At 73.1% G+C, this 57,671-nt stretch carries 43 protein-coding genes; 18 read left to right on the forward strand and 25 right to left on the reverse strand.

Features of this window, described 5'->3' with window-relative positions:
• Nucleotides 1-86: 86 nt before the first annotated feature.
• The 3 genes from ACFVHI_RS16320 to ACFVHI_RS16330 form a co-directional block, all read right to left on the reverse strand.
• Complete coding sequence (locus tag ACFVHI_RS16320) at nt 87-2,090, reverse strand: amino acid transporter (protein WP_380339698.1); 2,004 nt, start codon at nt 2,088-2,090, stop codon at nt 87-89.
• A 237-nt stretch (nt 2,091-2,327) separates the two neighbouring features.
• Nucleotides 2,328-3,932 carry a multicopper oxidase family protein gene (locus tag ACFVHI_RS16325; protein ID WP_380339701.1) on the reverse strand — a complete coding sequence of 535 codons (1,605 nt, stop codon included), beginning with the start codon at nt 3,930-3,932 and terminating at the stop codon, nt 2,328-2,330.
• 98 nt (nt 3,933-4,030) lie between these two features.
• On the reverse strand, nt 4,031-4,441 hold the full coding sequence (locus ACFVHI_RS16330) for a DUF6153 family protein (protein ID WP_380339704.1): 411 nt from the start codon (nt 4,439-4,441) through the stop codon (nt 4,031-4,033).
• 198 nt (nt 4,442-4,639) lie between these two features.
• On the opposite strand from ACFVHI_RS16330, the gene ACFVHI_RS16335 reads away from it, so the two are divergent.
• The 4 genes from ACFVHI_RS16335 (at nt 4,640) to ACFVHI_RS16350 (ending at nt 7,856) form a co-directional block, all read left to right on the forward strand.
• Nucleotides 4,640-5,041 carry a hypothetical protein gene (locus ACFVHI_RS16335; protein WP_380339707.1) on the forward strand — a complete coding sequence of 134 codons (402 nt, stop codon included), beginning with the start codon at nt 4,640-4,642 and terminating at the stop codon, nt 5,039-5,041.
• Nucleotides 5,042-5,044: 3 nt separating this feature from the next.
• The gene (locus tag ACFVHI_RS16340; RefSeq protein ID WP_380339710.1) at nt 5,045-6,757 is read left to right on the forward strand and encodes an alpha/beta hydrolase; all 1,713 of its coding nucleotides are present in this window, start codon (nt 5,045-5,047) and stop codon (nt 6,755-6,757) included.
• Entirely contained in the window at nt 6,754-7,281 is a 528-nt protein-coding gene (locus ACFVHI_RS16345) for a hypothetical protein (RefSeq protein WP_380339712.1), read from the forward strand. Before ACFVHI_RS16340 ends, ACFVHI_RS16345 begins: the two co-directional genes overlap by 4 nt.
• 173 nt (nt 7,282-7,454) lie before the next feature.
• Complete coding sequence (locus ACFVHI_RS16350; RefSeq protein WP_380339715.1) at nt 7,455-7,856, forward strand: YccF domain-containing protein; 402 nt, start codon at nt 7,455-7,457, stop codon at nt 7,854-7,856.
• Nucleotides 7,857-7,971: 115 nt separating this feature from the next.
• On the opposite strand, the gene ACFVHI_RS16355 is transcribed toward ACFVHI_RS16350, so the two are convergent.
• The 7 genes from ACFVHI_RS16355 to ACFVHI_RS16385 form a co-directional block, all read right to left on the reverse strand.
• Nucleotides 7,972-9,603, reverse strand: a complete 1,632-nt coding sequence (locus ACFVHI_RS16355; RefSeq protein ID WP_380339717.1) for an AMP-binding protein — start codon at nt 9,601-9,603, stop codon at nt 7,972-7,974.
• A gap of 138 nt (nt 9,604-9,741) precedes the next feature.
• A complete protein-coding gene (locus ACFVHI_RS16360) occupies nt 9,742-9,981 on the reverse strand; it encodes a chaplin (protein ID WP_380339720.1) in 240 nt (79 codons plus the stop codon).
• A 92-nt stretch (nt 9,982-10,073) separates the two neighbouring features.
• Entirely contained in the window at nt 10,074-10,499 is a 426-nt protein-coding gene (locus tag ACFVHI_RS16365; protein ID WP_380339723.1) for a hypothetical protein, read from the reverse strand.
• Nucleotides 10,496-13,063, reverse strand: a complete 2,568-nt coding sequence (locus ACFVHI_RS16370) for an Hsp70 family protein (protein WP_380339726.1) — start codon at nt 13,061-13,063, stop codon at nt 10,496-10,498. The genes ACFVHI_RS16365 and ACFVHI_RS16370 overlap by 4 nt, the downstream gene beginning before the upstream one ends.
• 31 nt (nt 13,064-13,094) lie before the next feature.
• Nucleotides 13,095-13,841, reverse strand: a complete 747-nt coding sequence (locus ACFVHI_RS16375) for a nucleotide exchange factor GrpE (protein ID WP_380339729.1) — start codon at nt 13,839-13,841, stop codon at nt 13,095-13,097.
• The gene (locus tag ACFVHI_RS16380) at nt 13,838-14,263 is read right to left on the reverse strand and encodes a hypothetical protein (protein ID WP_063346590.1); all 426 of its coding nucleotides are present in this window, start codon (nt 14,261-14,263) and stop codon (nt 13,838-13,840) included. The genes ACFVHI_RS16375 and ACFVHI_RS16380 overlap by 4 nt, the downstream gene beginning before the upstream one ends.
• Before the next feature lie 140 nt (nt 14,264-14,403).
• Nucleotides 14,404-18,543 (reverse strand): hypothetical protein, encoded by a 4,140-nt coding sequence (locus ACFVHI_RS16385; RefSeq protein WP_380339732.1) that lies wholly within the window; start codon nt 18,541-18,543, stop codon nt 14,404-14,406.
• A 242-nt stretch (nt 18,544-18,785) separates the two neighbouring features.
• On the opposite strand from ACFVHI_RS16385, the gene ACFVHI_RS16390 reads away from it, so the two are divergent.
• Entirely contained in the window at nt 18,786-20,576 is a 1,791-nt protein-coding gene (locus ACFVHI_RS16390) for a protein kinase (protein ID WP_380339735.1), read from the forward strand.
• Nucleotides 20,577-20,711: 135 nt separating this feature from the next.
• On the opposite strand, the gene ACFVHI_RS16395 is transcribed toward ACFVHI_RS16390, so the two are convergent.
• The 3 genes from ACFVHI_RS16395 to metF all read right to left on the reverse strand — a co-directional run bounded on the left by ACFVHI_RS16395 (nt 20,712) and on the right by metF (nt 25,398).
• Nucleotides 20,712-22,961: a heavy metal translocating P-type ATPase gene (locus tag ACFVHI_RS16395; RefSeq protein WP_380339737.1), complete on the reverse strand. Its 2,250-nt coding sequence runs from the start codon at nt 22,959-22,961 to the stop codon at nt 20,712-20,714.
• 203 nt (nt 22,962-23,164) lie between these two features.
• Nucleotides 23,165-24,328, reverse strand: a complete 1,164-nt coding sequence (locus ACFVHI_RS16400; protein WP_063346594.1) for a permease — start codon at nt 24,326-24,328, stop codon at nt 23,165-23,167.
• 128 nt (nt 24,329-24,456) lie between these two features.
• Entirely contained in the window at nt 24,457-25,398 is a 942-nt protein-coding gene (gene metF / locus ACFVHI_RS16405; protein WP_380339740.1) for a methylenetetrahydrofolate reductase [NAD(P)H], read from the reverse strand.
• 252 nt (nt 25,399-25,650) lie between these two features.
• Here metF and ACFVHI_RS16410 point away from each other — a divergent pair, with 252 nt between their 5' ends.
• Nucleotides 25,651-25,983 (forward strand): heavy-metal-associated domain-containing protein, encoded by a 333-nt coding sequence (locus tag ACFVHI_RS16410; protein WP_380339742.1) that lies wholly within the window; start codon nt 25,651-25,653, stop codon nt 25,981-25,983.
• Nucleotides 25,984-26,231: 248 nt separating this feature from the next.
• The gene (locus ACFVHI_RS16415) at nt 26,232-27,443 is read left to right on the forward strand and encodes a cytochrome P450 (protein WP_380339745.1); all 1,212 of its coding nucleotides are present in this window, start codon (nt 26,232-26,234) and stop codon (nt 27,441-27,443) included.
• A 69-nt stretch (nt 27,444-27,512) separates the two neighbouring features.
• Here ACFVHI_RS16415 and ACFVHI_RS16420 read toward each other — a convergent pair whose 3' ends face one another.
• Nucleotides 27,513-28,724, reverse strand: coding sequence for a Dyp-type peroxidase (locus ACFVHI_RS16420; RefSeq protein ID WP_380339747.1), 1,212 nt, complete (start codon nt 28,722-28,724; stop codon nt 27,513-27,515).
• A 31-nt stretch (nt 28,725-28,755) separates the two neighbouring features.
• On the opposite strand from ACFVHI_RS16420, the gene ACFVHI_RS16425 reads away from it, so the two are divergent.
• Entirely contained in the window at nt 28,756-30,120 is a 1,365-nt protein-coding gene (locus tag ACFVHI_RS16425) for a nitrous oxide reductase family maturation protein NosD (protein WP_380339750.1), read from the forward strand.
• Between the two features lie 51 nt (nt 30,121-30,171).
• Here the strand turns inward: ACFVHI_RS16425 and ACFVHI_RS16430 are convergent, their stop codons facing one another.
• Both ACFVHI_RS16430 and ACFVHI_RS16435 read right to left on the reverse strand, forming a co-directional pair.
• The gene (locus tag ACFVHI_RS16430) at nt 30,172-30,936 is read right to left on the reverse strand and encodes a hypothetical protein (protein WP_063346597.1); all 765 of its coding nucleotides are present in this window, start codon (nt 30,934-30,936) and stop codon (nt 30,172-30,174) included.
• Between the two features lie 134 nt (nt 30,937-31,070).
• Nucleotides 31,071-33,776, reverse strand: a complete 2,706-nt coding sequence (locus ACFVHI_RS16435) for an SdrD B-like domain-containing protein (RefSeq protein ID WP_380339753.1) — start codon at nt 33,774-33,776, stop codon at nt 31,071-31,073.
• Nucleotides 33,777-34,263: 487 nt separating this feature from the next.
• Here ACFVHI_RS16435 and ACFVHI_RS16440 point away from each other — a divergent pair, with 487 nt between their 5' ends.
• Nucleotides 34,264-34,665 (forward strand): helix-turn-helix transcriptional regulator, encoded by a 402-nt coding sequence (locus tag ACFVHI_RS16440; protein ID WP_380339869.1) that lies wholly within the window; start codon nt 34,264-34,266, stop codon nt 34,663-34,665.
• Nucleotides 34,666-34,695: 30 nt separating this feature from the next.
• On the opposite strand, the gene ACFVHI_RS16445 is transcribed toward ACFVHI_RS16440, so the two are convergent.
• From ACFVHI_RS16445 to ACFVHI_RS16455, 3 genes are all read right to left on the reverse strand, one after another.
• Nucleotides 34,696-34,860 (reverse strand): hypothetical protein, encoded by a 165-nt coding sequence (locus ACFVHI_RS16445; protein WP_167745848.1) that lies wholly within the window; start codon nt 34,858-34,860, stop codon nt 34,696-34,698.
• A gap of 39 nt (nt 34,861-34,899) precedes the next feature.
• Nucleotides 34,900-35,178 (reverse strand): helix-turn-helix domain-containing protein, encoded by a 279-nt coding sequence (locus ACFVHI_RS16450; protein ID WP_079136201.1) that lies wholly within the window; start codon nt 35,176-35,178, stop codon nt 34,900-34,902.
• A gap of 365 nt (nt 35,179-35,543) precedes the next feature.
• Nucleotides 35,544-36,422, reverse strand: a complete 879-nt coding sequence (locus tag ACFVHI_RS16455; protein WP_380339755.1) for a LysR substrate-binding domain-containing protein — start codon at nt 36,420-36,422, stop codon at nt 35,544-35,546.
• 124 nt (nt 36,423-36,546) lie between these two features.
• Between ACFVHI_RS16455 and ACFVHI_RS16460 the strand changes: the two genes are divergently transcribed.
• Nucleotides 36,547-37,599, forward strand: a complete 1,053-nt coding sequence (locus ACFVHI_RS16460; protein ID WP_380339757.1) for a bile acid:sodium symporter family protein — start codon at nt 36,547-36,549, stop codon at nt 37,597-37,599.
• A gap of 15 nt (nt 37,600-37,614) precedes the next feature.
• Here the strand turns inward: ACFVHI_RS16460 and ACFVHI_RS16465 are convergent, their stop codons facing one another.
• Entirely contained in the window at nt 37,615-37,848 is a 234-nt protein-coding gene (locus ACFVHI_RS16465; protein WP_380339872.1) for a cold-shock protein, read from the reverse strand.
• 462 nt (nt 37,849-38,310) lie between these two features.
• Here ACFVHI_RS16465 and ACFVHI_RS16470 point away from each other — a divergent pair, with 462 nt between their 5' ends.
• The 3 genes from ACFVHI_RS16470 to ACFVHI_RS16480 all read left to right on the forward strand — a co-directional run bounded on the left by ACFVHI_RS16470 (nt 38,311) and on the right by ACFVHI_RS16480 (nt 41,709).
• Nucleotides 38,311-38,892 carry a hypothetical protein gene (locus tag ACFVHI_RS16470; protein WP_380339760.1) on the forward strand — a complete coding sequence of 194 codons (582 nt, stop codon included), beginning with the start codon at nt 38,311-38,313 and terminating at the stop codon, nt 38,890-38,892.
• 298 nt (nt 38,893-39,190) lie between these two features.
• Nucleotides 39,191-40,573 (forward strand): B12-binding domain-containing radical SAM protein, encoded by a 1,383-nt coding sequence (locus ACFVHI_RS16475; RefSeq protein ID WP_380339762.1) that lies wholly within the window; start codon nt 39,191-39,193, stop codon nt 40,571-40,573.
• Nucleotides 40,570-41,709: an arginase family protein gene (locus ACFVHI_RS16480; protein ID WP_380339765.1), complete on the forward strand. Its 1,140-nt coding sequence runs from the start codon at nt 40,570-40,572 to the stop codon at nt 41,707-41,709. The genes ACFVHI_RS16475 and ACFVHI_RS16480 overlap by 4 nt, the downstream gene beginning before the upstream one ends.
• Nucleotides 41,710-41,736: 27 nt before the next feature.
• Here the strand turns inward: ACFVHI_RS16480 and ACFVHI_RS16485 are convergent, their stop codons facing one another.
• The 3 genes from ACFVHI_RS16485 to ACFVHI_RS16495 all read right to left on the reverse strand — a co-directional run bounded on the left by ACFVHI_RS16485 (nt 41,737) and on the right by ACFVHI_RS16495 (nt 46,845).
• The gene (locus ACFVHI_RS16485; protein WP_380339768.1) at nt 41,737-43,023 is read right to left on the reverse strand and encodes an MDR family MFS transporter; all 1,287 of its coding nucleotides are present in this window, start codon (nt 43,021-43,023) and stop codon (nt 41,737-41,739) included.
• A gap of 209 nt (nt 43,024-43,232) precedes the next feature.
• A complete protein-coding gene (locus ACFVHI_RS16490) occupies nt 43,233-44,186 on the reverse strand; it encodes a Gfo/Idh/MocA family protein (protein ID WP_380339770.1) in 954 nt (317 codons plus the stop codon).
• A gap of 52 nt (nt 44,187-44,238) precedes the next feature.
• The gene (locus ACFVHI_RS16495) at nt 44,239-46,845 is read right to left on the reverse strand and encodes a tetratricopeptide repeat protein (protein ID WP_380339773.1); all 2,607 of its coding nucleotides are present in this window, start codon (nt 46,843-46,845) and stop codon (nt 44,239-44,241) included.
• Between the two features lie 528 nt (nt 46,846-47,373).
• Between ACFVHI_RS16495 and ACFVHI_RS16500 the strand changes: the two genes are divergently transcribed.
• Nucleotides 47,374-49,983 (forward strand): ABC transporter permease, encoded by a 2,610-nt coding sequence (locus ACFVHI_RS16500; RefSeq protein ID WP_380339775.1) that lies wholly within the window; start codon nt 47,374-47,376, stop codon nt 49,981-49,983.
• A gap of 90 nt (nt 49,984-50,073) precedes the next feature.
• Here ACFVHI_RS16500 and ACFVHI_RS16505 read toward each other — a convergent pair whose 3' ends face one another.
• On the reverse strand, nt 50,074-50,889 hold the full coding sequence (locus ACFVHI_RS16505) for an SAM-dependent methyltransferase (protein WP_063346609.1): 816 nt from the start codon (nt 50,887-50,889) through the stop codon (nt 50,074-50,076).
• A gap of 441 nt (nt 50,890-51,330) precedes the next feature.
• Between ACFVHI_RS16505 and ACFVHI_RS16510 the strand changes: the two genes are divergently transcribed.
• The 3 genes from ACFVHI_RS16510 to ACFVHI_RS16520 all read left to right on the forward strand — a co-directional run bounded on the left by ACFVHI_RS16510 (nt 51,331) and on the right by ACFVHI_RS16520 (nt 54,809).
• Nucleotides 51,331-51,891: an RNA polymerase sigma factor gene (locus tag ACFVHI_RS16510; RefSeq protein WP_063346610.1), complete on the forward strand. Its 561-nt coding sequence runs from the start codon at nt 51,331-51,333 to the stop codon at nt 51,889-51,891.
• Nucleotides 51,888-52,550, forward strand: coding sequence for a hypothetical protein (locus tag ACFVHI_RS16515; RefSeq protein ID WP_380339778.1), 663 nt, complete (start codon nt 51,888-51,890; stop codon nt 52,548-52,550). Before ACFVHI_RS16510 ends, ACFVHI_RS16515 begins: the two co-directional genes overlap by 4 nt.
• A 558-nt stretch (nt 52,551-53,108) precedes the next feature.
• On the forward strand, nt 53,109-54,809 hold the full coding sequence (locus ACFVHI_RS16520) for a CDP-glycerol glycerophosphotransferase family protein (protein ID WP_380339781.1): 1,701 nt from the start codon (nt 53,109-53,111) through the stop codon (nt 54,807-54,809).
• Here the strand turns inward: ACFVHI_RS16520 and ACFVHI_RS16525 are convergent.
• Nucleotides 54,749-56,908, reverse strand: coding sequence for an NB-ARC domain-containing protein (locus ACFVHI_RS16525; protein ID WP_380339784.1), 2,160 nt, complete (start codon nt 56,906-56,908; stop codon nt 54,749-54,751). The genes ACFVHI_RS16520 and ACFVHI_RS16525 overlap by 61 nt on opposite strands.
• 272 nt (nt 56,909-57,180) lie before the next feature.
• Between ACFVHI_RS16525 and ACFVHI_RS16530 the strand changes: the two genes are divergently transcribed.
• Nucleotides 57,181-57,603 (forward strand): hypothetical protein, encoded by a 423-nt coding sequence (locus ACFVHI_RS16530; RefSeq protein WP_380339787.1) that lies wholly within the window; start codon nt 57,181-57,183, stop codon nt 57,601-57,603.
• Nucleotides 57,604-57,671 lie beyond the last annotated feature (68 nt).

Raw genomic sequence — 57,671 nt, forward strand, 5'->3', positions numbered from 1 at the left:
CCCGCTCCCCCCGCCCCCCCCCCCCGCCGGGCGCCGCCCGGGCCCCCCGGCGCGGGCCCGCCCCCACGACGTTGTGCGGCGGAGCGTCAGCCGACGTGGACGCGCGGGCGGCGGCTGCGGTCGGGTTCGGCCTCGCGCAGCACCTCGCGGGTGACCGGGGCCACCTCGCCCTGGCCGAACAGGAAGAACCGCAGGAACTGGGCGAAGGGGTTGCCCTCGGTCCACTCGAAGTAGAGGTGCGGCTGCTGCCCGGTGCGGTCCCGGATGGTGAGGGCCAGCGCGGCGATCGCGTTCGGGATGCTGGAGCTCTCCAGCGTCAGCACCCGGTAGCGGCCGTGCAGCACCTCGCCGCGCACGGTCAGCTCGGTCTCGAAGTCGGAGGCGTCCCGGACGGTCACCTCGACGAAGACCAGGTCGTCCTCACCGGGGATGTCGTTGTCGGCGCGGATCTGGCGGATCTTGTCGCGGTACTCGGCGACGTCGCGGTGGGTCGGCTCGTTGGCGATCAGCCGCAGCGGGCGGTGCGCGTAGTCCCTGACGAAACGCTCCGCCACGTCGTCCAGCACCACGTCGGTGACGCGCAGCTCGAAGGCGCGGCGCAGCCGGGAGAGCAGCGAGACCAGGATGATGCCGGCGATGAAGCAGGCACCGATCTTCAGACCGTCCGGCCGCTCCAGGCAGTTCAGCACGGTGGTGTACAGGAAGATCGCCGCGATGATCGCGAAGGCGGTGGTCCAGCCCCGCTGCTTCGCCTTGTACGCGGCGATGGTGACGGCGATGGCCGCCGAACTGATCAGCACCAGCACACCGGTCGCGTACGCGCCGCCCTGGGCGTCCACGTTGGCGTCGAACAGCCAGGTGACCAGGAAGCCGATCAGGGTCAGCACGATCACCATCGGCCGCACCGCGCGGGCCCAGTGCGGGGCCATGCCGTAGCGGGGCAGGTAGCGCGGCAGCAGGTTGAGCATGCCCGCCATGGCGGAGGCGCCGGCGAACCAGAGGATGGCGATGGTGGACAGGTCGTAGACGCTGCCGAAGGTGCCGCCCAGGTACTCGTGGGCCAGGTAGGCGAGGGCGCGGCCGTTCGCGTCGCCGCCGGGCTTGAACTGGTCGGCCGGGATCAGCAGGGTGGTGATGAAGCTGGTGGTGATCAGGAAGCAGCTCATGATCACGGCGGCCGTGGTGAGCAGCTTGCGGGTGCCGCGGATCCGGCCGGTGGGCTTCTCCTCGGTGTCGTCCGGGTCCCCCTCGATGTGCGGCATCACGGCGACACCGGTCTCGAAGCCGGACAGGCCGAGCGCCAGCTTCGGGAAGACCACCAGCGCCACGCCCACCATGATCACCGGGTTGCCGTGCTGGGCGGTCAGCGCACTGGTCCAGTCCGTGACCACGTGCGGCGCCTCGATGATCTTCCAGATGCCGACGGCCACCACGACCACGTTCAGCACCAGGTAGACCGCGACCAGGGCCACCGCCAGGCCGATCGCCTCGCTGAAGCCCTTCAGGAACACCGCGCCGAGCAGCGCGACCAGGATCAGCGTGATCAGCACCTGCTTGCCGCCGAGGACGCTGGTCAGGTGCGGGTTCTCCACCAGGTGCGCGCTCGCGTCGGCGGCCGACAGGGTGATCGTGATGAGGAAGTCCGTCGCCGCGAAGCCGAGCAGCGCCAGGACGAACAGCTTGCCCTTCCAGAACGACAACAGCCGCTCCAGCATCGCGATCGAGCCCTCACCGCGCGGGCTCTCCTGCGCGACCCGCCGGTAGACCGGCAGCGCGCCCAGCAGGGTGACGATCACCAGCACGATCGTCGCGATCGGCGACAGCACGCCCGCGGCCAGCGCGGCGATGCCCGGCTGGTAGCCGAGCGTGGAGAAGTAGTCCAGGCCGGTCAGGCACATCACCCGCCACCAGCGCTGGCCCTTGTGCGCACCGGAGTCCCCCACCTGCGCGCCGCCCTGCGAACCGTCCTGGCCGGCCTCCCCGGTGGCCGGCTTGTCCGCCGACACGTCCTCCAGCAGCCAGCCGCGCAACCGTATTCGCGCCGACGACGGTTCCGCCGTCGCCGCCTCCGTCGAACCCGACGAAACCACCTTGCACCTCTTGTTAAAGACCCCGTAAAAGCGCCGTCGGGCGACGGCAGTGCGACAGGCTATGCGACCGGCGTTAAGGACGCGTCATCGCCCCGCGTTAAGAAAACGTCATTGCTCCGCAGGTCGCGGCGGGTGGTGCGCCCGGTGGCAGTGCGCCCGCGGCCGGGCGCCGACGGGCCGGCCGCGCGGCGTCGGGACAGGGCCGCTCCCCCGCCCCGACGCCGCGTGCCGCGAAGGTCAGGCCCGGTAGCCGAGGACGGTCATCATGCCCGTCTCCGCGTGGTAGACGTTGTGGCAGTGCACCATCCACAGGCCCGGATTGTCGGCGTCGAAGTCGACGGCGAGCGTCGCGCCCGGCAGCACGATCGCGGTGTCCTTGCGGGGCCCGTCACCGGGCAGCGCGAAGGTGTGGCCGTGCAGGTGGACGGGGTGCCACATGCTCGTGGTGTTGCGGAACTCCAGCCGGACCCGCTCCCCCGCCGCCACCGGGTAGCGCTGCGCCGGGTCGTACCGGCGGCCGTTGAACGCCCAGTCGGCCTTCGCCATGCCGCCGGTGATCTCCAGCCGCACCGTCCGGTCCGGCGCCCTGGCGGGCAGCCGCACGCTCGGGTCGGCCTTGAGCTGTGCCGCGCCGAGCAGCCTGCCGTCCAGCTCCGCCGGGCGCACCGAGGCGTCCGGCGCGGCGCCGCCGCCGGTGCGCAGCAGGGCGAGTGCGGCGGCGTTCTTGCCCTCGGCGAGCGCGGTCAGCGGGAACACGCCGTCCTGGACGGTCACCAGCACGTCGTAGCGCTCGCCCATGCCGAGCAGCAGCGCCTGGGTGGTGGCCGGCTCGACCGGGAAGCCGTCGGTGTGGGTGACGGTCAGCTCGTGGCCGCCCAGCGCGACCCGGTAGGCGGTGTCGCCGCCCGCGTTGATCAGCCGGATCCGGACCCGGTCGCCGGGCTTGGCGGTGAAGGTCTCGGGCGCGGTGGCGAGCCGGCCGTTGACCAGGTGGAACGGGTAGCCGACGTCGCCCGCGTCGCCGCCGAGCAGCGCGCTGCGGGCGCCCATCAGCATCCGGGACGGGCCGGCGGCGGTGGGCGGGGCGGTGCTCGGGGTGCCGGTCGGAGTGCCGCCCATGGCCGCCATGTCGTGGCCGCCCGTCGCCGAGTGGTCCATCCCCGCGTGGTCCATCGCGCCCATGCCCCGGGCGAGTTCGGCGAGCACGGCGTCCGGGGTGCTGCCGTCGACCCCGTCCACCCAGTCGTCCAGGACGACGACCCACTCCTTGTCGTAGCGCAGCGGCTCCCTCGGGTCCTCGACGATCAGCGGCGCGTACAGGCCGCGGTCCTGCTGGACACCGGAGTGCGGGTGGAACCAGTACGTCCCCGGGTGGGCGAGCGCGAAGCGGTACTCGAAGCCGGCGCCCGCCCGCACCGCGTCCTGGGTGAGCCCGGGCACGCCGTCCATGTCGTTGCGCAGCGCGAGGCCGTGCCAGTGCAACGAGGTGGGCTGCGGCAGGTGGTTGGCGAGACTGACGGCGAGCGTCTCGCCGACCGTGGCGCGCACCTCCTGGCCGGGCAGGCGGTCGCCGTACGCCCAGCTGCGGACGGTGCGGCCGCCCAGGTCGAGCGTCGTCTCGGTGGCGGTGAGCGCGACCTTGCGCTCCGGCCCGGGCCCTCGCCGCGCCTCGGCGGCGGCGACCTCGGGGCCGCCGGGGGCGACGAAGCCGCCCGGGGTGGTGGGGGCGGCGCCCCCATGGTCCATGCCCTTCATCGGATCGGCGGAACAGGCGGCGAGCAGACCGGTGCCGGCGGCGGCGAGCGCCGCGCCGAGCACGGTACGACGGGTGGGTGTGCGCATGACGGAGTGCACCTCGTGCGGTGGGTGTGGGTGAGCAGGACGTCGCGACGGCCGTCCCGCCCGCGCCGGAGCGCGGACACGGGGCGGCCGGCGCACGCCTACTGACGCAGCACCGACAACCGGGCGAGGAGGATCCGCCCGCCTCCGGGCGGCGGCAGCGCGCGAACGGCCCGCAGCAGCCGGGCCCTCACCTCGGCGGCGACGTCACCGCTGTACCGCAGCAGGGGGCCGGCGATGAGGAGCAGCAACGTCCAGCCGGCGAGGACGGCCAGACACACCGTCATCGGATCCATGCCGTCGGCCGCTGCGGTGTGCACCGTCTCCTCGGCGCCCGCCGGGTGACCGGCGCTCACGGCGTGCCGCGCCGGCCCGTGGTCTGCCCCGTGCTCCACCCCGTGCCCGCCGACGGTCGGATGGCCGAGCGTGTGCATCGCCACGATGCCGAGCAGGAGCGCCGCGAGGAGCAGCAGGCGCAGGGCCCGGGGGACGGCCGGACGCGGCTCCGCCATCGTCCACCTCCCGACCGATCCCGCCATCAGTTACCCCCGCAGGGTATCCCGAATCACAGCCCCCGGCCGCGCCGGGGCAGGTCGCCCGGTCCGTGCCCTCCCCGCCGCCGAAGATCGATCCGTTAGCATCCGTCAGCAGTTTGTCGACACGGACCCGGGCGGCACGCCGGTCCGGGGCTCATCAACGGGGGGAAAGACATGGCAGATCCTGATCTGGCCTTGGAGTTCAAGGTCAACCCAGCCGAACTGGACGGCTGCGGGCAGAGCGCCCAGCACATCGGCGGACTCATACCGGGAGAGACCGCGAAGATCACCGACCCGTGCAACCAGGCCGCCGGAGGCCTGAAGGGCTGGCTCACCGCCGCCGCCATCCAGAACTGCGGCACGAACTGGAAGACGCTGCTGGACAAGCTCGGCGGCGACATGGGCGACGTCGGCACCAAGCTCGCCACCTCGGCCGCCTACTACCGCCAGGTCGAGAAGGACATCCACGGGAGCATGCGGAACCCGGCCGCACCACTCCCCAACGAACCCGACCCGTTCAACACGACCTTCGTCCCTGGCCCCGTGAAGCCCGCCGACGCGAAGGCGGCCGCGTAAGCGATGGACATCAAGACCCTCCACGACGCCGACCTCATCAACCTCACCACCGCGAAGACCGCCTTCGACACCCTGGCCACCGCCTTCGGCCAGCACGTCGAGAACTGGCAGCACGAGGTCGTCGACCGGCTGAACCACTCCCAGTGGACCGGGAACGCCGCCGGTCACGCCCAAGCCCGGATCCAGCTCCTGGAGAACGAACTCCAAGCCGCCCAACAGGAGATCGGCCTCGTCAGCAGAGCCCTGTACGACGCGGCCGAGGGCTTCGCCGCCGCCCAGGCGCACCTGATCAACGCCCTCGACGACGCCAGGACCCACAAGCTGACCGTCGCCGCCGACGGCGGGATCACCTGGGACAACGACCCCGGCTCCGCCACCTTCGCCGGCACCGACGCCGAGTCGCAGGCCCGGCAGATCAGCAGCCGGATCACGGCCGCACTCGCCGAGGCCGACCACGCGGACCAGACGATCAGCGCCCGGCTCGCCCACCTGGCCGGCAACGCGAGCGACGGCACCGGGCTCGACGCCGCCACGGCGAAGACCGACCTGGCCGCCGCGAACGCGCTCGAACAGGTCCCCGCCGCCGGCACCGACCCGAACAGCGTCAAGGGCTGGTGGAACGGGCTGACCGACGAGCAGCAGCACCGGATGATCCTCAACCACCCCGACCAGGTCGGCGCCCTCGACGGCGTCCCCGCGCTCGCCCGGGACCAGGCCAACCGGATCAACCTCCAGCGCGGCAGGCAGGACCTCCAACACCAGCTCGACGGCCTCGGCCCGGAGCCGAAGCACTACCTGTCCGTCGCCGAGACCAACGGCGGGCCCGTCCAGAACCCCGACTACACGGCGTGGAAGCAGAAACGCGACGACCTCGAAGACAAGCTGAAGGGCGTGACGGCCATCGAGAACCGGCTGAACACCCCGGTCAACGCCGAACACCCGCCCACCTTCCTGCTGGGCTTCGACACCAACGGCAAGGGCCACGCGATCATCGCGGCCAACAACCCCGACACCGCCGACAACGTCTCCACGTACGTGCCCGGCACCGGCGCCCGGCTCGGCAGCATCGGCAGCGACATCAACCGCTCCGACCTGATGGTCAAGTCGGCCAACGACGCCAACCGGAAGGCGCAAGACCCGAGCACCACCTCGTCGATCACCTGGGTCGGCTACGACGCTCCGCAGACGATCATCCCCGAGGCCGCGGACGACAAGTACGCGAAGAACGCGGAGGACAAGCTGCACGCCTTCGAGACCGGGCTGCACGCCACGCACGAGGGGAAGCTGTCGAACAACACCGTCCTCGCCCACAGCTACGGCACCACGACCGTGGGCTACGCCATGCGCGACAAGGGCCTTCCCGTCGACAACGTCGTCCTCATCGCCAGCCCCGGCTGCGGCGTCGAAAACGCCAAGGACCTGAACATCGACCCGTCCCGCGTGTACGTGGCGCAGAGCCCGGCCGACGCGATCGGCTGGGCCGCCGCCACCGACCCCGGCGGGATGGCGGACAACATCGTCGACAACGTCGCCAGCTCGTGGGGCCTCGGCGACGGTGACCACCACCTGATCCACGGCCGACAGACCACCGTCCCCCAGTTCGGCGCGCAGGTCCTGCCCACCAATCCCAACGCGGGGCATTCGGACTACTGGAACGACGATTCGCCCACCCTGACCTCCATGGGCCAGATCATCGCCGGAAAGCGGGTCTCATGAGCACCACCGAGCACACCCCGCTGATCAAACGGGTCACCACCACCGCCGTGCTGGCGGTCGCCGTACTGGCCCTGAACGCCTGCGGCGTGCAGACCTTGAACGAGCGGTCGAAGTCCACGATCACGCTCGACCAGGCCAAGAAGCAGATCGACACCTACCTCGCCGACACCCTGGCCAAGCTGCCGGTCAAACCGACCGCGAGCTCGGGCGATTTCTTCGACATGGAATGCGACGCCAACGACATCGGCCCGCACGGCAGGACGCAGACCCATCGGGGATACGACTTCGGCGACGTCCCGTCCGCGCCCAAGGCCGAGGCGGCGAACGCCTTCCGAACGTTCCTGACCGGCCAGGGCTTCCAGCCGGTTCAGGATCCCCCCAATTTCCACAACGACTGGATCAGGCTGAAGAACCCCAAGAACGACTTCCTCGCCACCCTGGACGGGGTCTCCGACGCCAGCCACGACCTCACCCTCCGGGTCAGCTCCCCCTGCGTCTGGCCCGACGGCACGCCACCGGCCTGATCCGAGCCACCGCACCGGGGCCGCACCCTCCGCAGGGTGCGGCACCTGCACGTCCGCCCGCACCGACCCCGGAACAAACCCCGAGGATCGCCCCCTAAGGGCGTAGACGCGCCCGGGGGCGGGCATGGCTGGATCGTGGAACCCCGAGCAGCAGCCGTGAGAAGGTGTCAGCCATGAAGGTGATCGAGTTCGTCCTCAATGTCATTTGGCTGATCTTCTGCGGTATCTGGATGGCTATTGCCTATACCGTCGCCGGAATTATCTGCTGCGTGCTGATCGTGACCATCCCGTTCGGCGTCGCGTCCTTCCGAATTGCCGGCTTCATACTGTGGCCGTTCGGGCGGACGACCGTGGAGAAGCCGGGTGCCGGGGCGGCGTCCTGCGTCGGGAACGTCATCTGGCTGATCTTCGCGGGCTGGTGGCTGGCGATCGCGCACCTGGTGACCAGCATCCCGCTGTTCCTGTCGATCATCGGCATCCCGTTCGGCTGGGCGAACCTCAAGATGATCCCGATTTCCCTCATGCCGCTCGGCCGCGAGGTCGTCCCCACCGACAAGGCCTGGGGCGCCCGGTAGCCGTTTGAGAAGCAGCCGCAGGATAAACGGCCCCGGGCCGGCGGAAGAACCGCCGGCCCGGGGCCGTTCGGTGTGTGCGGACGGGCGGGCTCGTACCGGGCGGCGGTAGATCAGGTCAGAGGCCGAGCAGGCGCACGGCCTCCGCGCGCATCTCGACCTTGCGGACCTTGCCGGTGACGGTCATCGGGAACTCCTCGACCACGTGCACGTACCGCGGGATCTTGACGTGGGCGAGCCGGCCGGCGCAGTAGGTGCGGACGGTGTCGGCGGTGAGCGGCTCGGCGCCCGCGCGCATGCGGATCCACGCCATCAGCTCCTCGCCGTACCGGGCGTCGGGCACACCGACGACCTGGACGTCGAGGACGTCGGGGTGGGTGTACAGGAACTCCTCGATCTCGCGCGGGTAGAGGTTCTCGCCGCCGCGGATGACCATGTCCTTGATCCGGCCGGTGATGGCGAGGTAGCCGTCCCGGTCCATGACGGCGAGGTCGCCGGTGTGCATCCAGCGGGCGGCGTCGACGGCCTCGGCGGTGCGCTCGGGCTCGCCCCAGTAGCCGAGCATGACGGAGTAGCCGCGGGTGCAGAGTTCACCGGGCTCGCCGCGCGGGACGGTCCGGCCGGTGGCCGGGTCGATGACCTTGACCTCCAGGTGCGGGCCGACCCGGCCGACGGTGGAGACCCGGCGGTCGACCGTGTCGTCGGCGCGGGTCTGGGTGGAGACGGGCGAGGTCTCGGTCATGCCGTAGCAGATGGCGACCTCGGCCATGCCCATCCGGCCGATGACGTCCTTCATCACCTCGGCCGGGCAGGGGGAGCCCGCCATGATGCCGGTGCGCAGGCTGGTGAGGTCGTGGCGCGCGAAGTCGGGGTCGGCGAGTTCGGCGATGAACATGGTGGGCACCCCGTACAGCGAGGTGCAGCGCTCGGCGGCGACGGCGGCCAGGGTGGCGCCCGGGTCGAAGGAGGGCGCGGGGATCACCGTGCAGGCGCCGTGGGAGATGGCCGCGAGGTTCGCCATCACCATGCCGAAGCAGTGGTAGAACGGCACCGGAACGCAGATCCGGTCCTGCTCGGTGTAGTTGAGCAGTTCTCCGACGAAGTAGCCGTTGTTGAGGATGTTGTGGTGGGACAGGGTCGCGCCCTTGGGGAAGCCGGTGGTCCCGGAGGTGTACTGGATGTTGATCGGGTCGTCCGGCGTCAACTCCCGCTGCCGCTGCGCGAGAAGGCCGGGGTCGGCGCGGCGCCCGGCGGCGAGCAGGGTGTCCCAGTCGGGGCTGCCGATCAGCACCATCCGCTCCAACTCCGGGCACTGGGGCCGTACTTCCTCGATCATTCCGGCGTAGTCGGAGGTCTTGAAGCGCTCGGCCGCGACCAGCAGGCGGATCCCGGCCTGGTTCAGCACGTACTCCAACTCGTGTGAGCGGTAGGCCGGGTTGATGGTGACCAGGATCGCGCCGAGCTTGGCGGTGGCGTACTGGGTGAGCGTCCACTCGGCGCAGTTGGGCGCCCAGATGCCGACCCGGTCGCCCTTGGCGATGCCGAGGTCGAGCAGGCCGAGGGCCAACGCGTCTACGTCGGCGGCGAGTTCGGCGTACGTCCAGCGGCGGGCGGTGGCCCGGTCGACCAGGGCGTCCCGTGCGGGGAAGGCGCGCACCGCGCGGTCGAGGTTCTCCCCGATGGTGTCGCCGAGCAGCGGCACGTCCGAGGTGCCGGAGGCGTAGCTGCGCGGGGTCGGCGTGGTCGGCACGTTCTGACTCCTGGGTGGGCGCGTGCGGGTCGGCCCCCATGGTCTCCGCCTCGCGCCCGCGCCACCACCCCCGAACGGGGGTGCGGACACGATGCTGGGGCCGTCCGTCGGGTTCGACGGACGGCCCCAGCAGTCGGGTCAGCCGTTGATGCAGGTGTTACCGAAGGCCGGGTTGAGGATGCTGATGATGCCGATCGAGTTGCCGCAGACGTTGGCCTCGAGGTTGATCGGGATCTGGATCTGGTTGCCGGAGAGCACACCGGGGGAACCGAACGCGACACCGTTCGCGGTCGCGTCGCCCGCGGAGGCGGTGCCGGCACCGGCCAGAACGGCCACAGCGGCGAGTGCGGTGGCGGCGAGGGTGGTACGAATACGCATTGCGTCACTCCTTGTGAGGGCAGCGAACATCCATGTGACGAACACACTCGCACCGATCGAACTCGATGGCAGGCCGGGAACGGCCGAATTGGTCACTCAGAGGGCGTGTCGCCCTCCCGCTCCCCCGGCACCGGCCGCGCGGACCCGGACGCGCTCACCCATTCCAGCAGGTCCCGGGCCGGTTCGAGCCCCGGTTCGGCCGCCACCGCGCGGTGCAGCAGTCCGAGCGCGAACGCCCTGTCACCTGCCGCCAGTGCGTCCAGCGCCCGGTTGTAGTCGATCCGAGCGGCGTAACGCAGCCGGAACAGCACGCCGAGATCCTCCCGGCAGGACGGACAGCGCAGGCCCTGCGGGTCCGCCGGGACGGCGCACTGCGGGCAGCGCACCTCGATCGGCGGAACCTCGGCGACCTGCCCGCCGATCGGGTGCACGTCGGCCGGGGACACCTCGGACGGGTACACCTCGAACGGTGGTACCTCGGACGGAGTCACGTCGGGCGGAGTCACGTCGGAGTTCATCGCGGACCGGCCTCCTCCGGACGGACCGGACCGAGCGACTCCGCGAGCGGCTCGCTGCCCAGTTCCCGCTGCGCCTGCGCGTACAGCGCCAGCAGCGCCGAGCTGTGCTGGTTGGCGGCCTCCATGTTGGCCGACTCCACCGCCTCGTCCAGCCCGCGCAGCTCGGCCATGATCCGCTGGGCCAGCGCCGGCGAGACCATGTTCTGGTTGACGTAGACGTTGCACATGGTGAGCATCCGGAAGGTGTGCCCGAGCGAGTCGCACAGTTCGTCGGCCCGCTGGGCTGCGCGCATGGCGCCCTCCCAGTCGGCCGCCTCGCGGCGCAGCCGCAGGTCGGCGGCCACCGAGCGCAGCCGGTCGAGGTCGCTCGGGTCGAGGTGCTTCTCGCAGTAGTGGATGAACAGGCTGAGGTACGCCTCCGAGCCGCGCACCCAGCGCTGGGCCTTCAGCTGGCGCTGGGCCCGCTCCAGCGCCTCGTCCACCGACTGGCCGCGGGTCTGGCCGGCGGCCAGGTCGTCCAGGCTGTCCATGAGGCGCTGCGCCTCGCGCATCTCGGCCTCGGTGAGCTCGCCGCCCCAGCGGTCGGTGAAGGTCTCGATCTGCCGCTGCTGCTCCTCGACCTGGACCTTGAGCTCGGGGTCGAGGGTGACGCGCTCCAGCTTGACGGTCTTCTCGCCGCCGCCCTGGATCCGCACCGACAGGGTGATGGTGCGGTCCCGGTCGAGGCCGAAGGACACCTCCACGGGGGTGCGACCGCCGAGCCCGGCGGGCAGCCGCAGGGTCAGGTGGCCGATCAGCTCGTTCTGCTGGGCGATCTCGTGCTCGCCCTCGTAGACCGCGATCTCCAGCCGCTGGCGGCCGCTGCCGGAGACCACGAACTCGCGGCTGACCGGCGAACTGGTCGGGTAGCTGGTGTTCTTGGGGATGATGACGGCCAGCCGGCCGTCGTTGAGCTCGATACCGAGGTTCTTCGGGGTGATGTCGAACGGGTTGGTGACCTGCATCAGCTCGCCGCAGCCCTGGCAGGCCTCGCTGCCCGGCGGGTTGACCACGCCGCAGGCGGCGCAGCGCAGGCCGACGTCCTCGGCGGCGGTCGAGGCGACCCTGGTCTGCCCGGGTGCGGCGGAGTTGAGCGCCTCGCCGCACAGCTCGCAGGCGGTGACGCCGGGGGCGGCGGGGGTGCCGCAGCGCGGGCAGTTGTCGCTGCGCACGGCGGTGGCCGCCTGGGACTGCGCCGGGATGGCCGCACCGGCGGCCGAACCGCCCAGCTCCTGGCCGCACTTGGGGCAGGCGGCGGCCTCGGCGTTGACCGGGAGGTGGCAGCCGGTGCAGGAGACCCGGGGCCCGCCGAGCAGCGTGGTGGCGCAGTTGGCGCAGTTGGAGGCGGAGAGGTCGCCGGGGGCCCGGCACTCGGGGCACTCCACCTCGCCGACCAGCGCGGACTGCACGGCCGCGCCGAGCGCCACGCACTGCATCGGATTGACGCCGCGCCGGATCCGGCGCGGCCCGAAGACCTCGCCGAGCCGCCGGGCCACCAGCGGGATCGCCGTGGAGCCGCCGACCAGCACCACCTCGTCGATGTCCCCGACGGTGAGGTTGGCCTGCATGATGGCCTTGTGGGTCAGCTCGATGGTGCGCTCGATCTGGGCCTCGATCAGCTCCTCGAAGCGGGCCCGTTCGAACTCCGTCTCCAGCACCAGCTGGCCGGCGCCGAGGCCGGGCAGGATCACCTCGGAGGCCTCCTGGTGGGAGAGCTCGATCTTGATGGTCTCGGCCGTGGAGGCGATCTTGGGGCGGTCCCGCAGGTCGGGCTGGTAGTCCGCGCCGTACTCCTCGCGGATGTCCTCCAGCAGTGCGGTGGTGATGGCCCGGTCGAAGTCGTCGCCGCCGAGCAGGTTGTCGCCCTCGATGCCGAGCACCGAGACCGAGCCGGGCACCAGCAGCAGGATGGAGATGTCGAAGGTGCCGCCGCCGAGGTCGTAGACCAGGACGGTCCGGCCCTCGTCGCCGGCCTCGGAGGTGATCCCGTAGGCGAGCGCGGCGGCGGTCGGCTCGTTGATGATCCGCAGCACGTGCAGGCCGGCCATCCGGCCCGCCTCCTGGGTGGCGGCGACCTGCCGTTCGCCGAAGTACGCGGGGACGGTGATGACGGCCCGGTGGAAGGGCTCGCCGAAGCGCTGCTCGGCGTCCTCCTTGAGGCGGTGCAGGATGATCGCGGAGATCTCGATCGGGGTGTAGGAGCGGCCGTTGAACCAGACGTTGACGTCGCCGTCGGTGCCGGCCGTGACCTTGTAGTCGACCTCCTTGAGGGCCGCCTGGACCTGCGGGTCCTTGAACTTGCGGCCCATGAAGCGCTTGACCGAGCGGATCACGTTGACGCCGTCGATGGCGACCCGGCTGCGCGCCGTGGAGCCGACCAGCAGTTCGCCCTTGCGGCCGCTGCCGACCACGGAGGGCGTGGCCTCCTGGTTCTGCCGGTTGAAGATGATCTCCGGCTCGCCCCGGCGCAGGTGGGCCACCACCGAGTTGGTGGTGCCCAGGTCGATGCCGAGTGTGCGGTACATGTCGTTCCCCTCTTGCCCCTCGTGGTCCTGGCTACTTCTTCCGCTTGCGCCGGCCGCCCGCGGTCGTTCCCTTCCGGCGGGCCCGGGGCGGGGCCGCCGTGGCCCGGGCGGCGGGGTTCACCGGCGCGGCGGCGGGTTCGGGGCCGCCGTCCGCGTCCTCGGCCTCCGTGGGCGCGGTGTCGTCGCCCCCGGCTTCCGTAGGCTCAAGGTCCGGCGACGCAGCCCCCTCCGGTACGGGCTCCAGGGCCCGCTCGACGTCCTCCCCGAGGACCGGCTCCCCCACCGGGGCGGGCTCGGGCACCGCGGCGACGACGACCTGGGCGCGGCGCAGCACCTCCTCCTCCCAGAAGAACCCGGTGACCACCGTCCGGACGACCGTCTCCGGCGCCACTGCGGGACGCGGCTCGGTGCCGACGATCTCGGTCAGCGCCGGGTCCGCCGCCAGCCCCTCCAGCCGCATCGGGCGCACCCCGGCCTTGGCGAGGCGGCCGAGCAGCCGCCGGCGGGTGGCCTCGATCCCGGTGCCGCGTCCGAGCAGCACCAGCTCCCGGTCCAGGCCGAGCGCGGCGAGGGCGTCGTCCACCTCGACCAGGATGCCCAGCAGGTCCCGCTGGGTGGCCCGGGCGGTCTGCGCCTCCTCGGCCCGCAGGCGCTGCAGGAGGGAGGCCCGGTACAGCAGTTGGCTGAACGCCTGGTCGAGGTCGACCTCCAGGGCGCGCTGCGGGACGTCCAGCGGCCGGTGGCCGTCGGGCGCGGGAGCGGTCGGCGTGTCGGTCATTCGGGTACCTCGATCTGCGGCAGCACGGACAGGTCGGCCGCGTAGCGGGCGGGGACGGGCGGTTCGGGGTCGGCGCCGCCGGGGGCGGGTTCGGCGAAGTCGGCCGCCGCCTCGGCCCGGTGCAGCACCAGGAGGGCGGCGGCGGGCGGCAGCGGCGGGCGTTCGACGACCAGCAGCGGTTCGGCGAGGGCGGGCGCCAGCAGGTCGGCGGCCTGGTCGACCGGCTCCGGCGGCAGGGGGCGCTGGAGGTCCAGCTCCAGCCGCCGGTCGGGGTTGCGCAGCAGGGCGGCGGCGTCCTGGATCTGCTGGCGGGTGTAGCGGCCGGCCTTCATCGCCGGGCCGACGGCGAGGTTGATCTCGCGCACGCCGGCCGTGAGCGCAACGCCCAGGACCTCGTACGGCGACGGTTCGTGCAGTGGCATGGCGGGCGGCTTCTCTCCTCACGGCTGACGATTGCTCAGGGATTGGCTGTGGCTCGGGGATTGGCTGCGGTTGCGGTTGCGGCTGCGGCTCAGGGATGGACGTATGGGCTACGACGACGGCGGCGGCTCCGCGGTTGCCGTCAGCGCAGTGCGCCGATCCTCCGTTGCAGGGCGCGCAGGTCGCGGTCGTCCGGGTTGTACTCGACGGCCTTGCCGATCAGCGAGCGGGCCTCCCGGAACTGGCGCAGGTTGGCCTGGCCGACGGCGTAGGAGCTGTAGACGACGCTGAGTTCGACGTGCAGCTTGGCGACGTCCTCCGGGGTGCGGGAGAGCGCGAGCGCCTCCTCCAGCAGCCGGATCGCGTCGCGGTAGCGGTGGGCCTCGTAGTGGCCGATGGCCTCGCCGCGCCAGACGCTGACCATCAGGCGGCGGATCTCGGCCGAGTCGTCGTAGGACCTGGCCTTCTGGAGCATGGCGGCCTGGGTGGTGAACGGGCTGCCCTGGAGGTTGTCCAGCATGTGGTTGGCCAGCATCACGGCGACCCGGCGCGGGGCCTCCTCCTCGGTGTCGCCGTCCCATTCCGGGTCGGCGCGCAGGGCTTCCGCCATCCGGGCGACGGCGAGGGCTCGGTGGTCCGCGAAGGCGGCGATGCGGGAGAGGTGGCGCAGGACGAAGGCGAGGCCGAGCCGGTGGTCCGGGTCGGGGTTGAGCGTGATCAGCTCCCGCCACGCGTCGGCGGCCTCCTCCAGTTCCGCTTCGGGGGCGTCGGGGCGGCTGAGCTGGCCGGCCCGGTTGCCGAGGGCGGCCTCCAGGAAGTGGACGGCGGTCGGGTCGCCGGGGGCGAGTTCCATGCTCTTGCGCAGCAGGACCAGGGCGCGGGGGTAGTCCTTGGCCTCGTTGTTGATCTTGCGGGCCCACTGGGCGTAGGTGGCCCCGAGGTCGCCGCGCACCTCGGGGTGGTCGGGGGCCAGCGCGAGGGCCTTCTCCAGGAGTTCGGTGGCGCCCGCCTGGTCGTCGTCGCTGCTCTTGAGCAGGGCGCGGGCGGCCCGGACGCCGCACTCGGCGGCGATCGCGGGCGCGTCGGCGGGCAGGACGGCGCCGGGCACGGCCCGGGCGCGGGTGAGGCAGTCCAGGGCCTCGCGCCAGTCCTGGTTGCGGTGGTGCTCGCGGGCCTCGCTGACCAGGCTCTCGCCGAGCAGGTCCCGCCAGCCCGTTCCGCGTTCGGCCTCGGGCACCGCGTCCAGGGCGCCGACGGCGGCGGCCTGGCGGCCCTGGAGGAGCAGGTAGCGCTGCGGGCCGAGGTCGCCGAACAGGCCGAGGGCCCTGGTCAGCGGGTGCCCGTCGGGGGTTTCCGGTCGCCGCCAGGCCCGTACGGCCTCGTCGAACCCGGCTGCCCAGGCGGCGAGTTCGGGCTCCTGGCGGAGCAGCCGGTCGAGCGCGGGGCCGAGGGCGAGGCGCCGGGCGGGGCGGCCGGGCAGGGTGATCCGGACGTCCTCCTGGGCGAAGGCGTCGGCGCTGTGCGCCTCCATGCCGAGGCGCAGGGTCCAGGCGGTGACCTCGTCGCCGGTGCGGCCGGCGGCCCGGTCCAGGGCGCGCAGGTCCTCGCGGAGGCGGTCGGTGAGCGCGCTGCGGGCGGTGGACATCCGCTGCGGTTCGGCCGGGCGGCCGGTGATCCGGGCGGACTCCGCCCACAGGTCGGGCTGGTGCAGGGCGGCGACCAGGCAGCCGAGCGTCCAGGTCCAGATCCGCTCGTCCGGGCCTTCCGAGGTTTCCGAGGTTTCCGGGCCCGCCTGGAGGGAGACCGCGAGCCGGTAGCCGGCCAGGCCGAGCGCGTGCAGCAGCCGGGGGTGGGCCGGGTCCTTGAGCAGCAGGGCGTGGTAGCCGTCCCAGGCCTCGCGGTGGCGGCCCTCGACGGCGTGCTGGTGGGCCTCGTGCTCGGCGAGCAGGACGAGCGCGGCGGCGGCCTGCGGCCGGCCCGGGGCGAGGGTGAGGGCCTGGCGCAGGTCGCCGGCCGCGCGTCCGGGCTCGCCGGCGTCGAGGGCGGCGCCGGCCCGGCGGATCAGGACGGCGCCGCGCGCGGCGTCGGCGTCCGCCGGCAGGTCGGCCAACGCCTCGTCCAGTCGGCCGAGTTCGGCCCGCAGCAGGGCGAGGTCCAGCCGTACGGGCGCGGCGGCGGGGCTGTCGCCGAGGGCCTGCGCCCAGGCGGCGAGGACGGGTTCGGCCTGCTCGGGCACCCCGGCCCGGCAGGCGCAGTCCAGGACGGCGCGCAGCGCGGGGCCGGTGCAGCGTACGCAGCGTGGCGAGGCGGCGTCGGCGGGGCGGTGCAGGTGGGCGGCGCAGGTCTCCCGGCCGCAGCCGGCGCAGGTGCCGGTGGCGGGGGCGGGGCAGACGGCGCAGTCGGCCGCCGCGGGCGGGGGCTGCGGCGGTTCGGGGGCCTGGCCGGCGGTCAGGAAGTGGCGGTACCAGTCCAGTGCGGCGGCCCAGTTGCCGGCCCGTTCGGCGAGCAGCGCCCGCAGCCGGGCGAGGGCCGGGTCGCCGGCCGGGTCGGGGGCGAGCGGGGCGAGCAGGGCGATGGTCTGGACCGGACGGCCGGTCAGCAGGGCGGCGGCGGCCAGGTGGTAGCGGTCGCGCGGCCCGGTGGCGGCGTCGAGCAGGGTGCCCAGCGGTTCGGTGGAGCCTGCGGCCAGGGCGAGGGCGGCGCGCAGCCGGGCCTGCCGGTGGGTGACGGAGCCGGGCAGGGTGTCGGCGAGGTCGAGGGCGGCGACGGCCCGCTCGCGCGGTTCGGGCCGGTCGCGGCCGGTGACCAGGAGGTGCGCGGCCTCGCGCAGGGCGGCCTCGCGCAGCGCGGCCCGGTAACCGGGGGCGGCCGGGTGGTCGGCGGCGGCCTGCTGCCAGAGCTCCCGGGCGGCCACCGGGTCGTCGGCCAGCCGGGTGCGGGCGAGCCGGTCACGGGCCAGGGCCTGGCGTTCGCGCAGGTCCTCGTCGTGCAGCGGCTCCCAGCGGGCCAGGGCGCCGGCCGGGTCGTCGGTGCGGGCGAGGGCCAGACCGTGGTGGAAGGCGGCGATCCGGGCCCAGCGGGAGTCCGGTTCGACGTCGGCCTCGGCGCCGAGGACGGGCGCGGCCTCGGCGGCCTGCCCGGCGGCGAGCAGGGCCGCACCGAGCCGGACCCGGGCGGGGCGCCAGTCGGGGGCGAGGCCGAGGCCGGTGCGGTAGTCGGCGGCCGCCTCGGCGGGGCGCGCGGCCCGCTCGTGCACCAGGGCGAGGCCGAACCGGGCCGGGGCGAAGGAGGGTTGGACGGTCAGGGCGGCGGTGAACTGGTCCCGGGCCTGCTCGTCGGCGCCGAGCAGCAGGGCGAGCCGGCCGAGGGCGTAGCGGGGGCGGGGGTCGCCGGGGGTCTCGGTGGCGGCGGCCGCGAGGTCGGACCAGGCGGCGTCGGTGGCGCCGAGCCGCTGCCGGGCCAGGCCCCGGAAGAGCAGGCTCTCGGTGCGCAGCGCCGGGCCGCGCCCCCACGGGGAGGGCTCGCCGGGGCCGCGGCGCAGCGCCTCGTCGAAGGCCGCGACGGCGGGTTCGTCCCGGTGCAGGGTGAACAGCTGGGCGCCCCAGCGGAACCAGAGTTCGCCACTGCCGCCGGGGGCGGACGCGGCGAGCAGGGTCTCGGCCTCGGCGGCGCGGTCGGTGTCGCGCAGCAGGGCGGCCCGGGCCAGGACCGGCCAGTCCCGGCCGGGCAGTGCGGCCAGCGACCGGGTGGTGGCGCTCTCGCGCTGCTCGGGGGAGCCCTCGCGGCAGAGCCGCTGGAGCCAGTCCGTGGCGCGGGCGGCGGCCGCGGCCTCCTCACCGGGTTCGGCACCGTCGGCGGTGGCCTGGAGGAAGGCGAGCAGCGGCCCGAGGTCGCCGTCAGGGGCGGATATCCGCTCCTCGGCGAGGCGGTGCAGGCTCCACCGGGGCAGTTGCCGGGCCGGGTCGGCGAGCAGCGGGAAGGCCTCGCGGTGCAGGGCGAGGGTGGCCTGCTGGTCGCCGGTGGGGACGGTGGCCTCGGCCTGGCCGAGCAGGGCGAGGCCGCGTTGCGGGCGCAGTTCCTCGGGGCCGGCGGCGAGCCGTTGGGCGAGGCGCGCGTAGCGGCGCCGGGCCTGCGGGGCCTTGCCGGCGGCGAGCCGTTCGGCGGCCACGGCCAGGGCCTTGGCCGCGGCCTGGGCGTCCAGGCTCCGTCGGCGGCGGGCCAGTACGACGGCTGCCGCACCGGCCAGTGCCACCACGAGCAGCAGCACCGCGAGCTGCACCATGCACCGTCCCCCTGCGCTTGGAAATACGCCGATCGATGATCAACACAAGGTGTGTGATCATGAGTTGACGCCGTTTCGATGTTGATCGGGCGCCCATCAGAATAGGCCCTCCACCGGACAGACGAACAGAATTGAGCACTATCCTGGGCGACGCAGCGGAAGCGGTGTGAGAACCACCGCGCGGGAACCGGCCCGAGGCCGGGTCGGGGCGAACAGGCCAACAGGGTCCAGTCGGGGGATGCGTGTCCGAGTCGCGTTGGGTGCCCGGGCTCCGGTTCGGGCCGGAGTTCGACCCCGAGCAGTACGAGCTCCTGGAATTCCACCACCGGGGCGGCGAGGCCGAGGTGTGGCGGGCGGTGCGGACCGGCCACAGCGGGCTCAAGGAACTCGTCGCCGCGAAGATCATGCTGGAGCGCGACCCCTCCGAGGTGCGGCGCTGGCTCGGCCGCTGGGACGACGTCTCGCACAACGCCCACCGCCTGGGCGTGAACGACCTGGTGGTGCCCAGCTTCCTGCTCGGACCCTCCCCGCACCGGCCCGGCGCCGCGCCCTCCGCCGGGCTGCTCGGCTACCAGATCTCCCCCTGGGTCGAAGGCGTGCCGCTGCACACCTGGGCCCGCACCCAGCGCGGCGGCCCGGCGGCGGTGGCCGAGGTGCTGGCCCGGCTCTGCCGGATCGTCGACGAACTGCACCGAAAACGCTGGGTGCACCGCGACATCTCCCCCGCCAACGTCCTGGTGGACGCCCAGAACCAGGTCAAGCTGATCGACCTGACCTTCCTGGCCCCGCTCGACCACACCCTCACCGTCGCGGTGTTCACCCCCGGGCACGTCCCGCCGGAGGCCGAGCAGGTCGGCGGCTTCCCCACCACCGCCAAGGACCTGTTCGCGGTCGGCACCCTCGCCCGCACCCTGCTGCTGCCCGACCACGGCCGGCTCGACCACCGGCTCGCCGCCGAACAGGCCCGCGCCGAACTCCTCGCCGCCGGCTACGGCGAGGACCTGGCGCGCTGGGCCTGCGAACCGCTCGCCCGCGAACCGGACCGCCGCCCCTCCCCGCTCGGCCCCTGGGTGGGCCGCGGCCGCGAACTCCTGCGCTCCCGCCGGCCGGTGGCGCGCACCGCGGGCCTGGCCGTCCTGCCCGACCGGGCCGGCCGGCCGCTGCTGGTCACCGGCGGCGCCGACGGCACCGCACTGGCCGGCCCCGGACACCACGGGCAGCGTCTGCCGGCCGGCCAGGGGCCCGGCCCGGTCAGGGAGTTGCTGGCCGGCTGGGCCGGACACCAGGGCGAACTGGTGGTCTGCGCCGAGGACCGCGGCGGGACGCTCTGGGTCGGCACCTCGGCCGGCTGGTGGGAGGCCGCGCGCGGCGTCAGCGGGCTCGCCGGGGCGGTCAACTCCGCCGGGGAGATGACGGTCTGGACGGCGGCCGGCGGCGCCCTGCGCTCCTACCGCTGGGCACCCGGCCTCACCCTCACCGGCCAGGAGCTGCCCGGCTGCCCGGCCGACCGGGTGCTCGCCGCCCTGGAGGAACGGGCCGGGTCCTGGCTGGTCCTGGTCGAGCACCGGGAGCAGGTGCTGAGCTGGCGACCGGGCTCGGCCGAGCGCCCCGCCCCGCTGGGGCCGCCCGGCGCCCTGCGCGCCGGGGCGCTGGCCCGCACCTCCGCCGGACCGCAGGCCGCCACGCTGCGCCCGGACGGCTCCGTCCAGCTGCACACCCTCGACACGGCCGGCCCGGCCCCCGAGATCGGCGACGGCGAGCCCTCCCTCGGCGTCGCGATGGCCGGCCACCGGGGCGGCCCGACGGTGGCGCTGGCCGGCGCGGGCGGCGTCCGGCTGCGGCTGCCGGCCGGCGGCGCCTCCCGGCGGCCGCGCTGGTGGCGGCCGACGCTGCGCCCGGCCACCCGGGTCGCGCTCGCGATGGGCGAGGACTGGCGGCTGTGCCTGGCCGCGGTGGTGGAGGGCGAGTTGCAGTGCTGGCAGGAGGACGCGGCGTACCGGTGGCAGGCGGTGGCGCTGCCCGAGCAGGGCTGAAGCGGGGCTTCGCGGGGCTGAACGGAACGCGCCGGGGCCCCGGAACCTGGTGCGGTTCCGGGGCCACGGCGACTCGGGCGGGTCGAGCAGGGTGGGCGGGCTCAGCGGGGTGGGCGGTTCAGCGTTCGGGCGGGCTCAGCGGAAGCGGCGCAGTCGCAGGCTGTTGCCGACCACGAAGACCGAGGAGAAGGCCATCGCGGCCCCCGCGATCATCGGGTTGAGCATCCCGGCGGCGGCCAGCGGCAGGGCGGCGACGTTGTAGCCGAAGGCCCAGAACAGGTTGCTCTTGATGGTGGCCAGGGTCTTGCGGGAGAGCCGGATGGCGTCGGCCGCCGCCAGCAGGTCGCCGCGGACCAGGGTGAGGTCGCCGGCCTCGATCGCGGCGTCGGTGCCGGTGCCCATGGCCAGGCCCAGGTCGGCCTGGGCGAGGGCGGCCGCGTCGTTGACGCCGTCGCCGACCATCGCCACGACCTTACCCTCGGCCTGGAGCCGCTTGACGGTGGCGACCTTGTCCTCGGGCAGCACCTCGGCGACCACGTCCGCCGGGGCGATGCCGACCTCGGCCGCGACGGCCTCGGCGACCGCCCGGTTGTCGCCGGTCAGCAGCACCGGACGCAGGCCCAGCGCGCGCAGCCGGGCGATCGCCTCGGAGCTGGTCGGCCTGACCGCGTCCGCGACCTCCAGGACGGCCCGGGCCTCGCCGTCCCAGCCCACCGCGATCGCGGTCCGCCCGGCAGCCTCGGCGGCGCGCTTGGCCGCGGCCAGGCCCTCCGGCAGGTACTGCGACCAGTCGTTCAGCAGCGCCTCCCGGCCGGCGACCACCGCGTGGCCGTCCACCACGCCCTGGACACCCAGGCCCGGCACGTTCTCGAAGCCCTCGACCGCGGGCAGCTCACCGGCCTCGGCGGCGGCGGTGGCGATCGCCCGGGCGATCGGGTGCTCGGAGGCGTGCTCCAGGGCGCCGGCCAGGCGCAGTGCCTCGGCCTCGGTGACGCCCTCGGCGGTGTGCACGGCGAGCAGGGCCATCCGGCCGGTCGTGACGGTGCCGGTCTTGTCCAGGACGATGGTGTCGACCTTGCGGGTGGACTCCAGCACCTCCGGGCCCTTGATCAGGACGCCCAGTTGGGCGCCGCGGCCGGTGCCGACCAGCAGCGCGGTCGGGGTGGCCAGGCCCAGGGCGCACGGGCAGGCGATGATCAGCACCGCGACCGCTGCCGTGAAGGCGGCGGTCCAGCCCTCGCCGGTGCCCAGCCAGTAGCCGAGGGTGGCCACCGCCAGGACGATCACGATCGGGACGAAGACGGCGGAGATCCGGTCGGCGAGGCGCTGGGCGGCGGCCTTGCCGTTCTGCGCGTCCTCGACCAGCCGGGCCATCCGGGACAGCTGGGTGTCCGCGCCGATCCGGGTGGCCTCGACCACCAGCCGGCCGCCAGCGTTGACGGTGGCGCCGGTGACCTGGTCGCCGACGCCGACCTCGACCGGCACGGACTCGCCGGTGAGCATCGAGGCGTCCACCGCCGAGGCCCCCTCGACCACCACGCCGTCGGTGGCGATCTTCTCGCCCGGCCGCACCACGAACCGGTCGCCCACGGCCAGGCCGCCGACCGGGATCCGGACCTCGGCCCCGCCGCGCAGCACGGTGACGTCCTTGGCGCCCAGTTCCAGCAGCGCCCTGAGCGCGGCGCCCGCGGTGCGCTTGGAGCGGGCCTCGAAGTAGCGGCCGGCCAGGATGAAGGCGGTGACGCCGGCCGCCGCCTCCAGGTAGATGTTCGACGGGCCGTCGCTGCGGGCGATGGTCAGCTCGAAGCCGTGCCGCATGCCCGGCATTCCGGCGTCGCCGAGGAACAGCGCCCACAGGGACCAGAGGAACGCGGCGCCGGTGCCGAGCGAGACCAGGGTGTCCATGGTCGCGGCGCCGTGCTTGAGGTTGGTCCAGGCGGCGCGGTGGAACGGCCAGGCGGCGTAGGTGACCATCGGCGAGGCCAGCACCAGCGACAGCCACTGCCAGTTGTCGAACTGCAGGGCCGGCACCATCGCCATCGCGATCACCGGCACCGCGAGCGCCACGGCCGTGACCAGCCGCTGGCGCAGCGGGGCGAGTTCGTCGACCGGCTCGGCCTGCCCGGCTTGCCCGGTCGGGCCTTCGGCGGCCGGCGGCTTCGGCAGCGCGGCGCTGTAGCCGGTGGCCTCGACGGTGGCGATCAGGTCGGCGACGTCGACGCCCGCGGGGAAGGCGACCTTCGCCTTCTCGGTGGCGTAGTTGACGCTCGCCGAGACGCCGTCCATCCGGTTGAGCTTCTTCTCGATGCGGGCCGCGCACGAGGCGCAGGTCATGCCGCCGATCGAGAGTTCCACCTCCGTGGAGGCGGGTGCCTGGGTGGTCATCGTTGCTCCTCGTGACAGTCGTCGTTCCGGGAACGTGCTGAGCGTCTCCGGTCCGACCTCCATACCCTCGGGGGGTATCGGTCGGCGTCGGGTTCCTTTATACCCCCTGGGGGTACCCAGAACAAGCGGATACCCCCAGCAGGTATCTTCCGGGTCGGCGATCCGCCCGCCCGAAACCCCCGGGAGGTATCCACCGCCGGACGTCAGTGCCGGTCGTGCCGGTGCCCGTCCCCGGCCGCGGGCTCGCCGCCCATCATCCGGAGCATGGCGCGGCCGCCGGTACGCAGGAAGCGGACGAGCAGGGCGGCGGCGAGGAGCAGGAAGGCGATGTTCAGCCAGGTGGTGTAGTTCCACTCGATGCCCGCCATCGGGATCTCGGCCTCGCGCTGGTCGGGGACCAGGCCGAGCGCGCCGAAGAGGAACTCGACGGTGTAGCCGGCCGCCACCATGGCCGCGTAGAAGGTGCCGAGCAGGAACAGGGCCGTCCGACGCCCGTAGTACTTCCGGTAGATGTTGAGGATCGGCAGGATCAGCAGGTCCGCGAAGATGAACGCGACGACCCCGCCGAAGCTGATCCCGCCCTTCCACAGCACCACCGCGAGCGGCACGTTGCCGATCGAGCAGACGAAGGACGCCATCGCCACCAGCGGGCCGACCAGCGGACCCCACAGCCGGCCGGCGAGCGGGTGGTCGGCGAAGAAGAACGCCTGCCAGAAGGAGTCCGGCACCCAGGCGGCGATGGCACCGGCGATGAGCAGCCCGAGGACGAGGTCCTTGAGGATCGCCGCCCACTCCATCACGAACACGTGCGACACGGCCGTGACGCCCTGCCGGGACAGCAGCCGCCGGGCAAAGGAGCCCTCCCCGGCGACGGACATGTCCATCGCCGCGTGGCCCTCCATCGAGCCGGCCAGGCCGCGTTCGGCCTGGGCGCGGGCCTCACGCAGCAGCCGGTCGCGCAGCAGCAGCCGGAAGAGCAGGGCGAGGACGAGGATCATCACCGGCCCGCCGACGAACTCGGCCGCCGTGAACTGCCAGCCGAGCAACAGGGCCAGGATGACGCCGAGTTCGACGACCAGGTTGGTCGAGGCGATCTCGAAGGCCATCGCGGCGGTGAAGTCCGCGCCCTTGCGGAACAGCGAGCGGGCGAGGGCCACGGCCGCGTACGAGCAGGAGGAGGAGGCCGCGCCGAGGAGGGCGGCGACGCCGAGGGTGCGGGGGCGGTCGTCGCCGAGCAGCCGGACGACGGTGGACTTGCGGACGACGGCCTGGACGACGGCGGAGAGCAGGAAGCCGAGGATCAGCGCCCAGGCGATCTCCCAGGTCATCGATCCGGCGATGGACAGCGCGTGCAGGATCGCGTGCATGGTGGGTCCGCCTTCCCTGGTGCCCCGGGTTCGCCAGCGCCGAGCACCATATACCCGTACCGGGTATCACCCCTCGCACCTCGCCGGGGGCCCGGCCGCTCCCCCGCCGGACCCCTGTCAGACCTCCGTCAGGCCGCCGCCAGCGGGGCCGACGGCTGCGCCGCCCGGTCCAGCCCGAGGTTGCGGTGGATCTCCAGGGCGGCGGTGGAGCGGTTCAGCGTGATGAAGTGCAGGCCGGGCGCACCCTCGCGGAGCAGGCGCTCGGCCATCCGGGTGGCGTGGTCGACGCCGATGCGGTGAGCGGTCGGCCGGTCGCCGCGGGCCGCCTCCAGCCGTGCGGCCAGGCCCGCCGGGAAGGAGGCGCCGCTGAGTTCGGCGAAGCGGGCGATCTGGCGGACGTCGGTGGCCGGCATGATCTCCGGGATGACCGGGGTGTCGCAGCCGGCCTCGGCGAGCCGGTCGCGCAGCCGCAGGTAGTGCTCGACGTCGAAGAACATCTGGGTGACGGCGTAGTCGGCGCCCGCCCGGCACTTGGCGACGAAGTACCGGATGTCGTCCGCCCAGTCCGCCGAGCGCGGGTGGCGCTCCGGGAAGGCCGCCACCCCGACCGTGAACGCGCCGCAGCCCTTGACCAGTTCGACCAGTTCGGCGGCGTGCCGCAGGCCCCGGGGGTGCGGCTCCCAGACGCCGTTCGGGTTGCCGGGCGGGTCGCCGCGCAGGGCGAGGACGTCGCGGATCCCGACGTCCGCGTAGCGCCGCAGGACGGCCTGGAGCTCGGCGGTGGAGTGGCCGACGGCGGTCAGGTGGGCCACCGGCCGCAGCGTGGTCTGGGCGGCGATCCGCTCGGTGGTCTCGATGGTGCGGTCGCGCGAGGAGCCGCCGGCGCCGTAGGTGACGGAGACGAAGGTCGGCGCGACCGCCTCCACCCGCCGGATCGCGGCCCACAAGGAGCGCTCACCGGCGTCGTCCTTGGCGGGGAAGAACTCGAAGGAGTACGTCCGCTCGCCGGCCGCCAGGATCTCGCGCAGTCCGCGCGGGCCGCGCGCTCCGGGTCGGGTGGTGTGGTCCATGGGGTGTCACCTCGGGTGATGGGGGTCGGCCGCCTGCCGGGGCCGGCCGCCGGGATGCGGGCGGCCGCTTCCACCCTGCCGGAAGGGCGCAACGAGATTGCCACAAGGATCAGTTGACGATCGGTCGAGTCCGTTTCACGGCCATCGCGAGCGACGCCCTCAGTTACCCCTGGGGGGTATGGTACGTTCTCCAGGCGAAGCGGCCGACCGCACCTGCGGCCGGCGCCGGGCACTGATGACAGGAGCACCCCCATGTCCGAGACCACCGTCACCGTCGAGTCCCCCGCCACCGGGACCGCCACCGAGACCGCCGCCTCCTGCTGCGGCTCCTGCGACACCGGCGCCACCGGGGCCCCCGCCACCGGAACCGCCGGGCGGGCCGTCTTCCAGGTCAAGGGCATGACCTGCGGCCACTGCGTCACCTCGGTGACCGCCGAACTGCGGAAGATCGACGGCATCACCGACGTCGCCGTGGACCTCGCCACCGGCGAGGTCACCGTCGACAGCACCCTGCCGCTCGCCGACGAGGCCGTCGCCGCCGCCATCGACGAGGCCGGCTACGACCTGGTCGGCCGCCTCGGCTAGGTCGCACCAGCCGAACGCCCCCGACGGCAGGACCGTCGGGGGCATTCGACTTACGGGGTGGGGGTATGCCCGGCGGGATGCGCCCGGCGGGATGCGCGCCGGACAGGCCCCGGTGAAACCCTGACCGGAGGAGGTGAAATCGCTACCATCGGGACCAACGGGACAAGCAGCAGCGGAATCCAACGATCTACGTAAATACGACAGTTGGATTCTCATCCCGCGCCGGACCGCCGACCCCGAAGGGACCCATGTCCACCGCCGCACCCGCCCTCCCCCCGTTGCACCGACTCCCCGTCACCCCCGCCCAGCCGCCCCACCCCACCACCCTCCCCGACGGCACCCCCGCCTGGCTGGTCACCCGCTACCACGACGTCCGCCAGACCCTCACCGACCCCCGCTTCACCCGCGGCGACCTGGCCACCGTCGGCACCCCCGGCGGCGGCGCCGACGTCTCCAGCAACCCGGCGTCGATGTTCAACCAGGACGGGCCGGAACACCGCCGACTGCGCAGCACCGTCCAACGGGCCTTCACCGCACGCGCCATCGCCGGCTGGCAGCCCTGGGTCGCGGAGGGCGTCCAGCAGGCCGTCGACGCCCTCGCGGCCGGCGGCACCCCCGCCGACCTGGTCACCGCCTTCACCCGGCCGGTGCCCTTCGCCGTCACCAGCCGCCTGATGGGGCTCGACGGCGACGGCCCGGACCACCTCGACGAGCAACGGCTCCGCCGCTGGACCAGGGCGATCCTCGCCGACGGCACCCCGGCCGACGGCGGCGACGCGGCCGACGGCGCCCTGGACCCGGCCGAGGCGCTCGCCGAATACGCCGCCTACACCGGCGAGTTGATCGCCCGCCGGCGCCACCACCCCGGCGAGGACCTGGTCAGCCGCCTCGTCCAGGCCGCCGACCAGGACGGCGGCGTCCCCGAGGAATCACTCGTCTACCTGGTCTGCGGGCTCACCGCCAGCGGCAACGAGAGCGTCACCGGCGCCCTCGGCAACGCCCTCGTCTACCTGCTCGGCGAACGCCCCGAGGACTGGCCCCGCCTCGCCGATCCCGACACCACCGAACGCGTCACCGAACGCCTCCTGCACTTCATCCCGCTCGGCGACGACGAGGCCACCACCCGGCGCGCCACCGAACCGGTCGACCTCGGCGGCGTCCACATCCCCGCCGGCGCCGTCCTCGCCGTCAGCCTCGGCAGCGCCAACCGCGACGCCGCCGTCTTCCCCGACGGCCTCGACGCCGGCCTCGACCACCCCCTGCCCGCCCCGACCCTCGCCTTCAGCGCGGGCCCCCACTACTGCCTCGGCGCCTGGCGGATGCGCCTGGAAATGCGCGAATCCCTCCGCCGCCTCGCCACCGCCCTCCCGGGCCTGCGCCTCACCACCCCCGTCGACCGGCTCACCTGGCAACTCGGCACCACCACCCGCAGCCCCGCCCAGCTGCCGGTCACCTGGTAGCCGGGGGCGCCGGGCCGCCCGCAGCGAGCAGCCCGCGTCGACCCCCGGGCCGTCGCGGGCGAACCGTCCTCAACCCCAGAGCTGCTCGCCCAGCGTGGCGCCCTCGGGGGCGCCGGGCAGGACGTAGGCGACGGCGGAGGCCTGGTGCTGGACGAACGGGTTGAGGGCGTCGCGGGTGGCGAGGCGGGTCTGGACGCGGGTGAACTGGGCGGAGTCACGCATGAAGGCGCAGAAGAGCAGGCCGCGGTCGTCCGGGCCGTCGTCGTAGCTGTAGCCGCGGCGGAGCATGCGCGCGCCGCCGTCGAGGCGGGGGCTGCTGAGCCGGACGTGGGCGGTGGCGGGGATGACGTAGGAGCCGTCCGGGTTCTTGGCGTAGACGTCCGGTTCGTCGTGTTCGGCGCTGCCGGTGAGCGGGGCGCCGTCGCCCGCGCGGCGGCCGATGGCCAGGTCGCGCCGGTCCGCGGGGAGGGCCGCGAAGGCGGCGACGTCCATCCGGATCCGCCGGTAGACCAGGACGGTGCCGTTCTCGTGCGCACCCGCCGGGCCCCAGACCCACTGCCGGGCGGTCGGCTCGTCGGGGTTGGCGGTGCCGTCCTTGAAGCCGAACAGGTTGCGGGCGGTGCTTCCCGGGGCGGTGGCGGGCAGGAAGCCGGACTGGGTCCAGCGGGGCGTGGCCCCGGCGGCGCGGGCGGCGGTGGTGGCGAGTTCGGCGACGACGGTCAGCGTCCAGCGGTCGGCGCCGCAGAGTTGGAGGAGGACGTCGCCGCCGCCGCGCGCCGGGTCGAGGCGGTCGCCGGCGAAGGCCGGCAGGTCGGCGAGCGCGGTCGGGACGTTCAGGCCGAGCCGGGCGGCGAGGTCGGGGCCGACGCCCACCAGGCTGGTGAGCCGGGCCGGTTCGGCGCCCTGGAGCCGCAGGTCCGGCGACGTCCCGGCGGTCGCGGCGGCCAGCAGCCGGGTGAGGTCCGCGAGCAGGCCGCGCAGGGCGTCCCGGCCGCCGGCGGTGGTCGCGGGTGCGAGGTCGAAGGCCAGCAGCTGGGTGGCGGCTTGCGGGGGTGTGGTCACGCCGGCCTGGCGGGGGCCGTGGAAGAGGGGCGCCGGGTCGGGCGGCGGGGCCGCCGGGTGCTGCTGCGCGGAGCCGTCGTGGCCGCCGTGCGCCAACGCCTGGACGCCGGCGCCGAGTCCGGCGGCGAGCACCGCCCCGGCCGCGAGCAGCGCCCTCCGCTCGACACCGGGTCCGGCGGCTTCCGTCTGTTTCCGCACTTTTCCGGTTTCGGCATGCATGGGCGACATTGGAGACGATAGAACACCTCTCATGCAAATCCTGATGATGCGTCATTTCACTCGGCGGCCCTCACCTGCACGTGCCACGAGACCCCTGCGACGGCTGTCCGCGGCGCTGCTCGCCACCACCCTGGCGCTGGCCGGCTGCGCGGCATCGGGCTCCTCCTCCGACGAGGCCCGCCATCCGGCCGGTACGGTCATCCAGGTCCCGGAGGACTTCCCCACCGTGCAGCAGGCCGTGGACGTCGCGCGCGAGGGCGAAACCGTGCTGGTCCACCCGGGCGTGTACCCGGAGAGCGTCCGGATCACCAAGCCGCGCATCGTCCTGCGCGGGACGGACCGCAACACCGTCGTCCTCAACGGCGGGGTGCGCCTCGTCAACGGCATCACCGTCACCGGCGCCGGCTCGGTGGTGGAGAACCTCACCGTGCACGGCTACCTCGCCAACGGCGTCCTGTTCACCGGCGTCACCGACGAGCACCTGCAACGGCACGGCGCCGGCGGCTCCGCGTACGACCCGCTGGACACCAACCGCTTCCCGCCCGTCCAGGGCTTCCGGGCCTCCCGGGTGACGGCGTACGACAACGGCCTGTACGGCATCTACGCCTTCGACGCGCGCGGCGGCGTGATCGAGGACTCCTACGCCTCCGGGCAGGCCGACTCCGGGATCTACGTCGGCCAGTGCAAGCCCTGCGACACCCTCGTGCACGGCAACACCGTGGAGCGCAACGCGGTCGGCATCGAGCTGACCAACGCCTCCGACGGGCTCAGCATCCTCGGCAACCGGGTGGTCGGCAACCGGGTCGGCGTGACGGTGAACTCCAACGACCTGGAGTCCCTCGCCCCGCAGCACGGCGCGGTGATCGCCGGAAACGTGATCACCGACAACAACGCCGCCGACACCCCGGAGCAGGCGGACGGCGGCTTCGGCATCGGCCTCGGGATCGGCGGCGGCACCGCGAACCAGGTGCTGCGCAACCTCGTCCAGGGGAACCGCGCCGCCGGGATCATCGTCACCGACCCGCCCGGACACCCGGCGAGCGGCAACCGCGTCGAGGGCAACCGCGCCACGGGCAACGGCGTCGACCTCGTACTGGCCTCCACCGACCCCGGCAACTGCTTCACCGGCAACACGCCCGACACCCAGAGCCCGGACCAGTTGGAGGGCCAGGCGGCGTGCGGGGCGCAGGGCCGCAGCCCGCTCCCCGGCGGGCGGCCCGCCACCGTCATGGCGCCGCCCGGCGTGCCGTTCCACCAGGTGCAGGCCCCGGCCGCGCAGCCCTCCCTGCCCGACCCGTCGGCGCCGGGCCGGCCGGCGACGGACCTGCCGGGGCCCGTCGACCCGGACCGCTACGCCCTGCCCACGGACGCCGCCGCCGTGCCGCAACCCCGGTGAGCCCGGGCCCCGGTGAGCCGCAGCCCCGGCGGCCCTAACGGCCCCGGGGCCTCACCCCGCGGCCCACGGCGCCTCCGGCATCCGCACGCCGTCCTGCCGCCCGGTGAGGTCGACGGTCGTCGGGGTGCCCAGGCCGGGCATCCGCATGGTGACCCGGCGCAGCGAGCCGTCGCCGTCGACCCAGTAGGTGAGCGGCGACGGCCCGCCGTCCGGGGCGGCGCCCTGGGCGCGCGGGCCGGAGAAGCGGTCGTAGTCGCGGCCGTCGATGCGGTCCCGGCCGAGCAGGCGCGCCCCGGACTGGGCGAGCAGCAGCGGGTTGTCCGGCCGGTCGGCGCCGAGGCGGACCAGCAGGCCGAGCCCGGCGTCCAGCGGGTCCGCCGTGTAGGAGCGCGGCGACCAACCGGAGCGGGGGACGTGCTCGGCCTGCTCCCAGGCGGGGCCGGAGCCGGCCGGCTCCGGGGCCAGCCCGAGGCCGTCGCCGTCCCAGATGATCAGGCCGTGGTCGAGCTGGCCCGAGGCCCCGGAGACCTGGTAGCGGCCCACCCCACGGCGGGTGCGGTAGTCCACCACCCCCTCCACCCGGATCTGCACGCCGCCGCCCTCCGCCGCGGTGAGCGCCACCGCCGCCGGGCTGGCCTGGTACAGCGTCAGCCGGGACAGCGCCAGCCGGGACGCCTCGTCCATGGTCACCGCCCGTTCCTCCGGTTCGCCCCAGGCCGTCACCCCGAGGGCCGTGGCCCCGGCGACCACCACCGCGCCGACCACCCCGACGAGCAGGCCCAGCCGCGCCCTCTTCCCGATCTTCCTACGGGCCATCTGGCAGCCCTCCTCCTGGTCAGCACCGTCGTACTGGTCGTGACCGTCGTACTTGTCGTCACTGTCGTGCGAACGAGCGGCGGGCGGGCCCGTGGCATGACTCGCGCCACGGGCCCGCCCCTCCTCACCGCTTCCTACTGGTGCCGCGCCCTGCGCTTACGGGCGACGAAGACCAGCGCACCGCCGGACGCCACCAGCACCGCGCCGCCGACGATCCCCAGCGGCACCAGGGCGTTGGCCCCGGTGTTGGGCAGCTGTCCCCCGGGCGGGGGCAGCGGGTTCACCGTCGACGGGCTCGGCGACTCCGTCGGCCCCGGCGGCGTGGTCGGCTCCGGCGCGCTCGGCGAACTCGACGGGCTCGGCGGGCTCGACGAGTTGGTCGGCGTCGGGGTCGGCGTCGGGGTGGGCAGCAGCTTGTTGACCGCCGTCACCGAGACACCGTCCGCGAGGTTGTCGGAGGTCAGCGCCAGCGGACCGAACACGGTGGTGTCCGGAGCCGCGTAGCCGTCGGGCGGGCTGAGCTCCTGCCAGTAGTACGTCCCCGGCACCCCGGCGCCCTGGCAGAGGCCGTCGGCGCCGGTCGTGCAGGGCCCGCCCACCGCCGTGTCGGGCTTGTCACCGCCGGTCTGCAACCCGTCGGTGCCGTTGGTGTCGTGCCACAGCTGGAACTTCGCCCCCGCCAGCGGCTTGCCGTCCTGGTCGTGCTTGACCAGGCGCAGCGCGCCCTCCTGCTGCCGGAACCCGAAGTCGAAGGTGTGGTCGTTCTCGCCCGGCCCGCCGGTGGTCAGCGCCCGTTCGGGGAACTTCGTGCCGGGCGGCACCAGGCCCTTGGAATCGATGAAGTGGTTGTCGCCGACGTCCGCGTCGGTGGGCACCCACTGGTAGAGCGGCCCGCCCTTGGCGTAGTCCGCCGGGTTGTCGAGCCGGATCGTGTACTTGGTCCTCGGCTTGAGGCCGCCGGTGACGTTCGAGTCGTCGAAGTAGTACTCTCCGCGCTTCGTCGTCTTCGTCGTGCCGACCAGCTTGCCCGACTCGTCGTAGAGGTGGACGGTCGCGCCCTCGACGGGGCGCTGGCCCGGGTTCTGGATGCCCTTGCGCTCGGGGTCGTACCAGACCCGGTTGCCGATCTGCAGCGGCGCCTGGTCGCAGAGCACCTCCAGGTCGCCCATCGAGGCGCCCTTGCCGAACGGCGCGATCACCCCGGCCGGGTTGAGCCGGAAGCCGAACTGCGGGTCCTGCTGGCCGTTCGCCCGCTGGAGGAACGACGTGCCGTACCCGAGGGCGGTGTGGTTGGGGTCGAAGGCGGAGACGGCGACGGTGCTCTCGACCTTGGAGAGCGCCATTCCGGCGAACGCCGTGTTGCGGTGGCCGCCCCAGGTCGTGTCGAAGAACCGGGTGCCCCGGGGAGCGAGCCCGCAGCCGTTGTTGGTGTCCATCACGTACGTGCCGTTCGCCCGGCAGGCCTTGTTCAGGTCACCGCCGGACATGACGACGGCGACGGAGCCCGGCGCCGGGGAGCCCGGCGCGCGGTCGCCGAAGCGGTCGCGGAAGGCCAGCAGCATCGAGCCGTCGGTCTCGAACGTGATCTCGCCCAGCTCGGGTTCGGGTTGGGCGATGGTGTAGTTGCCGCACGGGCGGCCGTTCTGCGTGGTCGGGTAGGTGCTCGTCCACGGGAACCAGCTCGCACCGTCGCACGGGCCCGAGCCGACGGTGGACTGGCGCGGGTAGTCCAGCGGTTGGTCCAGCACCGGCTTGGCGAACACGCCGGTGGCGAGGTCGAAGGGCAGGACCACCGCGCGCAGGTCGGTGAGCTTGCCGGTGGACTCGCCGGAGCACACTCCGCCGAGGTAGCCGGTGCCGTCCTGGAGGCCGAGGCCGAACGGACGCCAGTCCCCCGCCGCCGGGCAGCCCGGGTCGGGGATCGGGTAGGAGGCCGTCGGGCTCCCGGCGGCCGCCACGGTGGCGTTGTAGCGGTAGAGCTTGCGGTCGTTGAGGTTGACGACGAACAGGTCCTTGCCGTCGTCGGTGATCTTGATGCCGCCGAGGCTCTCCTTGCCCGGTGTGTCGAGGAAGGCGTCGTCGGTGCCGCCGCCGTGGGCCGTCGAGCCCGCGTTCGGGACGGTGGTGAACAGCGTCGTCTTCTTCTGCGCGATGTCGGTGACGTAGATCGCGCCGGCACCGCCCGGACCGTAGTCGGTGGTGCGCTTGGCCACCGCCGAGGAGAACAGCCGCCGGTCGGCCTTGTTCCAGGCGATGCCGTACAGCGTGCCGGTATCGGCGTTGGTGGCGAGGTTCGTGGCGGTCACGCCCTCGCCGTCCTGGCCGCGCGCGCTGTACGGGAAGGAGACCAGCGTGCGCTGGGCCCCGCCCTCGCGGTCCATCGGCTGGCAGGCCGTGACCAGCGGGGCGTTCTTCTGGCAGTAGTCACCGGGGTTCCAGAGCCCGGTGGTGTACGCCACGTTCTTGCCACCCGAGAGGTCGACGAACTCCTCGTTGCTGCTCAGCTGGGTCGGCGCGCCGTCCAGCCCCTGCCGGGAGGCGAACGCCGGGAACAGCACCCCGGGCTTCGGATTCACCACCTGCACCCGGTACTTGCCCCCGGACGGCTTGGCCGCCGCCGGGGCCAGGGTGACCGTCCCGTCGGCCGCCGTCACCCCCTCGATCGCCAGCCCGGCGTCATCCGTGAGCGTCACTTTCACGCCCGCGAGCCCTGGCTCCAGGGCCGGTGTCCACACTCCGCTGGTGTCCACCGCCCGGATCACCCGGACGGTCACCGTCCCGTCGCCGGGCTGTGGAAAGGCCGCCGGCGCCGTCACCAGCGCCGCAGCGGACAATCCCATCGTCAGCGCCGCGACCTGCGCGACGCACCTCGTTCGCTGCCTCGTTCTTCCCAATGTCCCGCTCTCATCATCGACGGGTTATCACACCCGGGCTGATCAGGAGTCATCAGCAGATCGGCAATCTTAGCTCTCCGCAAGGGAATTGACGAAACTTCATGTGCACGCGTGACAAGAGCGCCACACCTACTCCACCACCAGTTCGAATCCGGACCCGTTCGTCCGATACCGGCCGCCATGCTCGAAAACAGCACCTTCAGCCGGATTTCGTCCGAACAAGACGGTGGGGCGCGGGGACAGCCCAGGACGCAGGGACGGGGGTGCGGGAGCGGGTGGGGCGGGGCGGGCCGGGGCGAGGCGGCCCGGGGCATCGGCCGGAGCACGCCGGCGCGCGACCCTGTCGGACCGGGCGGGTAGCGTGGCAGACGTGCCCCAGGTGTCCCGAGTCCCCCTACCCGACCTCGTCCGACTGCGGCGGGCCCGCGACCGGATGGACCGCGACTACGCCCAGCCACTGGACGTATCGGCGCTGGCACACACCGCGCTGATGTCGCCGGGCCACTTCTCCCGCAGCTTCCGCGCCGCCTTCGGCGAGACCCCGTACGGCTACCTCATGACCCGCCGGATCGAGCGGGCCAAGGCGCTGCTGCGACGCGGCGACCTGAGCGTGACGGAGGTCTGCATGGCGGTCGGCTGCACCTCGCTGGGCTCGTTCAGCTCGCGGTTCACCCAGTTGGTCGGCGAGACCCCCAGCGCGTACCGGGCCCGGGAGCACGGCCACGCCGCCGCCCTCCCGGCCTGCGTCGCCAAGGTCCACACCCGGCCGACCAGGACCGGGGAGTCCGGCGACCCCACCGGCCCGCAGCCCGGCTCCGACCGGGCTCGGCAGTAGCCCCGGACCCTAGGGCGAGTCGGACACGCCTCAGGGCGTGTCCTCCGGATCCGGCTCCGGGGGCAGGCCCACCTCCTCGCGGTCCTCCTCCGTACGCTCGTCGAGCTCCTCCTCGTCGGGCCGCCGGGGCAGACCGCGCCCGTGCCCGGTGTCCGGGTCGCCTTCGACGTCCTTGTTGGACTTGTGGTGCGACATGGCGCCTCCTCGCCCCCGATTCCGCCGGTACCTTCCCACTCAAACGCGCGCCCCGGGCACCCGCAAGCCGGGGCCGCGATCACGGGGCGCCCCGCCCGGCGCCTCGGGGAAAGCCGCCGACTCGAACTGCGCCCGCTGGTCGGCGTCCAGCCGCAGCACGTCCACGAGCAGCCGCACCGTCTCCCGCCGGGGCCGCAGCGCCCCGCCCCGCTCCAGATTGCGCACCGCGCGAACACTCAGCGTGGCGAGATCGGCCAGTTGCTGCTGGGTCAGGCCCCGGTGCTTCCGGTGTCCGTGCAGCATGTCGCCAAATCGCATCTTTCCCGACCTTTCCCTGTCCGCGTCAGCCGGCTGCTCTAGGGCGTGTTTCATCATTCCCGTCGGATCAGCGCGCGGCGGTGGGCGCCCGGCTGGGCGTGCCGGCGAAGCGTCCTCGTACTGGGCCGTACTTGGACGTTTCGCCGGTGCGGTCAGGCGGGATGCCCGGCGTCGCGCGCCCGGCGGGAATGATGAAACACGCCCTAGCCTTCGTAACGCGACCGGAGAACCGTCGGGTTCAACGGCCGAGCGGTGTGAAGTCCGGCTTCGGCCACCGCCCTTGACTTCCTGTCACCATCGATCGTGGGAACCCGTCGGTCCGCCGCCTCGCCCGCGTCCGGGCAGCCCCCGGCCGTCGCCCCCCGTCACGGCTCCGCCCGCTCCGGTGCGCGTTGCAGGCGGAACGCGTCCGCGAGGACCGCCTGGGCCAGCACCCGGGCCGGGCCGCGCGCCGTGGTGCGCCCCGTGGTGAGGGCGAACTCGGTGGTACCGAGGTTGGGCAGGCCCGGCTGGTCGGGCAGCACCCGCAGGCCCGACGGGATCAGGCTGCGGGCGTGCGGCACCACCCCGAGGCCGGCCAGCGCGGCGGCCCGGACCCCGGAGAGGCTGGTGCTGGTGCAGGCGATCCGCCAGGGCCGCCCGTCGCGCTCGCAGACCTCCAGGGCGCGGACCCGGGTGAAGCTGGGCGGCGGGTAGACGATCAGCGGCAGCGGCTCGGCCGGGTCCGTCCGGAAGTCCTCCGCCGCGATCCACACCAGCTTGTCCTGCCACACCAGTTGGCCCTGCGAGCCACCGCCGGGCGGGCGTTTGCCGAGCACCAGGTCGAGCCGTCCGTCGGCCAGTTGCTCGTAGAGCACGGCGCTGAGGCCGACGGTGAGTTCGAGGTCGACCTGGGGGTTGCTCCGCCGGAAGCTCCGCAGGATCTGCGGCAGCTCGGTGTGGACGAAGTCCTCCGAGGCGCCGAACCGCACCCGCCCGCGCACCTGCGTCTGCGCGAAGTAGCCGAGCGCCTGCTCGTGCGCCTCCAGGATCGTCCGGGCGAAGCCGAGCATGGCCTCGCCCTCGCTGGTGAGGTGCACGGAGTGGGTGTCGCGCAGGAAGAGCTGCCGGTCGGCGGCCGTCTCCAGCCGCCGCACGTGCTGGCTGACCGTCGACTGCCGCAGCCCCAGCCGCTGGGCGGCCCGGGTGAAGCCGCCGGTCTGGGCCACCGCGAGGAAGGACCTCAACTGCACCGGATCGAACACCTGGCCATTCTATCCGCTGATATCACGGATCATGATGACAGTGAGTGCCGCCAGCGGGATTCACAATCACCCCGGCGGACGGCAGGCTGAGGCCATCCCACCCGAACCGCCACCGCGGAGAACCATGCCTCGCCCGAACCGTCCGCCCCGCTCCCACCTGCCCCGACGCCCCGCCCGCCTCCGGGTCGACCCGTTCATCGCCGCCCTGCTGGGCACCGTGGCAGTGGCCGCCCTGCTCCCCGCCCGCGGCGCCGCCGCACCGGCCTTCTCCGACGCCGCCACCGGCGCGGTCGCCGTCCTGTTCTTCCTCTACGGCGCCCGGCTCTCCGCCCGCGAGGCCTGGGAGGGGCTCAAGCAGTGGCGGCTGCACGGCACCGTGCTCGCGGTCACCTTCGGCCTCTTCCCCCTGCTCGGGGTGGCCGCCCACCTGCTGGTGCCGGCGGTGCTGTCGCCGCAGCTCTACCAGGGCCTGCTGTTCCTGACCCTGCTGCCCTCCACCGTGCAGTCCTCGATCGCCTTCACCTCCATCGCCCGCGGCAACACGGCCGCGGCGGTCTGCAGCGCGACCTTCTCCAGCCTCTTCGGCATCGTCCTGACCCCGCTGCTCGCCGCCGTGCTCCTGCACACCAAGGGCGGTGTCTCGCCGGGCACCGTGCTGGAGATCGCCGAGCAACTCCTCCTCCCCTTCACCGCCGGCCAGGTGCTGCGCCGCTGGATCGCCGCCTGGATGGCCCGCCACCGCGCCGTCCTCGGCCTGGTCGACCGCGGCTCGATCCTGCTGGTCGTCTACAGCGCCTTCAGCGCCGCCGTGGTGGGCGGGGTGTGGGGCGCCCTCTCGATACCCCGGCTGGCGGCCCTGCTGGGGGCGGAGGCGGCGCTGCTGGCGCTGGTCCTGACCACGACGCTGCTGGTCGGCCGCCGGCTCGGGTTCGGCCGGGCCGACCTGGTCGCGATCGTCTTCTGCGGCTCCAAGAAGAGCCTGGCCAGCGGCGTCCCGATGGCCACCGTCCTCTTCCCGGGCCCGGCGGCCGGGCTGATGGTGCTGCCGCTGATGCTCTTCCACCAACTGCAACTGATGGTCTGCGCCGTCCTGGCCCGCCGCTGGGGCGCGCAGGCCGAGGGCACCGGGGCCACGGCGCAGCCGGCGGCCGCGCGGGCCCTCGACCACGCGGCCTGACGGGCCCCGCCGCCCTCAGAGGCCGATGACGTCGACGGCCTGCGGGCCCTTGGGGCCCTGCTCGACCTGGTACTCGACCCGCTGGCCCTCCTCCAGGGTCCGGTACCCGACCCCGACGATGGACGAGTAGTGGACGAAGAGGTCCGGGCCGGGGACGTCCGGCACGATGAACCCGAACCCTTTGTCGGCGTTGAACCACTTCACCGTGCCGAAGTTGATCAAGGCGCGCCGGCCCTCCGCCGGCCGCATGGCGGTCATGGTGTCCGCCCGCCCGGTGTCCGCCCACGCCGGGGCGCAGACCGCCGCCAGGGCGCCGAGGGCGACGGCCGACGCGCACACCATGGCCGCCACGCGGCCGCGCACAAGGACGAGAGGGGACATCACAAGCCTCCTGGCGGGAGAAGGACCGGGCCGTTCAGCAGGGGCACGCGCGACTGATCGCGTACTCACGGTGTCCGCCGATGCTCCGTCCCGCAAGCCCGGACGACCGACCGGGCGGTCTTCCGTCCCAGCCACCCACGGGCCCGCGAGGCCGGGCCCCGGTTCTGGACCATTCGAGGCCCATCGGCGGGGTTCCCGGGATGGCGACGGCCGGGATCCATCGCGCCGTGCCACCGTCACCCTTCGACCTCGCCCTTCGACGCCCTTCGGCCCGCCTCGCCCCGCGTGCGGGCCGCACCCCTCCGGTCCGACGAAAGAAAGGGAACCCACGTGTCCGTACGCCGAAGCGCCGTGACCGTGTCCGCCGTCCTCGCCGCACTGTCCACCGGCGTGACCCCGGCCGCCGACGCAGCCCCGCCGGCCGCCCCGGAAATCCTGAACTGCTCCGTGAACGCCACCGTCACCTTCAGCCCGCCACTCTCGGCCGGCCCAGAGGCCACCACCATGGCGATCGGCGGGACGGCGAGCGGGTGCACGGGCTCACTGGACGGCCCGACGGCCGTGACGGGCGGCACCGTCACCGCGACGCTCAGGTTCGGCGCGGTCAGCTGCAGCCCGGCGACGCCGCCGGCACTGGCACCGGGCTCCTCGGCGACCTTCACCTGGAACCTGAAGGACGGCACGCAGGCGAGCAGCACCGTCACCGACATCGCCATCGTCGAGGTCGACGGCTCCGGGACCCTCACCGGCACCGTCACCGCCTCCTCCACCCGCCTGGCCGGGCAGAAACTGGCCGCGCTCGTGGACGTCACCAGCGACCAGCCGCTCGTGGACAACTGCGTCGACGTCCTACTCGGAACCGGCCGGCCCATCGCCGACTCGACCCTGACCGCCGACCTCTCCTTCAGCTGACACCAGACCGTCCCGATGCGCGCCGGGCCCACCCCCGCAGGTGGCGGACCCGGCGCGCATCAGCGCAACCACGGTACGGCGGCATGGGGTGGATCGCGTCGCCGAGCAGCGTCACCCGGCGCACGCCCCGGGGGCACGAAGCTCCTTCGCGCTCCACGGGGTCGGTACGCGCACCAGTGAGCGTCGTTCACGCCGATGGCGGCGGCCACCGCCCGGGCAGGAGCTCCTCCGGGCGCGACCGATCGGCGCCCTCCCGTGAGCCGGTCGGCGCGAGCACGTCCCCACGTGCGGAGGAATCGTGACCAGGTGCTGCATCGTCCAACTGCCCTTCCCGTCCACCCGCGACCCCGATGACCGGCTGTCCGCCTACTACCAGGACTACGACCGCCGCTTCCGCGCCTTCCTCCCGGAGTACTTCATCCCGTCCGACGGGCTCTGGGAGATTCCGCTCTGGGTCGCGCACCTGACCGCCCTGCTGGACAGCACCGCGATCGACTCCTGCTTCGTCGACCTGTCCCGCACCCCTGCCGACAGCGAGGCCTGCGGCGCCCCGATCCTGGCGGCGACGGCACCCGGCGATCTCGTCCTGTTCTCGCCGCTGGCCCAGAACTTCCGGCTCGCCCTGGACCTCGCGGGCGAGCTGGAACGCGCCGGGCGGCGCGTCGTCCTGGGCGGGAACATGGCCCCGCTGGCGCCCGAGGGCTCCGTGCACGCCGTGCACCGCGGGCAGCTCGACACCGGTTTCGCGGCCGTCCTGGTCGAGTTGGCCTCGGGGCGGGGCGGCCGTACGGAGAAGCGGGCCGCCCTCGGGCTGGTGGCCGAGCCCATCACCTGGGCACCGGACTACCGCCATCTGGACGGCTACAGCGGCAAGGTGCCGATGCTGCGGCTCAACGCCAGCCACGGCTGCCTGTACAAGTGCGCCTTCTGCGGGGACGCCTGGAGCAAGCAGCTCACCCTGGTGGGGAGCAGCGCCCTCCGCGCCGAAGTGGACCAGCTCGCCGATCGCTTCCCGGACACCCGGCTCGTCTACGTCGGCGACAAGACCTTCGGGCAGTCGCGGGAGGCGGTCCGCAACCTACTGGAGGTGTTCCGCGACCGCCCCGGCTACAAGTTCATCGTGCAGACCCACGTCCTCCAGGTGAAGGAGTGGGTCATCGAGGCGATGCTCGAACTCGGCGTCGTGGCGGTCGAGCTGGGCTTCGAGTCGGCCGACTCCCAGATGCTCAAACGGCTCGGCAAGCTGTCCCGCGGACTCGACGACTACACCGAACGGATCCACGCGCTGAGCGACGCCGGCCTGAAGGTGGTCCTCAACATGATGGGCGGACTGGACGAGGAGACCGAGGAGTCCCACGCGCAGACCGTCCGGTGGCTGGAGGCGAACCGCCGGGCCCTGTGGCTCTTCAACCTCTACAACTTCGTCCCCTACCCGCTCACCCCCGACTTCCAGCGCCTGCGCGAGCGCATCTTCACCTGGGACTTCGCGCAGTGGCGGGAGGACGCCCCGGTGGTCTACCGGCCCAGCCACCTGACTCCGGAGCGCAGCTGGGAGCTCTTCCAGGAGAAGATCGCCGCCGCCCACCGCATCGTCCGCGCCCCCGTACCGGCCCACCCCGGCCACTCCGACCGCTCCGGCCACCCCGACCACTCCGACCACCCCGCAAGGGAGACCGCATGAACCAGCCCCCCACCCAGCCCCCGTACCAGCTGCCCCACCAACCCCTCAGCCAACTCCCGTCCCAACTCCCCGACTTCGAGGCGCTCCACCGCAGCGTCAAACCCGAGGAGTTCGAGACCGACCCGCTGCCCGGGTGGGCCGGCCTCGCCACCCTGTTCGGTGCCCCCGCCGCGGACCGGGCGCAGGTCGACGTCGGGGAGGACGGCTGGGTGGCGGCCGGCGTCCCGTACGACGCGACCGCCAGCTCCCGCCCGGGCGCGGCCGAAGGGCCGCGCGCGATCCGGCAGGCGAGCCTGGTGTTCTCCAGCTACCTCACCAGCCTGGGCCAGTGGAAGATGCTGGACACCCGCAGCGGCCGGACGTTCCGCTACCGCGCCCCGCGCGTGGCCGACGCGGGGGACCTGCACATCTACCCGACCGACACCATCCGCACCTTCCAGGCAGTCGCCGCCGGGAGCCGGCGGCTGAGCGGATCGGCGCCGCGCCTGGTCTTCCTCAACGGGGACCACTCGACCACCTTCCCCACCTTCGCGGGCTTCCGCGCCGGCCGGCTGGACCGGGGCGCGCGGCGGGTGGGATTCATCAACATCGACCACCACTTCGACTTCGGGAACTGGAGCACCCTGCACGGGCCGCTCTACCACGGGTCGAACTCCCGCCGGATCAGCGAGCTCCCGGGGATGCACCCCGAGGACATCGCCTTCGTGGGCGTCGGCGACGTGACCAGGTACGACCAGTTCCGCGGCCTGCTCGACCGGGGCTTCCACGTGGTGCCCGGATCGCAGATCCTGCGCCAGGGCGCGGCCGCGGCCCTGCGCCCGCTCGTCGAGCAGCTCGGCGAGCGCTGCGACACCGTGTACGTGTCGCTCGACATCGACGTCCTCGACAGCGCCGTGGCGACCGGCACCGGCCACGTGACCATGGGCGGCATCGACACCGGCCACCTCCTGGACGTCTACGAGGAGTTGCGCGCCCTGCCCGTGGAGGCCGTGGACATCGCGGAGGTGGCCCCCCGCTACGACCCCTCCGGCAGCACCGCGCAGCTCGCCGCCCGGCTGCTGTTCGAGTTCCTCTTCCGCAGCGAGAGCGCCGCACCCGACCTGGCCCCCTGGACCGACCCTCGCCAGGAGCCGTGATCCGCCCCGTCCCCTTTCAGGGCCTGGTCACGGCATCGAGTAGCGCCCGGTGTCCACCCGCCGCCCCAACGCCAGGTACCCCGCCGCGGCCACCGTGCCGAGGACCGCGCAGCACCCCCAGAGGGCGCCCCGGCCGGCGTGGTCCAGCAGCAGCCCGCCGGCGACCGGCCCGAGGAAGGAGGCCGCCGACCAGGCCAGCGAGTTGACCCCCTGGTAGCGCCCGCGGGTGCTCGTCGCCGAGAGCTCGCTCACCAGGCTCATGCTCGTGGGTGCCTGAATCATCTCGCCGAGCGTCCAGACCCCCACGGTGGCGGCGTAGTAGAGGGCGGAGGAGCCCGCGAACGCGGTGAGGCCAAAGCCCGACCCGGTGAGCAGCGCGCTGACCAGCAGCAGCATCCCCCGGTGCTGTCCCTTCGTCAGGCGGGTCACCGGGATCTGCAACAGGACGATCAGCAGACCGTTGATCCCGATCACCACTCCGTACTGCGTGCTGGTCAACCCGGCCTTGCCCATGTCCACGGCGAGCGTCGTGTTGCCCTGCTGGAGCATCAGCCCGAAGGCGAAGGTCAGCCCGACCAGCGCCATGAAGCGCCGGTCCCGGAAGACCGTGCCCAGCCCGGCGCTCGGCCCACTCCCCGCTCCTTCCCCCGCTCCTTCCCCCGCCCCTTCCCCCGGCCCGGCGGCGTCCCGCTGCGGCTCGACGGGCCGGGTCTCCGGGACCCTGACGAAGACCACCACGGCGCAGAGCAGCGTGGACAGGGCATCCACGAGGAACAACACCCGGTAGTCGTGGGCGGCGACCAGCCCGGCCAGCGCGGCCGATACGCCGAACCCGATGTTGATCGCCCAGTAGTTCAGCGCGAAGGCACGGGCCCGGTCGGCGGCCGGCACCAGGTCCGCGATGATCGCGGACGTCGCCGGACGGGAGGCGTAACTGCTCAGACCGACCAGGAACGCCGTCGAGGCGATCGCCAACTGCCCGTCGGCGAAACCCAGCGCCGCCGTGGTGAGCGCGGTGAGCAGCTGGGCGGCCAGCAGGGTGGGCCGCCGGCCGATCCGGTCCGCCAGCACACCGCCGACCAGCGCGGCGATCGCCGAGCCGAGGCCGATGAGCGAGGCGACCACCCCCGCGTACGAGGCCGAATAGCCACGGTCCGCGGTGAGGTAGAGCGCCAGGAACGTGACCACACCGCCGAGCCGGTTGACCAGGGTCGCGGCCCAGAGCCACCAGAAGGCACCCGGAAGCCCGCCGAGCGACTCGGCGACCGAACGGTGGAACCGGACGATCGGACCGGCAGGGGCAGAAGCGGTCATGGGGCGGCTCCCGAGCGACGAACGCCCGTCAGACGGTGGCGACACCCGCCGGAACAACCACGCACCGAGACGGGGACCCAGGCGGCCAGGCCACCCGAACCGGCCCCATCCTGCCCTGCCCGAGCCACCCCCGCACGTCTCGGCGAGTCGCTCGATTCCCGCCCGCCCCCACCGACCCGAACGTCGCAGCGCCCCGCCCGCCCCGGGGACTACTCCGCGCCGGGCGCCGCGTGATGGATCTCGGTGATCCTCGCAGCCGCGTCGAACCCGAGGACCGGGTCGGGGCGGTCGGAGAGCAGGCTCTCGTACAGCGGCCGGTAATGGGCCACCTTCCGGGCCGTCCGACCGTCCGTCCCGAAGGCGGCGAGCAGGTCACCGTCCCGGGCTGCGAAGCCGGTCATGGAGGTGTGGTCGATCCACACCTCCACACCCGCCCGGCCGAGGACCAGGCTGCTCTCCTTGCTGCTGGAGCCCGTGAGCCAGCTGCTGCGCAGACGTGCGGTGCCCGACTCGCCCCGGGACCGGTACTCGGCGGTGCACCACGCGCTGGCGCCGCCGTCCAGCTGCCGGGCGGAGGTGAGCGCCGTGAGGTCGACCAGGCGGGTGAGCATGCTGAGCTGGTTCACCCCGGAGTCCATCCAGCTGGAGCCGTAGGACTCATAGGCACCGGCGCCCTTGAGGACGTAGGGGTCGTAGAACGCGGAGGTGACGGCCGTGACGGGCCCCCACTCGGGATGCTCGGCGAGCAGCTCCGCCGCCCAGCCGACCTCCGGCGAGAAGGCGAAGTGGTGCGCGGTGAACAACCGGCCCCGCACGTCGACCGCTTCGTCCAGCGCGCGAAGCCGCCCGAGCGAGGCGAGGTCGTGGACGAGGGGTTTCTCGACCAGCACCTTGGCCGTGGAGAGCCGGAGAGCCTGGGCCGCCAGCTCCGCGTGCGTGTGCGTGGGAGTGGCGAGCACGAGCAGATCGGGTCGGTGCTCCGCGAGCGCGTCGTCCAGGCCGGCGTGGTGACGCGGGGTGGTTCCACGGAACGAGGGCGGTTCCGGCCGGTTCGGATCGACCGTGAACTCGACCAGCACATCGTCCCGTTCGGCCAGGACCGCGAGATGGGTCTGCGCGATGGTGCCGACGCCGACAAGGCCGACGCTTACGAGGTCAGTCATCAGACTCTGCTTTCTCCGGACGACTCGGCCGAGGTGCGGGGGCCGGGGAGCGTCATCGACGTGTCACCACCGCTGCCCAGCGGCCCAACGACGCGACGGGGCCGTCCACCCAGCCGACGGCGGGCAGGTGCTCCGCGGCGGCGAGGGAGCCGTCGATCCAGGAGGTCGCGATGGGAACCCAGTAGGTGTTGCCGCCGGACGTACGGGTGCGCGCATCGAGCTCGGATCGCGTGCGACGAGCACCTTCGTGGTCACCGGCGAGCACGCCGAGGAGGATATCGGCCACGTCCGCCAGGTTGTGGCCGCCCCGGTAGGCGATCCCGTCCGCAAGGTGCCGGGTGTCTCCCACTGCGGACCGGGCAGTGTCGACGTCGCCGGCCATGGCGTGGGCCACCGCCTCGGCGGACCGGAGCTTGACCAGTTCGACGGGGTTGGGCACCAGGTCGAGCAGTTCCCGGGCCCGGCCCGCCGCGTCGGCGACGGCTGCCGTGTCCCCGGACCAGCAGGCGGTCTGCGCCAGGTTGGCGAGTGCCTTCGCCTCTGCGGCGGCCAGTCCCTCGCGCCTCGCCAGGTCGATCGCCTCGTGGTAGACGGAAGTCGCTTCCTCGAAGCGGGCGTTGACCCGCCAGATGTGCCCGGTCAGCCGGAGCCGTTCGCCTTCGTCCTCCGGGCCACGGACCGGCTGTTCGTGCAGGGAGGCGAGAGCGGCCGCGAACCGCCCGTTGAGGTAGTCGAAGTCGCTGAGCCAGTAGCGGGCGGCCGCGTCGAACTCGCCCCCCACCAAGCCCCGGTAGATCTCCGCGGCCTGCGTGTAGTCGCCGTGGTTGCGCAGGGCGTGGGCGAGGTGGATGCGGACCAGCTGTGCCGTCCGGCCACCGTGCCGCACGCCTCCGGCCGCGCCGCCGAGCACCTCGATCGCCTCCTCGACGCGGCCGGTCCGGCGGAGCTGGACTCCTCGGATGGCGGCCCGGACCGCCCGGTACTCGGGGAGGCCCACCGGGCCGCCGGTAAGACCGGCGCCGAGCTCCGACCACTGGCCGGCCTCGACGAGTCGCTGGGTGGCCAGCGCCATCCAGTCGTCGAAGACACCGTGCTCGGCAGAGAGTTTGAGCCCGGTTTCGAGGGCTTGCGCCGTCGCCACCCGCCCGCCGGAGGGGCCCAGGCGTTCGCCCAGCCAGCTCAGCAGCCGGGCGGCGACCTCACTGCGGTCGCGATCCGACCAGCCGTCCGGAAGCGTCCGGTCCGCCTCGCCGATGGCCTGCCGCAACGCCACGTGCAACGCATACGGGAACGCATAGGCGTCGTCGTGTGTCAGGAACGGTCGGCGAAGGAACCGTGCCACGCTCCCGTCGGAGACTCCGGGTTGACCGGCGCGCAGCAGCTCTGCGCCCACCCGGTCGGTGAGCGCCGCTGTTCGGACCAGGTCGCGTTCCTCCCGGGGGAGGTCCCTGATCGACCGGGTCGCGACGGCTGTGAACGAGCCGCCGAAGTCCGCCACGGAGAGTTGCCCGCCGCGTGCCAGCAAGGCGGCGCAGTGCGAGACCGACAGGTCCAGGTACAAGGGCAGCCCCTGGCCGCCGGAGATGACGCGTTCCCGGATCTCCGCCGACATCGCGGGCTCACCGCCCCGGACGAGGGCCTCACGGAGATAGCTGTCCGCGTCGGAGTCCGACAGGTACCCCACGAGGTGCTGCCGTGGTTCGGCCGTGTCGTTGCTGAAGTGCAGCTGGGGCCAGCACTCCGGGCCGGTGAAATCCAGCTCGCCGCCCGCGCCCGAGTCGGCCCAGTCGATCCGGTTCCGGCCGGTGATGACGAACAGCACGTTCGGCATCAGATAGGCGCAGCGCTGGACGAACCGTTCCACTGCGCGATCGGCCTGGCCGTTGACCACCTCGAAGGTGTCGAGGAAGACGCACACCCGGGGCCGCCGGCCCGCCCGACCGCCCCGGGGTTGCCGTTCCAAGTCCCAGGCCAGCAGGTACGGGAAGTACGAGAGCGTCTCGTAGTCGGCGTCCGCCTCGACCAGTTCGGCGAACAGGTCGCAGTCGGCCAGCAGCCGGCCCTCCCGCACCCGGTCCCGGACGGCGCGGTACGTGACGAGCGCGGCCCGGTGGGCCAGTCCGGTCAGACCTCCCAGACCACCCGGGTCGACCTGCTTCACGGCCTCCGCGATCTGGTCGCCCAACGCGATGCTCCGCGAGGCGCGCCGCAGCGCCGGCGAGGCGTCCAGGAACTCCTGCAAGGCCTCGCCGGGGTGGGCGCGAGCCCAGTAGGAGGCCAGTGCCAGGTCGAAGGCCGGCCAACGGCTCCCCAACTGCCCCAGGGCGGCCCGCAGACGCAGCAACAGGCTCTCGATGTCGCCGGCGCCCTCCTCCGAGAGATCGATCCGCACGGTCACCACGTCGTCGCGCTCCTTCTCCCGCGCTTCGGCGAGGAGGCGGCGCTCCAACTCGTGGGAGAGCGTCGTCTTGCCTATGCCACCCACGCCGTAGAAGGTCAGCACGTTACGGCGGCCCTGCCCACGGTCCACGACCGGCGAGACCTCGGCCTCGTCCAGCATCCGGTGGAGCTCGTCGACCGACCGGGCGAACGCGGCCACTTCGTCGACCCGGTTGGTGAAGACCTGCTGAGCCGTGACGGTGGACGAAAGGCCGCTCATGAATGCAGCCCTCAGGTTCACCCGTGCCATGCGGCCTCCTGGCGTGCGTCGAGCCCCGGTCGGTTCGGCGGCATCTCCCGCAACAGGATGCCGTGCTGAAATCTTGTCAGTGATTGATGCGGCGCCACAATCTCGCCCATGGGGTTTTCAGGCGGCCGACCCCATACGCTCCTCGGCCACGACGATGGGGCGCGGCGGGGCCTCGGGTAGGCTCCCCGAGCATGTCTCAACCTGCGTGGCGTGCCGCATCCGCCGACTGGTCGATCCGCTGGGGTACGGCGTCGAAGGGTTACGGCACGTCAAGGAGCCTGATACCGGCGCCGGATGCCGTACGCATCGGACTGCATCGTGGCGCCCGCACCCTCGGAATGGGACCGTCCGATTCTGGCAGGAGTGCCTTCCCCGAGTGTGCAGCCCGATGACCACGCTGACCGTGGAGGAGACCGTCACGCCGCCGTTGCGGCTCGCGGGCGGGCTGCGCCGGCCCGCCTCGGGGCAGGGCGCGGCGCGCATGACGCACCTGGGCGCGTGGTGATCCGCCGCATCCGGAGGCTGGTCCGCCTCGTGGTGCCGGAGCGCAGGGACCTGTCGCTGGCGTGGAGCACGATCAAGGGGCGCAAGGGCGGCTTCGTCGGCTCCTTCGTCGCGATCGCCGCGGGCTCGGCGGTGATCACCGCCTGCGGGATCCTGCTGATGTCGGGGCTCAGCACCGGGGTGGCCCCCGAGCGCTACTCGGGCGCGGCGGTGGTCCTCGGCGCGGAGCAGTCGTACTGGCTGGACGAGAGCTCCGAGGTCCGCTACAGCGAGCGCGTGACGCTGCCCGCCGACAAGGTCGCCGCCGTCGCCGCCGTGCCCGGTGTCCGGTCCGCCGTCGGCGATGTCGGCGTCGAGGTCGGCATGCTGGCCCCGGACGGCCGCGCGGTGGGCGGCCCGGACGGCTTCCCCGTGGTCGGGCACGGCTGGTCCGCCGCGGTGCTCGGGCCGTTCGCGGTGCGTGCGGGCAGCGCGCCCGCCGGGCCCGACGAGGTCGTACTCGACGCCGGCCTCGCCGCGCGCGCCCACGTGTCGCCCGGCGCGACGGTGCGGCTCGTGGTCGGCTCGGTCGCGTCGTCGTACCGCGTGGTGGGCGTCGCCGCGCCGGAGGGGGGCGGGTTGGGCCGCCAGTCCGCGGTGTTCTTCACCGACGGCCGGGCGGCCGAGCTGTCCGGCCGCCCGGACCGGGTGGACGCGATCGGTGTGCGGGCCGGACCCGACGTCACCCCGGAGCAACTGGCCGGCAGGATCACGGCCGCCGTGCCGGGCCTGGTGGCGCACACCGGCGCGGGGCGCGGCGATGTGGAGTTCTTGGACGTGGGCGACGCCCGCAGCCTGGTGGTCGAGACGTCGGCGTCGTTCGGCGGCACCATGGTGCTGATCGTGGTGTTCGTGGTGGCGAGCACCCTCGCGCTGTCGGTGCAGCAGCGCAGGCGCGAACTGGCCCTGCTGCGCGCCATCGGCGCGACGCCCCGGCAGATCCACCGGATGATCGGCGCCGAGATGACCCTGGTGTCGTTGGCGGGCGCCCTGGTCGGCGCGGTCCCCGGCGTCGTCGTCGCGTTCGTGATGCGCGGCGCGTTCGTCCTCGCGGGCGCGATGCCCGCGGACTTCCGGATGGACGTGGGGTGGCTGCCCTTCCTCGCCTCGCTGGCGCTGTGCATGACCAGCGCCCGGCTCGGCGGCTGGCTGGTCGCGCGCCGGGTGTCCGGGACCAGCCCGGTCGAGGCGCTCGGGGATGCCGCCGTCGAGCCCGGGAGGATCGGCCGGGTCCGGTTGGCCGTCGGCTTCCTGCTGATCCCGCTCGGGCTGTTGCTGACCTCGGGCCGGGTGGCGGTGTCGGGCGACTCTGCCGCCGACACCGCGGCGAGCGCGGTCCTGTTGTTCGTCGTGGCGCTGGGCTGTGTCGGCCCGCTGCTGGTCAGAGGCGCCGTCGTGCTGTTCGGCCCGCGCCTGAACCGGCAGTCCACGGCCCCCGGCTTCCTCGCCCAGGCCAACGCGCGGGCCCATGCGCGGCGGCTCGGTTCGGCCGTCACCCCGCTGGCCATGGGCGTGACCTTGGCCGCCGTGCAGGTATTCGGCGCCTCCACGACGATCGCGGCGTCGCGGGACCAACTCGACGCCGGCCTGCGGGCCGACCACGTGCTGACCTCGTCGTCCGGCGCCGGGGTGTCCCCGGAGGTCGTGGACGCCGTGCGCGGCGTACCCGGCGCCGCCGTGGCGACGCCGGTGGCACGGATGCAGGTGCTGCTGACGTTCCCGTCCGAGGACAGCACCGCGACCAAGGTCTTCGCCGCCCAGGGCGTCGCGCCCGAACGGCTCTCCGAGACCATGGACCTCCAGGTGGTCGACGGCGACACCGCGGAACTGCGCGGCGAGACGGTGGCGTTGAGCCGGGCCGTCGCGGACACCGTCCATGCGCGGCGCGGTGGGACGATCGACCTGCGGCTCGGTGACGGCACGGCGATCAGGCCGCGGGTGGTGGCGGTCTACGAGCGGGGCCTGGGCTTCGGGGACGTCACCCTGCCCAATGACCTCGTCGTCGCGCACACCACCGCGCGGGTCGACACCGCCGTGCTGATCAGGTCCGCGGACGGGACCGACCCGAAGGCGCTCGCCGACGCGCTGCGCGACGCCGTCGGGCGCTACCCGACGGTCCAGGTGGGCGGCCAGGAGGCGTTCAAGGGCGCGCCCGGGGGCGACGGTTCGGGTGGCTGGGCGCTCAACCTCCTGTTCCAGACCGTGCTGTTGGGCTACATCGCCATCGCCGTGGTGAACACCCTGGTGATGGCGACGGCGGCGCGGGTGCGCGAGTTCGCGATGCTGCGACTCATCGGCGCCGAGCGGGCCCAGGTCCGCGCGATGATGAACGGCGAAGCCAGGATCGTGGTCTTCTCGGCGCTGCTGTTCGGTCTGTTGGCGACGATCCCGCCGCTGGTCGGCATCAGCCTCGGGCTGACGAGGTCACCCGTTCCCAGCGTCTCCCCCGTCGGCCTCATCGCGATCGTGGCGGCCACCGTCGCGCTCTCCTGGGGTTCGATCGCGATGGCCACCCGGTCCGCCCTGCGGCCGGCGCCGGTCGACGCGATCGGCGGGCGCGAGTGAGCCGCCCGGGCCCCGGAATGCCGATGTACGGGCTTGAACATCCGGGCTTCGAAGCTGCCAGACTGGGAGCTGCCAGACTGGGAGCACGGCTCAGGGGCGGATGGCGACGGCCCCATAACAGGAGGCCGCCGCGTCGGTGATGTGCTCGGTGTCGTCCGCAGGCGCCGGGTGCCAGCGCGGAGTGGCGGCGACGCCCGGCTCCATGAGGTTCCACCCGGTGAAGAACTGCGCGAACTCGTCGCGGGTGCAGGCGGCGACGGGGGTTCCTGCGGCGGTGTAGACCTGGATGAGCCGAGCGGTCTCCTCGGCGGCGAAGTCCTGCGTGAAGTGGCTGATCACCAGCGCGGAACCGTTGGGCAGTTGTGCCTTGAGGCCTTCGGTGATCCGCTGGGCCTCGAACGGCACGAAGTGCAGCAGGGCGTTCATGCTGAGCGCTATCGGCTGGGTGAAGTCCAGGATCGCCCGGGCCGAGTCCAACAGGTCTGCGGGCTCACGCACATCGGCCTGCACGTAGGCGGTGACGCCCTGTTCGGTGCCGTGCAGAAGCGCCTTGGCGTGGAGGAGCACGATCGGGTCGTTGTCGGCGTAGACGACCTTGGCGTCCGGTGCGACCGACTGCGCGACCTCGTGCAGGTTCGGCGAGGTGGGGATCCCGGTGCCGATGTCGAGAAACTGCCGGATGCCGGCCTCGGCGAGCAGGTGCGTCGACCGGCGCATGAAGGCGCGGTTGGCGCGCGCGGCGGAGCGGGCGTAGGGGAAGACCGCCAGGGCCCGGCCGGCGGCCTCACGGTCGGCGGGGAAGTTCGTCGTGCCGCCGAGGTAGTAGTCGTACATCCGCGCGGAGTGCGCCAGGTGTATGTCGAGGTTGACCTCTACGTCGTCGGTCCCGGCGGTGCCGTCCGTCATGCGTTCCCCCTGAGTCATGCGTTCCCCCTGATGCATCATCGACTCGCCCTGCGCAGGACAGGACCGATCCGCGCCCGCGCCACCGTGGCGAGCGGTGGCGAACCCTGGCGCGGCCCCTTCCACTATGCCCACACGCCCGAACGGCCAATCAAGGGCCGTTGCCGGTGACGACGCGACCGTGCAGCAGGACGACCGAATCAGAGCATGTAGTGACCCACTCTGACCATGTTCGAGCACGGTATCTCCATCATCCGCCGCGCCTTGTGTCTGATCTCGAAACACCTTGCTGCGGCTTAACATCTCGGCATCCAATCCGCCTTAATGTTCCTACCAGGGAAGCGAGTTCCCGCTGTGACCGCCGTACGGCCATGGGGTTCCACCACGGTCGGCGGCCCGCACCGGACGGCAGCCGACAGGCGTGCCGCAGGGGAGGAATGGGACGTGACCGAGAGCGACTGGGTGGTCGGAGGCCGGGACCGCCTGACGTTCGACGCGTTCTGCGACACGCACGAGGGGGCGTGGAGCGGGTTCGCCCGCGCGCGCCTTCGCGACGACGACGCCGCACACAGAGCGGTGGAGATCGCGAAGGTCCGCGTGTGGAAGGAGTGGCCGCGCATCCTGCGCGAGCAGATCCCGCCGTTCCACGCCTGGACGATCCTCAAGGAGGAGATCGGCGCCGCCTTGGCGGAACTGATGATGAACGGCGAGCCGCTGCCCACCCAGGCGAGCGTCCCCGGGTGGGTCTACGCGGTGCGGATCGCCGCCGAGCGGGCGCAGCACCTGATGGAGACCGAGGGCAGCCACGAGCAACTGTACGTCGCGATCCGGAGGTTGTCCGAACGGCGGCACGACGTGATCGTGCTGCGGTACCTGCTCGACCTGCCGGACGAGCAGATCGCCGACTGCCTGGGGACGACCGAGGCCAACGTCCGTTCGACCGCGAGCCAGGCCCTCGACCGTCTGGCCGCGGCGCTCGGCGGCCGACGCGGGGAGAGCCGGTGAGCACCGAACACGACCGGGCCCTGCACCCGAACATGGCCGGCATCCACGTGCCCACCCGGGCCCCGCGGCCACAGCCGGGGGGTACGGGCGTCTCCTGGGAGCGGCTGCTGACCGCCCCGAGTCCGCTGTCCTCCGAGCACAGGCAGGCGGCCCACGAACTCGACCTCGCCGCGTCCCTGGTCCTCTCGATGCCGTCCGCCGCGGCCTCCCTGGGCCTCCTCGTCAACGGCGCGCAGATCCACCCCGAGGGCGCCCTCGTCCTCGGTGCGCTGCTGTACGTCGCGGGCCATCGCGACGGCGCCCAGTTCTGGTGGCAGTTCGCGGCCGGCGGCGGTTCCTACACCTCCGCATCGTTCCTGAGCCTGCTGCACCGCAGCCTCGGGGAGTTCCTGGACGCGGAGGTCTGGCGCCAACAGGCCGAAGCGCTGGCCACCAAACCCCGCCCGCCACAGCGCGTCCTGGGCACCCCTCACGCACTGCTGCCGGCCCAGGTGCTCACCGACATCCTCGCCCGGTGCCACTACGGCCTCGACGTGAAGCTGCCCCCCCGCCTCGCGGCCGTGATCCACCAACTCCCCGTCGCCGGCGACGACCCCGAGTACGGCGAACTCCCCCAGGTGAGCAGCACCCTCGTCCGCGACCTCACCGACGAACGATAACGACCGCACGAACCCCGTCTCCCCCAGGGGCGGGCAAGAAAAGGCCCCCGGCCGGCACGGCACGAGCAGTGCCGGCTCTTCACCCGAGACAAACCGAATGCACCGTAGATTCGGCATGGATCGGCGAGGCCCGGGAGTTGCTGTTCGTACAGCTCGGTCACCCAGGCAGGAGCCCTGACATCGGTACCGTCCGCGCCAACTCAGACCTCCATGCCCCTGACCAGCACGTTTCCCTGGAGCAGATAGGCTGGCCACCTGAACGGAGCCTGTTCATGGCCCGGCGTCGCGCGCTTCTGGCAGCAGGGAGGTGAAACGGTTGCTCTACATTCCGCTATGGGGTAGGGAGAATACCGCGAGCCGCGAGCCGCGAGCCGCGAGCCGCGAGCCGCGAGCCGCGAGCCGCGAGCCGCGAGCCGCGAGCCGCGAGCCGCCTGAACGGCTCTGTGGGATCCTGCGGTCAAGCGGAGGTGCACGATGGATCCCGATGAGCGCATTCACGTCCCCGTAGGGGCGGGTGCCGACCGCTGGCGAACCTTCGATGGCGAACGGACCGTGGTCGTGGCCGCGCGGACAGTCACCTCGCTCGTGCGCGTCCTGGACGTGGTTCCCGAGATACTCCACGACGACGCCCGGATCACCGTGGTCTTCGGCTACGACCCGACGTCGGCCTTCAACGACGGTGTCATCGACCTGCTCCGTTCACTGCGCTGCCGCACCATGCCCTGGCCGCAACTCGCCGAGTGCGATCCCGACCTGGTGATCTCCGCTTCCGAGAACCTCACCGTCCCACCGGGCGACTACCCGATCCTGGTCCTGCCCCATGGCATCGGCTTCCAGAAGCAGGTCCCCGACTCGGCCAGCGCGGGCACCCGTCTGTCCGGTCTGGTTCCGGACGCACTGTTGGCGGCCCGCCGGGCCTGGCTCGCGGTGTCCCACCCCGCCCAGGAGTCCCAGCTGGCGTCATTCCACCCCGGCACGGCGGGCAGAACCGTCCTGGTGGGCGACCCCTGCTACGACCGGCTCCTCGCCAGCGGCCGATGGCGCGAACGATACCGGTCCGCCCTGGGCGTCCTGCCGGGCCAACGCCTGGTGCTGGTGACCTCGACCTGGGGCACGGAGTCACTGGCCGGACGCCACCCGGGTCTGCCCGCCGAGTTGTTGGCCCAGCTACCGGCCGACGAGTACCGGGTCGCCCTCGTCCTGCACCCCAACGTGTGGTCCGGGCACGGCGCCTGGCAGGTTGGTGTCCTCCAACGAACCGCGGTGGAGGCCGGACTGACCACCATCGACCCGACGAACGGCTGGCAGCAAGCCCTGGTCGCCTCGGATCTGGTGATCGGGGACCACGGTTCGGTGACCATGTACGGAGCAGCGATCGGACGCCCCGTATTGCTCGCCGCCTTCGGCTCCGAGGCCGTCCCTGGCACGGCGGGCTGGGCTCTGCGTACGGCCGCACCCCGGCTGGACACCGCGCGGCCCCTACCCGGACAACTTGAGGCGGCACTCGCCGATCACCGCCCGGGCCGCTACGAACAGGTCACCTCCGAGGCGTTCGCCGCCCCCGGCGAGGCACTCCCCCGGCTCCGCGAGACGGTCTACCACCTGCTCGGCCTGGCCCGGACCAAGCAGCCCCCCCGTACCGCCCGTGCCTTTCCGCTGCCGGCCCTGGGCGCGGCACCGCCCTGTTCCCTGCTGGTCCACACCACGATCACCAAACGCCGGAACGACGCGATCGAGGTGGACTTGCGCCGCTTCCCGGCCGCGCTGGTCGGTGAGCTGGCGGAGACGGCGGACTCGTTCCGGCATCTGGCCTGCGACGTGGACGAGCCGGACACTCGACTCACCGAGAGTGCCACCACTATCCTGACCCGCTCGTCAGTCTTCGCCGCCGGCGACGGTCGGCGGCGGATCACCGAATTGCTGACCGACTTCCCCGGCGCGAGGCTGGCCGCGGTGTCGGCCGAGAACGGGTGCCTGGTCGGCCTGCGCGGCGGCAGTACAGTCGAGGTCACCACCGCCACCGCCACCGCCACCGCCACCGCCACCGCCAGACCGTGCCCTGACCCGGGAGCGGCTGCCGCGGCGGTATACACCTGTCTGCGCCTCGGGGTACCACCGGACGGCATCGCAGTGACGCTGCGTTGCGGAACCCTCGGTCAGGAGCTGCTGCTCCGGACGCACCACCCGGCAGCAGTCGATCAGCCCCTGGCGAGTCGGGACAGGACTTCCGCCGCCCGGGGACTGCCGCCTTCCTCGTAGACCGCGAGCGCCCTGCGCAGGCAGTCCCGCACCTCGGCCGGGTCGTCCAGCAGGTCGGCGAGGTCCTCAAGCGCCCGCGCCTCGTAGTGGGACGCCTCCTCCTCGCGCAGGCCGATGACCGCCTGCCGCAGATCGGCCACTGCCCCGGCACGATCCCCGAGCCGCGCCCTCGTCCGCCCCAGGTCCGCCAGCGCCCGCGCCGCCATCCGCGCGTCGCCCCGGGCGAGCAGGTCCTCCCTGGCCAAGGCGAGACCGGCCAGGGCGGCGGCATGATCGCCGCCGACGCTCTGCGCACAGCCGAGGAAGTAGCGGGCGAGGGCAGCCCCGCGCCCTTCCTCGGCCTGGAGGTTGAGCGCGAGCGAGGCACGGTACGCGTCGATCGCGCGAGCCGGATCATGCCGGTCCCAGTACCGTCCCAGGAACTCCTGCACCGAGGCCTGGAGGACGAGGTGGCCCGACTCCACTGCCAGCTGGTCGGCAGCCTCCAACTGCGTCCACGCCTCGTCGTCCCGACCCAGGTCGAGCAGCGGCCGGGAAAGCAGGCTGCGCAGCCTGGCCTCGGCCGCCGGCTGCCCGTCGCGCGCCGCGGCGGCAGCCCCCAGTTCCAGGGATTCGCGCCAGTCCGCCAGGTGTCGGTGATGCAGGAAGAGCACAGTGAACACCTCCGCCAGCTGCCACACCTGGCGGTCGAAGCCGAACGTCCCGGCAGCCCTGATCACGGCGAGGATGTCACCTCGTTCGGCTTCCAGCCAGTCCAGGGCGTCCTGCCGGGGGCTTCCCGTTGTCCCGAACGGCCCGGCGCCGTCGGCGTCCGCTCCGGAGCCACTGGTTCCGAGGACCTCGGCGGGCTCGGTGATCCTCAACCGATCGGCCCGTACGGCGAGATCTGCCAGGACGGCCAGGGCGCGGTAGTGACCGCTGACCCGGCGGACCACCTCCCGCTCCGTGCCGGGCGGGTCGAGCCGACGGGCCATGTCCCGCGCATGGAGTCGGACCAGACCGTGCATCACGTACCGTCCGTCTTCGGTCCCGGTCAGCAGGCTCGCCGCTTCGAGGGTGTCCAGTGCCTCCTGCGCAGCCTCCCGGGAGTACCCGGAGGCCAGCGCCACCAGCGCGGTGTCGAAAGCCCGATTGGGAAGGCAGCCCAGGATCCGGTAGACCCCTGCACCGGTGGTGGGGAGGCCCCGGTAGACCAGTTCGAGTGCTGCCGCCATGGTGCGCTCCTCGTGGCCGGACGACTCGGCGATCCGACGGAAGCGGTTCTGCTCGTCGGCCAGTTCACCGACCAACGAACCGATCGTCAATCGCCGGTGGGTCACCAAGCGGGCGGCACACAGCCGCACCGCCATCGGCAAGCCGCCGCACAGCCTGACCAGTTCGGCCGCGGCCTCCGGCTCGGTCTCGACTCGCCGCTCCCCGCAGAGTGCGGCCAGCAGTTCCAGCGAGCTCTCCTGGTCAAGCACGTCGAGCTGGAGTAGCGCCGCCCCGTCGAGGGCGAGCTCCCCCAGCCGCCAGGTGCTGGTGGCGAGCACCGCGCTGCTGGCTCCCTGCGGCAGTAGGGCAGTGACCTGGGCCGGGTGGCTGACATCGTCGAGTACCACCAGCATCCGCCGGTCCGCCGACAGGGTGCGGTAGAGCGCCGCACGGTCGGCAAGCCTGGTTGGTAGATAGGGGTCGTACACGCCGAGACCGCGCAGGCACATCGCCAGCGCCTCTGAGACATCCCCGCTGGCACCGCCACCCAAGGCCCCGAAGTCCACATAGAACTGGCCGCCCGGAAAGCGTTCCTGATGACGGTGGGCCCACTGGCGGGCAGCGGCGGTCTTCCCGATGCCGGGAAGACCACTGAACACTCCGATGGGACATCCCTGGGCGTCCTCCCCGCCCGCTAACGCCCTGTCCAACTCAGCGAGCGCCCACTCACGGTTGACGAAGCGGCGCGGCGGCCGGGGCACCTGGTCGGGGCGCTGGCGCGCCGTCCCCGGCCCCGGGGACGGCGCCGAGTGGTAGTTGAAGGTGATGCCGCCATGGACGCTGCCCACTTGCGCGAGTTGGCCGTGCACGGTCCCTGGCAGGCTGTTGACCACGTGCGGTGGCACGGGGTGCTCCGCGCCCTCCGGCCCGTTCACGCAGCCCACCGCCTCTCCGGATCGCCAACGAGGTCACGTTACTGGAAGGACCGCCCGGAAGACGACGGTTCGATCGATACGAGCGGGACATGCCACACGAGGCCCACAAAGCCGAGTCCGCCACACCTCACGCGGCCGAGTCTCGCCGATCCGCAGGCCCCCGCGAGGAGAAACCTGTGCCTCCCCGGCCGGCTCTCCCTATGGTGTGAACGACCGACACCAATGACCGAAGGAGCACCACTTTGGATCCGATCACCGCCGCCGCCCTCACAGCACTGGCGGGCAGCGTCGCCGGCGAGGCCGGACGCCAGGCATGGCAGGGGCTGTCCGCACTGGTGAGGCGGCCTTTCCGCCGTGGCGGAGAGCAGGAGGAGTTGCCCGGGATCAGCTCAGGCGAGGTGGAAGTCGCCGCCCTGGAGGCGGTGCCCGCCGACCCCGGACGAGCCCAGGCGTTGGCGACCGCCCTCGGCGTACGAGCCGCCTTGGACCCGGACTTCCGCGTGCTTCTCGATGAATGGTGGGCCCAGACAACGGCCGCCTCCACGAGCTCCGTCCACAACACCATCAGCGGCGGAACGCAGAACGGAACGATCGTCCAGGGACGAGACTTCTCCAACCTCACCTTCAACATGCCGGGCACCCCGCGAGGCATTGACGGCAGCTAACACCCCCTCGGGCTCGGGCAGCCGCCGGAAAGATCGGCTGCACCAGCGACCCGCCGCAGGAACGACGA

The organism is Kitasatospora sp. NPDC127121 (assembly GCF_042677305.1).
In the GTDB taxonomy this organism is placed as follows: Bacteria; Actinomycetota; Actinomycetes; order Streptomycetales; family Streptomycetaceae; genus Kitasatospora.

What these genes read in the sequence shown, in the direction of transcription:
- ACFVHI_RS16325 (WP_380339701.1), bottom strand. Translation starts at nt 3,932, where the DNA reads ATGCGCACACCCACCCGTCGTACCGTGCTCGGCGCGGCGCTCGCCGCC.
- ACFVHI_RS16330 (WP_380339704.1), bottom strand. Translation starts at nt 4,441, where the DNA reads ATGGCGGAGCCGCGTCCGGCCGTCCCCCGGGCCCTGCGCCTGCTGCTC.
- ACFVHI_RS16335 (WP_380339707.1), top strand. Translation starts at nt 4,640, where the DNA reads ATGGCAGATCCTGATCTGGCCTTGGAGTTCAAGGTCAACCCAGCCGAA.
- ACFVHI_RS16340 (WP_380339710.1), top strand. Translation starts at nt 5,045, where the DNA reads ATGGACATCAAGACCCTCCACGACGCCGACCTCATCAACCTCACCACC.
- ACFVHI_RS16345 (WP_380339712.1), top strand. Translation starts at nt 6,754, where the DNA reads ATGAGCACCACCGAGCACACCCCGCTGATCAAACGGGTCACCACCACC.
- ACFVHI_RS16350 (WP_380339715.1), top strand. Translation starts at nt 7,455, where the DNA reads ATGAAGGTGATCGAGTTCGTCCTCAATGTCATTTGGCTGATCTTCTGC.
- ACFVHI_RS16360 (WP_380339720.1), bottom strand. Translation starts at nt 9,981, where the DNA reads ATGCGTATTCGTACCACCCTCGCCGCCACCGCACTCGCCGCTGTGGCC.
- ACFVHI_RS16365 (WP_380339723.1), bottom strand. Translation starts at nt 10,499, where the DNA reads ATGAACTCCGACGTGACTCCGCCCGACGTGACTCCGTCCGAGGTACCA.
- ACFVHI_RS16370 (WP_380339726.1), bottom strand. Translation starts at nt 13,063, where the DNA reads ATGTACCGCACACTCGGCATCGACCTGGGCACCACCAACTCGGTGGTG.
- ACFVHI_RS16375 (WP_380339729.1), bottom strand. Translation starts at nt 13,841, where the DNA reads ATGACCGACACGCCGACCGCTCCCGCGCCCGACGGCCACCGGCCGCTG.
- ACFVHI_RS16380 (WP_063346590.1), bottom strand. Translation starts at nt 14,263, where the DNA reads ATGCCACTGCACGAACCGTCGCCGTACGAGGTCCTGGGCGTTGCGCTC.
- ACFVHI_RS16385 (WP_380339732.1), bottom strand. Translation starts at nt 18,543, where the DNA reads ATGGTGCAGCTCGCGGTGCTGCTGCTCGTGGTGGCACTGGCCGGTGCG.
- ACFVHI_RS16395 (WP_380339737.1), bottom strand. Translation starts at nt 22,961, where the DNA reads ATGACCACCCAGGCACCCGCCTCCACGGAGGTGGAACTCTCGATCGGC.
- ACFVHI_RS16400 (WP_063346594.1), bottom strand. Translation starts at nt 24,328, where the DNA reads ATGCACGCGATCCTGCACGCGCTGTCCATCGCCGGATCGATGACCTGG.
- metF (WP_380339740.1), bottom strand. Translation starts at nt 25,398, where the DNA reads ATGGACCACACCACCCGACCCGGAGCGCGCGGCCCGCGCGGACTGCGC.
- ACFVHI_RS16410 (WP_380339742.1), top strand. Translation starts at nt 25,651, where the DNA reads ATGTCCGAGACCACCGTCACCGTCGAGTCCCCCGCCACCGGGACCGCC.
- ACFVHI_RS16415 (WP_380339745.1), top strand. Translation starts at nt 26,232, where the DNA reads ATGTCCACCGCCGCACCCGCCCTCCCCCCGTTGCACCGACTCCCCGTC.
- ACFVHI_RS16420 (WP_380339747.1), bottom strand. Translation starts at nt 28,724, where the DNA reads ATGCATGCCGAAACCGGAAAAGTGCGGAAACAGACGGAAGCCGCCGGA.
- ACFVHI_RS16425 (WP_380339750.1), top strand. Translation starts at nt 28,756, where the DNA reads ATGCAAATCCTGATGATGCGTCATTTCACTCGGCGGCCCTCACCTGCA.
- ACFVHI_RS16430 (WP_063346597.1), bottom strand. Translation starts at nt 30,936, where the DNA reads ATGGCCCGTAGGAAGATCGGGAAGAGGGCGCGGCTGGGCCTGCTCGTC.
- ACFVHI_RS16435 (WP_380339753.1), bottom strand. Translation starts at nt 33,776, where the DNA reads ATGGGATTGTCCGCTGCGGCGCTGGTGACGGCGCCGGCGGCCTTTCCA.
- ACFVHI_RS16440 (WP_380339869.1), top strand. Translation starts at nt 34,264, where the DNA reads ATGGACCGCGACTACGCCCAGCCACTGGACGTATCGGCGCTGGCACAC.
- ACFVHI_RS16445 (WP_167745848.1), bottom strand. Translation starts at nt 34,860, where the DNA reads ATGTCGCACCACAAGTCCAACAAGGACGTCGAAGGCGACCCGGACACC.
- ACFVHI_RS16450 (WP_079136201.1), bottom strand. Translation starts at nt 35,178, where the DNA reads ATGCGATTTGGCGACATGCTGCACGGACACCGGAAGCACCGGGGCCTG.
- ACFVHI_RS16460 (WP_380339757.1), top strand. Translation starts at nt 36,547, where the DNA reads ATGCCTCGCCCGAACCGTCCGCCCCGCTCCCACCTGCCCCGACGCCCC.
- ACFVHI_RS16465 (WP_380339872.1), bottom strand. Translation starts at nt 37,848, where the DNA reads ATGCGGCCGGCGGAGGGCCGGCGCGCCTTGATCAACTTCGGCACGGTG.
- ACFVHI_RS16480 (WP_380339765.1), top strand. Translation starts at nt 40,570, where the DNA reads ATGAACCAGCCCCCCACCCAGCCCCCGTACCAGCTGCCCCACCAACCC.
- ACFVHI_RS16485 (WP_380339768.1), bottom strand. Translation starts at nt 43,023, where the DNA reads ATGACCGCTTCTGCCCCTGCCGGTCCGATCGTCCGGTTCCACCGTTCG.
- ACFVHI_RS16490 (WP_380339770.1), bottom strand. Translation starts at nt 44,186, where the DNA reads ATGACTGACCTCGTAAGCGTCGGCCTTGTCGGCGTCGGCACCATCGCG.
- ACFVHI_RS16495 (WP_380339773.1), bottom strand. Translation starts at nt 46,845, where the DNA reads ATGAGCGGCCTTTCGTCCACCGTCACGGCTCAGCAGGTCTTCACCAAC.
- ACFVHI_RS16505 (WP_063346609.1), bottom strand. Translation starts at nt 50,889, where the DNA reads ATGACGGACGGCACCGCCGGGACCGACGACGTAGAGGTCAACCTCGAC.